The organism is Halopseudomonas bauzanensis (genome assembly GCF_900114735.1).
Lineage (GTDB): Bacteria > Pseudomonadota > Gammaproteobacteria > Pseudomonadales > Pseudomonadaceae > Halopseudomonas > Halopseudomonas bauzanensis.
On record NZ_FOUA01000004.1, the window covers coordinates 1 to 57671 of the forward strand.

At 59.3% G+C, this 57671-nt stretch carries 47 protein-coding genes, 3 tRNA genes and 1 rRNA gene (1 of these 51 running past the window's edge); 16 read left to right on the forward strand and 35 right to left on the reverse strand.

What is annotated here, in order from left to right; genetic code table 11:
* From BM267_RS16855 to uvrB, 13 genes are all read right to left on the reverse strand, one after another.
* Positions 1 to 71 (reverse strand): 16S ribosomal RNA (locus tag BM267_RS16855); the annotation flags it as partial.
* A 430-nt stretch (positions 72 to 501) separates the two neighbouring features.
* Positions 502 to 1284, reverse strand: a complete 783-nt coding sequence (locus BM267_RS10035) for an exodeoxyribonuclease III (protein WP_074779775.1) — start codon at positions 1282 to 1284, stop codon at positions 502 to 504.
* A gap of 235 nt (positions 1285 to 1519) precedes the next feature.
* Positions 1520 to 1596 (reverse strand) — tRNA-Pro (locus tag BM267_RS10040).
* An 83-nt stretch (positions 1597 to 1679) separates the two neighbouring features.
* Positions 1680 to 2039 carry a MerR family transcriptional regulator gene (locus BM267_RS10045; RefSeq protein WP_036992242.1) on the reverse strand — a complete coding sequence of 120 codons (360 nt, stop codon included), beginning with the start codon at positions 2037 to 2039 and terminating at the stop codon, positions 1680 to 1682.
* Positions 2020 to 2322: an integration host factor subunit alpha gene (ihfA, locus tag BM267_RS10050; RefSeq protein ID WP_036992243.1), complete on the reverse strand. Its 303-nt coding sequence runs from the start codon at positions 2320 to 2322 to the stop codon at positions 2020 to 2022. The genes BM267_RS10045 and ihfA overlap by 20 nt, the downstream gene beginning before the upstream one ends.
* A 7-nt stretch (positions 2323 to 2329) precedes the next feature.
* Positions 2330 to 4711 (reverse strand): phenylalanine--tRNA ligase subunit beta, encoded by a 2382-nt coding sequence (gene pheT, locus BM267_RS10055; protein WP_074779777.1) that lies wholly within the window; start codon positions 4709 to 4711, stop codon positions 2330 to 2332.
* A 36-nt stretch (positions 4712 to 4747) separates the two neighbouring features.
* Positions 4748 to 5764, reverse strand: a complete 1017-nt coding sequence (gene pheS, locus BM267_RS10060; protein ID WP_036992251.1) for a phenylalanine--tRNA ligase subunit alpha — start codon at positions 5762 to 5764, stop codon at positions 4748 to 4750.
* 105 nt (positions 5765 to 5869) lie between these two features.
* Positions 5870 to 6226 carry a 50S ribosomal protein L20 gene (gene rplT / locus BM267_RS10065; protein ID WP_036992253.1) on the reverse strand — a complete coding sequence of 119 codons (357 nt, stop codon included), beginning with the start codon at positions 6224 to 6226 and terminating at the stop codon, positions 5870 to 5872.
* Between the two features lie 21 nt (positions 6227 to 6247).
* Positions 6248 to 6442: a 50S ribosomal protein L35 gene (gene rpmI / locus BM267_RS10070; protein WP_036992255.1), complete on the reverse strand. Its 195-nt coding sequence runs from the start codon at positions 6440 to 6442 to the stop codon at positions 6248 to 6250.
* 60 nt (positions 6443 to 6502) lie between these two features.
* A complete protein-coding gene (infC, locus tag BM267_RS10075; protein WP_177173401.1) occupies positions 6503 to 7054 on the reverse strand; it encodes a translation initiation factor IF-3 in 552 nt (183 codons plus the stop codon).
* Positions 7051 to 8976 (reverse strand): threonine--tRNA ligase, encoded by a 1926-nt coding sequence (thrS, locus tag BM267_RS10080; protein ID WP_074779778.1) that lies wholly within the window; start codon positions 8974 to 8976, stop codon positions 7051 to 7053. Before thrS ends, infC begins: the two co-directional genes overlap by 4 nt.
* A gap of 129 nt (positions 8977 to 9105) precedes the next feature.
* Positions 9106 to 9182, reverse strand: a tRNA-Val gene (locus BM267_RS10085).
* A gap of 83 nt (positions 9183 to 9265) precedes the next feature.
* Positions 9266 to 11281: an excinuclease ABC subunit UvrB gene (gene uvrB, locus BM267_RS10090; RefSeq protein ID WP_074779780.1), complete on the reverse strand. Its 2016-nt coding sequence runs from the start codon at positions 11279 to 11281 to the stop codon at positions 9266 to 9268.
* 192 nt (positions 11282 to 11473) lie between these two features.
* Between uvrB and BM267_RS10095 the strand changes: the two genes are divergently transcribed.
* Both BM267_RS10095 and BM267_RS10100 read left to right on the forward strand, forming a co-directional pair.
* A complete protein-coding gene (locus BM267_RS10095) occupies positions 11474 to 12679 on the forward strand; it encodes an amino acid aminotransferase (RefSeq protein WP_074779782.1) in 1206 nt (401 codons plus the stop codon).
* Positions 12680 to 12759: 80 nt separating this feature from the next.
* Positions 12760 to 12835: transfer RNA gene (locus tag BM267_RS10100), tRNA-Asn, on the forward strand.
* A 53-nt stretch (positions 12836 to 12888) separates the two neighbouring features.
* On the opposite strand, the gene BM267_RS10105 is transcribed toward BM267_RS10100, so the two are convergent.
* On the reverse strand, positions 12889 to 13206 hold the full coding sequence (locus BM267_RS10105; RefSeq protein ID WP_036992264.1) for a hypothetical protein: 318 nt from the start codon (positions 13204 to 13206) through the stop codon (positions 12889 to 12891).
* A 56-nt stretch (positions 13207 to 13262) separates the two neighbouring features.
* On the opposite strand from BM267_RS10105, the gene BM267_RS10110 reads away from it, so the two are divergent.
* Complete coding sequence (locus tag BM267_RS10110; protein WP_074779784.1) at positions 13263 to 14150, forward strand: LysR family transcriptional regulator; 888 nt, start codon at positions 13263 to 13265, stop codon at positions 14148 to 14150.
* Between the two features lie 106 nt (positions 14151 to 14256).
* Positions 14257 to 14820 (forward strand): peptidylprolyl isomerase, encoded by a 564-nt coding sequence (locus BM267_RS10115; RefSeq protein WP_036992575.1) that lies wholly within the window; start codon positions 14257 to 14259, stop codon positions 14818 to 14820.
* 36 nt (positions 14821 to 14856) lie between these two features.
* On the opposite strand, the gene BM267_RS10120 is transcribed toward BM267_RS10115, so the two are convergent.
* From BM267_RS10120 to BM267_RS10155, 8 genes are all read right to left on the reverse strand, one after another.
* Positions 14857 to 15987, reverse strand: coding sequence for a GNAT family N-acetyltransferase (locus BM267_RS10120; RefSeq protein WP_074779786.1), 1131 nt, complete (start codon positions 15985 to 15987; stop codon positions 14857 to 14859).
* A gap of 65 nt (positions 15988 to 16052) precedes the next feature.
* A complete protein-coding gene (locus BM267_RS10125; protein ID WP_074779788.1) occupies positions 16053 to 16772 on the reverse strand; it encodes a DUF2057 family protein in 720 nt (239 codons plus the stop codon).
* A gap of 205 nt (positions 16773 to 16977) precedes the next feature.
* Positions 16978 to 18057, reverse strand: coding sequence for a porin (locus BM267_RS10130; RefSeq protein WP_036992584.1), 1080 nt, complete (start codon positions 18055 to 18057; stop codon positions 16978 to 16980).
* Between the two features lie 227 nt (positions 18058 to 18284).
* Complete coding sequence (locus tag BM267_RS10135; RefSeq protein ID WP_074779790.1) at positions 18285 to 19409, reverse strand: beta-ketoacyl-ACP synthase III; 1125 nt, start codon at positions 19407 to 19409, stop codon at positions 18285 to 18287.
* Positions 19410 to 19485: 76 nt separating this feature from the next.
* Positions 19486 to 20394, reverse strand: coding sequence for an alpha/beta fold hydrolase (locus BM267_RS10140; protein ID WP_177173398.1), 909 nt, complete (start codon positions 20392 to 20394; stop codon positions 19486 to 19488).
* 50 nt (positions 20395 to 20444) lie between these two features.
* Positions 20445 to 24338, reverse strand: a complete 3894-nt coding sequence (hrpA, locus tag BM267_RS10145; protein WP_074779793.1) for an ATP-dependent RNA helicase HrpA — start codon at positions 24336 to 24338, stop codon at positions 20445 to 20447.
* 108 nt (positions 24339 to 24446) lie between these two features.
* Entirely contained in the window at positions 24447 to 26135 is a 1689-nt protein-coding gene (gene fadD1 / locus BM267_RS10150; RefSeq protein ID WP_074779795.1) for a long-chain-fatty-acid--CoA ligase FadD1, read from the reverse strand.
* 309 nt (positions 26136 to 26444) lie between these two features.
* Positions 26445 to 28130, reverse strand: coding sequence for a long-chain-fatty-acid--CoA ligase (locus BM267_RS10155; RefSeq protein WP_074779797.1), 1686 nt, complete (start codon positions 28128 to 28130; stop codon positions 26445 to 26447).
* A 167-nt stretch (positions 28131 to 28297) separates the two neighbouring features.
* On the opposite strand from BM267_RS10155, the gene BM267_RS10160 reads away from it, so the two are divergent.
* The gene (locus BM267_RS10160) at positions 28298 to 28765 is read left to right on the forward strand and encodes a MaoC/PaaZ C-terminal domain-containing protein (RefSeq protein ID WP_074779799.1); all 468 of its coding nucleotides are present in this window, start codon (positions 28298 to 28300) and stop codon (positions 28763 to 28765) included.
* Between the two features lie 68 nt (positions 28766 to 28833).
* Here BM267_RS10160 and BM267_RS10165 read toward each other — a convergent pair whose 3' ends face one another.
* Genes BM267_RS10165 through BM267_RS10175 form a run of 3 tightly spaced genes read right to left on the reverse strand, consistent with a single transcriptional unit; the run spans position 28834 to position 31615 of the window.
* Complete coding sequence (locus tag BM267_RS10165; protein ID WP_074779801.1) at positions 28834 to 29940, reverse strand: YkvI family membrane protein; 1107 nt, start codon at positions 29938 to 29940, stop codon at positions 28834 to 28836.
* Between the two features lie 24 nt (positions 29941 to 29964).
* Positions 29965 to 30342: a RidA family protein gene (locus BM267_RS10170; protein WP_036992274.1), complete on the reverse strand. Its 378-nt coding sequence runs from the start codon at positions 30340 to 30342 to the stop codon at positions 29965 to 29967.
* Entirely contained in the window at positions 30317 to 31615 is a 1299-nt protein-coding gene (locus tag BM267_RS10175) for a D-amino acid dehydrogenase (protein ID WP_036992586.1), read from the reverse strand. Before BM267_RS10175 ends, BM267_RS10170 begins: the two co-directional genes overlap by 26 nt.
* A 140-nt stretch (positions 31616 to 31755) precedes the next feature.
* On the opposite strand from BM267_RS10175, the gene BM267_RS10180 reads away from it, so the two are divergent.
* Complete coding sequence (locus BM267_RS10180; protein ID WP_036992276.1) at positions 31756 to 32247, forward strand: Lrp/AsnC ligand binding domain-containing protein; 492 nt, start codon at positions 31756 to 31758, stop codon at positions 32245 to 32247.
* Between the two features lie 50 nt (positions 32248 to 32297).
* Here BM267_RS10180 and BM267_RS10185 read toward each other — a convergent pair whose 3' ends face one another.
* Positions 32298 to 33530, reverse strand: a complete 1233-nt coding sequence (locus BM267_RS10185; protein ID WP_074779803.1) for a CaiB/BaiF CoA transferase family protein — start codon at positions 33528 to 33530, stop codon at positions 32298 to 32300.
* A 372-nt stretch (positions 33531 to 33902) separates the two neighbouring features.
* Here BM267_RS10185 and BM267_RS10190 point away from each other — a divergent pair, with 372 nt between their 5' ends.
* Positions 33903 to 34784 (forward strand): IclR family transcriptional regulator, encoded by an 882-nt coding sequence (locus BM267_RS10190; RefSeq protein ID WP_074779805.1) that lies wholly within the window; start codon positions 33903 to 33905, stop codon positions 34782 to 34784.
* A 63-nt stretch (positions 34785 to 34847) separates the two neighbouring features.
* Positions 34848 to 36002, forward strand: coding sequence for an acyl-CoA dehydrogenase family protein (locus BM267_RS10195; RefSeq protein ID WP_074779807.1), 1155 nt, complete (start codon positions 34848 to 34850; stop codon positions 36000 to 36002).
* Between the two features lie 57 nt (positions 36003 to 36059).
* Here BM267_RS10195 and BM267_RS10200 read toward each other — a convergent pair whose 3' ends face one another.
* The 3 genes from BM267_RS10200 to BM267_RS10210 are packed head-to-tail and all read right to left on the reverse strand — an operon-like array spanning position 36060 to position 39362.
* Entirely contained in the window at positions 36060 to 37016 is a 957-nt protein-coding gene (locus BM267_RS10200; protein ID WP_074779809.1) for an alpha/beta fold hydrolase, read from the reverse strand.
* 34 nt (positions 37017 to 37050) lie between these two features.
* Positions 37051 to 37866, reverse strand: coding sequence for an SDR family NAD(P)-dependent oxidoreductase (locus BM267_RS10205; protein ID WP_074779811.1), 816 nt, complete (start codon positions 37864 to 37866; stop codon positions 37051 to 37053).
* A 20-nt stretch (positions 37867 to 37886) separates the two neighbouring features.
* Positions 37887 to 39362 carry a flavin-containing monooxygenase gene (locus BM267_RS10210; protein ID WP_074780113.1) on the reverse strand — a complete coding sequence of 492 codons (1476 nt, stop codon included), beginning with the start codon at positions 39360 to 39362 and terminating at the stop codon, positions 37887 to 37889.
* 76 nt (positions 39363 to 39438) lie between these two features.
* On the opposite strand from BM267_RS10210, the gene BM267_RS10215 reads away from it, so the two are divergent.
* Entirely contained in the window at positions 39439 to 40044 is a 606-nt protein-coding gene (locus BM267_RS10215) for a TetR/AcrR family transcriptional regulator (protein ID WP_036992283.1), read from the forward strand.
* Positions 40045 to 40113: 69 nt separating this feature from the next.
* Here the strand turns inward: BM267_RS10215 and fadA are convergent, their stop codons facing one another.
* The 3 genes from fadA to BM267_RS10230 all read right to left on the reverse strand — a co-directional run bounded on the left by fadA (position 40114) and on the right by BM267_RS10230 (position 44153).
* Complete coding sequence (fadA, locus tag BM267_RS10220; RefSeq protein ID WP_074779813.1) at positions 40114 to 41289, reverse strand: acetyl-CoA C-acyltransferase FadA; 1176 nt, start codon at positions 41287 to 41289, stop codon at positions 40114 to 40116.
* A gap of 30 nt (positions 41290 to 41319) precedes the next feature.
* Positions 41320 to 43467 carry a fatty acid oxidation complex subunit alpha FadB gene (gene fadB / locus BM267_RS10225; RefSeq protein WP_074780117.1) on the reverse strand — a complete coding sequence of 716 codons (2148 nt, stop codon included), beginning with the start codon at positions 43465 to 43467 and terminating at the stop codon, positions 41320 to 41322.
* 239 nt (positions 43468 to 43706) lie between these two features.
* On the reverse strand, positions 43707 to 44153 hold the full coding sequence (locus tag BM267_RS10230; protein WP_074779815.1) for a hypothetical protein: 447 nt from the start codon (positions 44151 to 44153) through the stop codon (positions 43707 to 43709).
* A gap of 115 nt (positions 44154 to 44268) precedes the next feature.
* Here BM267_RS10230 and BM267_RS10235 point away from each other — a divergent pair, with 115 nt between their 5' ends.
* Entirely contained in the window at positions 44269 to 44712 is a 444-nt protein-coding gene (locus BM267_RS10235) for a universal stress protein (protein WP_036992287.1), read from the forward strand.
* 60 nt (positions 44713 to 44772) lie between these two features.
* On the opposite strand, the gene BM267_RS10240 is transcribed toward BM267_RS10235, so the two are convergent.
* Positions 44773 to 46692, reverse strand: a complete 1920-nt coding sequence (locus BM267_RS10240) for an ATP-binding cassette domain-containing protein (protein ID WP_074779817.1) — start codon at positions 46690 to 46692, stop codon at positions 44773 to 44775.
* Positions 46693 to 46865: 173 nt separating this feature from the next.
* Here BM267_RS10240 and BM267_RS10245 point away from each other — a divergent pair, with 173 nt between their 5' ends.
* A complete protein-coding gene (locus BM267_RS10245) occupies positions 46866 to 48812 on the forward strand; it encodes a transglycosylase SLT domain-containing protein (RefSeq protein WP_074779819.1) in 1947 nt (648 codons plus the stop codon).
* Positions 48813 to 48878: 66 nt separating this feature from the next.
* On the opposite strand, the gene nfuA is transcribed toward BM267_RS10245, so the two are convergent.
* The gene (nfuA, locus tag BM267_RS10250) at positions 48879 to 49463 is read right to left on the reverse strand and encodes a Fe-S biogenesis protein NfuA (RefSeq protein WP_036992289.1); all 585 of its coding nucleotides are present in this window, start codon (positions 49461 to 49463) and stop codon (positions 48879 to 48881) included.
* Positions 49464 to 49713: 250 nt separating this feature from the next.
* Between nfuA and metH the strand changes: the two genes are divergently transcribed.
* The 5 genes from metH to BM267_RS10275 all read left to right on the forward strand — a co-directional run bounded on the left by metH (position 49714) and on the right by BM267_RS10275 (position 57512).
* Positions 49714 to 53406: a methionine synthase gene (metH, locus tag BM267_RS10255; protein WP_074779821.1), complete on the forward strand. Its 3693-nt coding sequence runs from the start codon at positions 49714 to 49716 to the stop codon at positions 53404 to 53406.
* Positions 53407 to 53408: 2 nt separating this feature from the next.
* Entirely contained in the window at positions 53409 to 54758 is a 1350-nt protein-coding gene (locus BM267_RS10260; protein ID WP_235818269.1) for an MATE family efflux transporter, read from the forward strand.
* 22 nt (positions 54759 to 54780) lie between these two features.
* Positions 54781 to 55011, forward strand: a complete 231-nt coding sequence (locus BM267_RS10265; RefSeq protein ID WP_074779823.1) for a DUF2970 domain-containing protein — start codon at positions 54781 to 54783, stop codon at positions 55009 to 55011.
* Positions 55012 to 55375: 364 nt separating this feature from the next.
* The gene (locus tag BM267_RS10270) at positions 55376 to 57034 is read left to right on the forward strand and encodes a nitrite/sulfite reductase (RefSeq protein WP_074779825.1); all 1659 of its coding nucleotides are present in this window, start codon (positions 55376 to 55378) and stop codon (positions 57032 to 57034) included.
* Entirely contained in the window at positions 57018 to 57512 is a 495-nt protein-coding gene (locus BM267_RS10275) for a DUF934 domain-containing protein (protein ID WP_074779827.1), read from the forward strand. Before BM267_RS10270 ends, BM267_RS10275 begins: the two co-directional genes overlap by 17 nt.
* A gap of 81 nt (positions 57513 to 57593) precedes the next feature.
* Here the strand turns inward: BM267_RS10275 and BM267_RS10280 are convergent, their stop codons facing one another.
* Positions 57594 to 57671, reverse strand: the final stretch of a protein-coding gene (locus BM267_RS10280) for a hypothetical protein (protein ID WP_074779829.1). Its footprint extends 717 nt past the window's final position; 78 of the gene's 795 nt are visible here — the last part of the coding sequence; the start codon falls outside the window, past its right edge — the gene reads right to left on this strand; its stop codon occupies positions 57594 to 57596.

Consider the following 57671-nt stretch of genomic DNA (forward strand, 5'->3'; position numbering starts at 1 on the left):
TTCCGCTCGACTTGCATGTGTTAGGCCTGCCGCCAGCGTTCAATCTGAGCCATGATCAAACTCTTCAGTTAAAAACTGCATGGGTTTTGAGAAAACCCTAAACTTGGCTCAGCTTACTAAACTCATGAATTCACGAGTTACTTGTAGGCTGATAATCTTGCGATCATCACGACATCCACAAGCACCCACACGAATTACTTGATTCCAATTTGTTAAAGAGCGATTCGGTCCGCGTTTCCGCTTAACCAAGGCCGCGCATTCTACGCCAACCTTATGATCTGTCAAGCTTTTTTTTGTGAGGCTTTGCAGCGCTGCACCGCTTGACACATCGGCCTGGAACACTGCTGCTGTTCCGGGCCAGGGAGGCGCATTCTACAGGAGTCATACCCCTTGTCAACGCCTTCCTGAAAATCCTTTCTCACCCTGAAAAAGCGATGCTGCCGGCCTCTTCAGTGAGCGGCGCATTCTACGCCGTTTCGCTTGTCTGTCAATAGCGTAGCGCTAAATTGATAGATCTACCCAAGTGGGCGCATGATCGCTGGCTTTTGGCTCATCGCGCACCCAGAGATCCACCCCGCCGCCGGTCAATCGCTCAGTCAACTGCGGACTCAGTAACAAGTGATCTATCCGCAACCCCGAGTTGGTTTTCCAATGCTGGCGAAAATAGTCCCAAAAGGTGTAGATACGCTGACCTGGATAGAGACTGTCCAGCGCATCGGTCCAGCCACGCCCCAATAAGCGCTGGTAGCACTCGCGGGTTTCTGGCTGAAGCAGCGCGTCATTTTTCCAGGAGCGGGGATTGTAGATATCGGCATCCGTCGGCACTACATTGTAGTCGCCTGCCAGCACCACTGGGTGCCCCGCCTCGAGCAAAGAGTCAGCATGCTCAATCAACCTATTGAACCAGGCAAGCTTGTAGTCGAACTTAGGGCCTGGCTGCGGATTACCATTGGGCAGGTAAAGGCAGCCTACGATCACCCCTTCCACTACCGCTTCTATATAGCGGCTCTGCCCCGGGTCAGGATCACCTGGCAACCCGCGCCGACTTAATAGAGGCTCAACTCCCCTGGCCAGTATTGCCACGCCATTCCAGGATTTCTGGCCGTGCCATACCGCCTCATACCCCGCCTCGCGGATAGCATCAACGGGGAAGACATCGTCTGCCGCTTTCAGCTCCTGCAGGCATACGATTTCCGGCTTCTCGCGCGATAGCCACTGCAACAGAGCCGGCAAGCGGGCACGAATGCCATTGATGTTGAATGTCGCTATCTTGAGGGTGCGCATCGCCCTTCACCTTGAATCATGCTTCTAGGTATCGGAACGAGAAGACCGCGCTTTAGTTCCTTCAATGACCATGCCCCCTAACGGAACCGCGCAAAACCAAGCTGCATCGCGCGAATAAAAATCGGAAGGGACATCGCAAGAGACACCGATTATCTACCGGCCAGGATTGAGAGAATTCGCGAATAATCGGGCATAAAAAAACCCAAGCATGAATGCTTGGGTTTTTAGGGATTTTTGGTCGGGACGGAGTGATTCGAACACTCGACCCCTTGCACCCCATGCAAGTGCGCTACCAGGCTGCGCTACGCCCCGATCATGCTTTGCGGTTCCTGCCAAAGCGGGACGAACTATACATTAACTAACTGAAATGCGAAAGGTTTTTTTCACGCTTTAGCTTATTTTGTCTTCAATACCTGCAGCACTTCTTCCAGCTCGGCGATGGTCTGCCGGATGAGCTGTTTGTAATGACTACCATCGTCCTTGGCTTCATCACCAGAGAGTCTTTGGCGGGCGCCACCGATGGTGAAACCCTGATCATAAAGCAATGCTCGGATCTGACGAATCATCAACACATCCTGGCGCTGATAGTAACGGCGATTACCGCGACGCTTGACCGGTGACAGCTGCGGAAACTCCTGCTCCCAGTAGCGCAGCACGTGTGGTTTGACGGCACAGAGCTCGCTAACCTCACCGATAGTGAAGTAGCGCTTTCCCGGGATTGCCGGCAGTTCGTTGTTATGGCTGGGTTCCAGCATAGGCTTCTACTCGGGCCTTGAGTTTCTGACCGGGGCGGAAGGTGACCACGCGCCGGGCCGTTATAGGTATTTCTTCGCCGGTCTTGGGATTGCGACCAGGGCGCTGACGCTTGTCGCGCAGGTCAAAATTGCCAAAACCGGACAATTTGACCTGCTCGTTGCTTTCCAGCGCATTGCGGATCTCTTCAAAAAACAGTTCTACCAGCTCCTTGGCTTCACGCTTGTTGAAGCCAAGCTCCTCGTAGAGACGTTCCGCCATTTCTGCTTTTGTCAGAGCCCCCATAGCAATCCTATTTCCGTAGTGTGGCGTTGAACCTTTGCTCCAATGACCCGAGCACCTTGTCCATAACTGCATTCACTTCTTCGTCAGTAAGAGTGCGCGATGAATGCTGTAAGGTCAAGCCGATTGCCAGACTTTTACTTTGGGGATCAATACCTTTCCCTTCATATACATCAAAGAGCCTGAGGTTTTTCAGGAACTCACCGGCCTGCTCGCGGATATCCGCCATCAGGTCGCCGGCAGCGACTCCCTTATCCACCAGGACCGCGATATCACGTCTGACTTCAGGGAAGCGGGAGAGTTCGCTGAAGCGCGGCAGCCGGCCTTCGACGATATTCTCCAGGCTCAACTCGAAGGCAAATACCGGACCTTGCAGGTCCAGCTCAGTTACCAGTTGCGGGTGCAGTGCGCCGAGCCAACCGGCAACCTTGCCGTCACGCATGATGCGCGCGCACTGACCCGGATGCAGCGCGGGGTGTTCCGACGGCTCGAAGTCAAAGGATGCCAGCGCGCCCCCCTGCCCCAGCACCGCCTCGACATCGCCCTTCACATCGTGAAAGTCCAGCTTGTCGCTACTATTAGCCCAGCCTTCGGGCAGTCGCGAACCACAGGCGATGCCTGACAACATGGGCTCCTGCAGCAACTCGCCGTTCGCTTGGGGCACGAAGCGCAGGCCACTCTCGAACAAGCGAACCCGTGATTGCTGGCGGTTCTGGTTATGCTGCACCGCTTTGCTCAGGCCCGGCCACAGGGAAGTACGCATGACTGCCATGTCGCTGGAGATGGGGTTGGCCAGCGCCAGGGGCTCACTTTGCGGATCAAACAGTTTGTTCAGGCCCGGCTCGACAAAACTGTAGGTGATCGCTTCCTGGTATCCACGCGCGACCAACAGACGCCGCAGAATCGGCAGCTCACCTCGAGTTTCCGGCTTGGCGGTGAGGCTCAATGCAGCAGTCGGAGCGCTGACCGGCAGGCGGTTGTAGCCATACAGGCGGGCCAGCTCTTCGATCAGATCGATTTCCAGCGAAATATCGAAGCGGTGGCTGGGTACATCCACCTGCCACTCGTCTTCGCCCCTGGCCGCGATCACCAATTCCAGGCCGCAGAGATAGGCTTCGACTTCCGCTGGGGCGATCTCCAACCCAAGCATCTGCGTCACACGCTCGTTACGCAAGGTGATACTTACCGGCTTCGGCAGGTATGCCGGCTCGACCGCTTCCACGACCGGGCCAGCTTCGCCACCCACGATATCCAGCAACAGCGCAGTAGCGCGCTCAGCCGCTTCACGCTGCAATTGCCAGTCGACACCACGCTCATAACGATGGGAGGCATCGGTATGCAAACCGTAGTTGCGGGCCTTGCCGGCGATCGCAATATTGTCGAAGAAAGCGCTTTCCAGGAACAGGTCGGTAGTGCTGTCATTGACACCACTGTGCTCACCACCCATGACGCCAGCCATGGCAAGGGGGCGTTCATGATCGGCAATCACCAGCGTATCGCTGCGCAGACTGATTTCCTGGCCGTCGAGCAGCACCAGCTTCTCACCCTCCTCGGCCATGCGCACCCGGATGCCACCGCGAATCTGCGCCAGATCGAAGGCATGCAGCGGCTGGCCCAGCTCCAGCATGACGTAGTTGGTGATATCCACTACAGCATCAATGCTGCGAATATCGCTACGGCGCAGGCGCTCGACCATCCACAACGGTGTCGGGCGAGAAAGGTCGACATTGCGAATGACACGACCGATATAACGCGGGCAAGCTGCGGGAGCCAAAAGCTCGACCGGGCGGGTCTCATCATGACTGGCGGAGACGGCATCGGTTACCGGGCGGCTGACCGGCGCTGCGTAGTTAGCGCCCACTTCGCGGGCCAGACCAGCGATGGACAAGCAGTCGCCACGGTTAGGCGTCAGGTCGACCTCGATGATCGCATCATCCAGGCCCAGATATTCACGCACATCATGGCCAACCGGAGCATCGGTGGGCAACTCGAACAGGCCGTCGTGATCGTCCGACAGCTTGAGCTCGGATGCCGAGCACAGCATACCGAAGGATTCGACGCCACGCAGCTTGGCCTTCTTGATCTTGAAGTCGTCGCCGAGCACGGCACCAACCATGGCGAAGGGAATCTTGATGCCAGCACGGGCGTTTGGCGCACCGCACACCACCTGGAATTCCTCGCTGCCGTTACTGACACGGCAGACACGCAGCTTGTCCGCATCGGGATGCTGCTCGGCGGCTAGAATCTCCCCCACCACCACGCCGCTGAACACACCGGCAGCCGGCGTTACGCTGTCCACTTCGAGACCAGCCATGGACAGGCGCGCGACCAGATCGTCTCGGGAAACCTCCGGATTCACCCAGCTGCGCAGCCACTGTTCACTGAATTTCATGTTCTCTTCCTGCTATCAAAGGTTGCGATTACGGTGTCAGCGAAACTGGGCCAGGAAGCGCAGGTCGTTGTCGAAGAACAGGCGCAGATCGTTCACGCCGTAACGCAGCATGGCCAGGCGCTCGACGCCCATGCCGAAGGCAAAGCCCTGAAACTGCTCGGGATCGATACCCGAGGAGTGGAATACATTGGGGTGCACCATGCCGCAGCCCATGACTTCCAGCCAGCCGGTCTGCTTGCATACCCGGCAACCGCAGCCGCTGCACATCACGCACTGGATATCGACCTCGGCGGACGGCTCGGTGAAGGGAAAGAATGACGGCCGGAAACGCACCTTCAGGTCTTTCTCGAAAAACACCTGCAGAAACTCGGCAATGGTGCCTTTCAGATCGGCGAAGCTGACCTTGCGATCAACCAGCAGGCCTTCGACCTGATGGAACATCGGCGAATGGGTCAGATCTGAATCGCAACGATAGACGCGGCCGGGGCAAACGATACGAATCGGCGGCTCCTGGCTTTCCATGGTACGCACCTGCACTGGCGAGGTGTGGGTGCGCAACAGGGTGTTGGCGTTGAAATAGAAGGTATCGTGCATCGCCCGAGCCGGGTGATGACCGGGAATATTGAGCGCCTCGAAGTTGTGGTAATCATCTTCCACTTCAGGGCCTTCCGCGACGGCGTAGCCAATGCGGGAAAAGAACTCTTCAATCCGCTCCATGGTCCGGGTGACCGGATGCAATCCGCCGCTGGCCTGGCCGCGGCCAGGGAGGGTCACATCGACCCGCTCCGCAGCAAGACGGGCATTCAGCGCTGCCGCTTCCATGCTGGTCTTGCGAGCATTCAGTGCTGTCTGCACCTGCTCCTTGGCTTCATTGACCATGGCGCCTACTTTGGGGCGCTCTTCGGCAGGGATATTGCCCAGGGTCTTCATCACCTGGGTAAGCTCGCCCTTCTTGCCAAGATACTGGACGCGAAGCTGCTCCAGCGCATTGACATCAGCCGCCTGCTGCACGGCCTCCAGGGCCTGGGAGACCAGCGCGTCTAGGTTTTCCATTTCACACTCCAGAAACAAAAATAGGGGAAGAGCGATGAGGCTCTTCCCCTATTAATGACGTTGCCAACCGGCACACGAGGCGCCGGTGATTGTCGTAACGAGGGCTTAAGCCAGGCTAGCCTTTGCTTTTTCGACAATCGCGGTAAACGCCGCTTTTTCGTTCACAGCCAGATCGGCCAGAACCTTACGGTCGATTTCAACGGATGCCTTTTTCAGGCCAGCAATCAGACGGCTGTAGGACATGCCATTCTGACGAGCACCGGCGTTGATACGGGCAATCCACAGAGCACGGAACTGACGCTTGCGCTGCTTGCGGTCACGATAGGCGTACTGACCTGCCTTGATGACCGCCTGCTTGGCAACCCGGAATACACGCGAACGCGCACCGTAGTAACCTTTGGCGAGTTTCAGAATCTTCTTGTGACGCTTGCGCGCCATTACACCACGCTTAACACGAGCCATTCTTTAAATCCTCAACCTTGATTAACGGAGGCGCAACATACGTTCAACCTTCTGGACATCTGCAGCATTGAGCTGAGAAGTACCACGCAGTTGACGCTTACGCTTGGTGCTCATCTTGGTCAGGATGTGGCTTTTGAAAGCGTGCTTGTGCTTGATGCCACTGCCAGTCACTTTAAAGCGCTTGGCGGCACCGCTCTTGGTTTTCATCTTTGCCATGTTCAGGTACTCCAAATAGAGTGGATAAGATAATCACAAGGCCTGGCGTTGCCCTGGAGATTACTTTTTCTTCTTGGGTGCTAGGACCATCATCAATTGACGACCTTCCATTTTCGGGTGCTGTTCAACGGTGCCGTATTCGGCGAGATCGGCTTCGACCCGCTTCAACAACTCCATGCCCAGCTCCTGATGAGCCATTTCGCGGCCGCGGAATCGCAGGGATACCTTGGCTTTGTCACCCTCACTAAGGAACTTGATAAGGTTGCGTAGCTTGACCTTATAGTCCCCTTCTTCCGTCCCTGGACGAAACTTGATTTCCTTGATCTGAATGATCTTCTGATTCTTCCGGGCAGCAGCCTGCTGCTTCTTCTTTTCGAAGATGTGCTTGCCGTAATCCATGATTCGGCAAACAGGCGGCTCTGCATCGGGGGAGATTTCAACCAGGTCGAGCTTGGCCTCATCAGCGGCGGCCATGGCTTCCTGAATGGACACGATACCGATTTGTTCACCTTCGGCGCCGATCAGGCGCACTTCGCGCGCCGTGATGTTTTCGTTGATCGGCGGGCGCTGTGCGGCTCTTTTGTCTTGTCTCATCTCGCGTTTAATCTTTATTGCTCCGAATTCGGGCGGCCTCGTTGTGCGACGGCGCGGGCAAGGAAATCGGAGAACTCGGCAATTGTCATCGTACCCAGATCTTTTCCCTCCCGCGTGCGCACGGCCACAGTGTGCGATTCGACTTCCCGGTCGCCGATTACCAGCAGATAGGGAGTCTTGTGCAAAGTATGCTCGCGGATTTTAAAGCCGATCTTCTCGTTTCTCAAGTCCGCAACAGCGCGATATCCCATTTCATTGAGAGATTTCTCAACTTCCTGGGAAAATTGCGCCTGATTATCGGTGATATTCAGCACCGCTACCTGGGTCGGTGCAAGCCACGCCGGGAAGTCACCAGCGTAGTGCTCGATCAGAATACCGATGAAGCGCTCGAACGAACCAAGAATGGCACGATGCAGCATAACCGGCGTCTTGCGCGCACCATCTTCGGCGACATACTGCGCGCCCAGACGGCCCGGCAGCATGAAATCAAGCTGCAGGGTACCACACTGCCAGACCCGACCCAGGCAGTCGCGCAGCGAAAACTCGATCTTCGGACCGTAGAAAGCGCCTTCACCGGGTTGCAGATCCCACTTGAGACCTGCCTCGTTCAGCGCCTCTTCCAATCCCCGCTCCGCCTGATCCCAGTCGGCATCATCACCCATCCGATCTTCCGGACGAGTGGACAGCTTCAGCTCGACGTCATCGAAGCCAAAATCGCGATAGACCTGCAAGGTCAGAGCAATAAAGTCGGCCGCCTCGGCCTTGACCTGCTCATCGGTACAGAAAATGTGCGCATCATCCTGAGTGAACCCGCGCACCCGCATCAAACCATGCAGCGAACCAGACGGCTCGTTACGATGACAGGAGCCGAACTCAGCCAGACGCAACGGCAGCTCACGGTAGCTCTTCAGCCCCTGATTGAACACCTGAATGTGGCACGGGCAGTTCATCGGCTTGATCGCGTAATCGCGGCTTTCCGACTCGGTAGTAAACATGTTCGCCGAGTAATGTTCCCAGTGTCCGGAACGCTCCCACAGCACCCGATCCACCACCTGAGGCGTGCGAATCTCGCGGTAGCCAGCGTCACGCTGGAGCTTGCGCATGTATTGCTCAAGGACCTGATAGACAGTCCAGCCGTTCGGATGCCAGAACACCATGCCCGGCGCTTCTTCCTGGGTATGGAATAGATTCAGGCGCTTGCCGATTTTGCGATGATCGCGCTTTTCGGCTTCTTCGATTCGCGTGATATAGGCAGCCAGCTGCTTCTTGTCCGCCCACGCAGTACCGTAGATACGCTGCAGCTGCTCGTTCTTGGCATCGCCGCGCCAATAGGCGCCGGAAATGCGGGTCAGCTGGAAAGCCTTGAGAAAACGGGTATTGGGCACGTGAGGGCCACGGCACATGTCGACATATTCTTCGTGATAGTACAGGCCCATGGCTTTCTCATCGGGCATGTCTTCGACCAGGCGCAGCTTGTAATCCTCGCCTCGCTCGCTAAATACCTGAATCACTTCATCACGCGGCGTCATTTTCTTGATGACATCGTACTCAGTAGCGATCAGCTCGCGCATGCGCTTCTCGATGGCCGCCATATCTTCTGGCGTAAAGCCGCGCTCGTAGGCGATGTCGTAATAGAAGCCTTCATCGATGACCGGCCCGATCACCATCTTCGCGGTGGGATACAACTGTTTGACCGCGTGCCCGACCAGGTGAGCGCAGGAGTGACGGATGATCTCCAGCCCCTCTTCGTCTTTCGGCGTAATGATCTGCAGACTGGCATCCTGATCGATGACGTCACAGGCATCTACCAGGCGACCGTCGACCTTGCCCGCCACAGTGGCCTTGGCCAGGCCGGCGCCGATGGACTGTGCCACCTCGGTCACGCTTACGGGATGATCAAAAGTACGCTGACTGCCGTCAGGAAGAGTAATGATGGGCATGAACCGCTCCTTCTCAGTGGTGACCGCTACGTAAGGCCACATGATGGAAATAGCCGGCCGGGATGACTGCTGCAGCCCGTTCGGCGTAGAAATAAAAAAGCCCGATCACAGGGTGATCGGGCTTTGATTTGGTAGGCACGATTGGATTCGAACCAACGACCCCCACCATGTCAAGGTGGTGCTCTAACCAACTGAGCTACGTGCCTGCGATGGAGGCGAACTATACGGACCACCCTCGCACCCGTCAACCCCTAAGTTACTGAAAAAGTGCAAAAACCTCGACACTCCCTCAGACGTTGACCAACTGCTTGCGCAGCTGCTGTATGTCATCACGCAGCTGTGCCGCGGCCTCGAATTCGAGATCCCGGGCGTGCTGGTACATCTTCTCTTCCAACTGGCGAATGCGCTTGGTGATTTCCGCCGGCGAGCGCAGTTTCTCGGCACCATAGCCGGCGGCATCTTCTGCAGCCTTGAGCTGACGCCGCTTGTTCGAGCGACTGCCAGGCACCACTGCGCCTTCCAGGATATCCTGCACACTCTTGACCACCCCTTTGGGAGTGATGCCGTGCTCCAGGTTGAAACTGATCTGCTTGGCGCGGCGGCGCTCGGTTTCGCCGATGGCGCGCTCCATTGAGCCGGTGATGCGGTCGGCATAAAGGATGGCCTTGCCATTCAGGTTCCGCGCTGCCCGCCCGATGGTCTGAATCAACGAGCGCTCGGAGCGGAGGAAGCCCTCCTTGTCCGCATCCAGAATAGCGACAAGAGAAACTTCAGGCATATCAAGACCTTCGCGCAACAAGTTAATGCCAACCAACACATCAAAACCACCAATGCGCAGGTCGCGGATGATCTCGACACGCTCCACCGTATCGATATCCGAATGCAGATAGCGCACTCGCACACCATGATCGGCCAGATAGTCAGTGAGATCTTCGGCCATGCGCTTGGTCAAGGTAGTCACCAGCACCCGATCGCCTTGGGCGACCCGCAAGCCGATTTCCGACAACAAATCGTCCACCTGGGTCGTGGCCGGTCGCACCTCAATCAGGGGATCGACCAGCCCGGTCGGTCGCACCACCTGCTCTACCACCCGACCGGCATGGGTTTCTTCGTAGGGCCCAGGGGTGGCGGAGACAAAGATGGCCTGGGGCGAAATCGCTTCCCATTCATCGAAGCGCATGGGCCGGTTGTCCAGCGCCGATGGAAGCCGGAAGCCATATTCCACCAGCGTTTCCTTACGTGAGCGGTCGCCCTTGTACATGGCGCCGACCTGAGGCACCGACACGTGGGACTCGTCGATCACCAGCAAGGCGTTGGCCGGCAGATAATCAAACAGGGTGGGTGGCGCCTCCCCCTGTGGTCGCCCAGACAGATAGCGTGAATAGTTCTCGATGCCGTTGCAGTAACCCAGCTCCATGATCATTTCCATATCGAAGCGGGTCCGCTGTTCCAGGCGCTGGGCCTCGACCAGTTTGTTCTGACTGTTGAGCACCTCCAGGCGCTCCTTGAGTTCAACCTTGATTTCCTCTACCGCCTCCAGCAACTTCTCTCGTGGCGTCACATAATGTGATTTAGGATAGATAGTTACACGCGGAACCTTACGTAAAACCTCTCCAGTAAGCGGATCAAAGAAACTGATGGTTTCCACCGTATCGTCGAACAGCTCGATGCGGATCGCCTCCAGGTCAGATTCGGCGGGGTAAACATCGATCACATCCCCGCGCACCCGATAGGTGGCGCGCGACAGCTCCATATCGTTGCGCGTGTACTGCAGCTCTGCCAGGCGACGCAACATGGTGCGCTGGTCGAGGATATCGCCCCGATCGATATGCAGCACCATGCGCAGATAGGATTCGGGGTCGCCCAAGCCGTAGATAGCCGACACGGTGGCCACGATGATTGCATCCGACCGCTCCATCAGTGCCTTGGTCGCGGACAGACGCATCTGCTCGATATGGTCATTGATCGAAGCATCCTTCTCGATGAAGGTATCTGACGCCGGCACGTAGGCCTCGGGTTGGTAGTAGTCGTAGTAGGAAACGAAGTACTCCACCGCATTGTTCGGGAAGAACTCGCGGAACTCGCCATACAACTGCGCGGCCAGCGTCTTGTTCGGCGCCATGATGATGGTCGGGCGCTGCATCCGCTGGATGACATTGGCGATGGTGAAGGTCTTCCCCGACCCGGTCACCCCGAGCAGCGTCTGGTGAGACAGGCCGGCTTCCAGCCCTTCTACCAACTGCTCAATGGCTACCGGCTGGTCACCAGCGGGCTTGAAACGGGTTTGCAGATTGAATTGGTTCATGACGAAACGGCACCGCGAATGGACAGACAGCCATAATCATAGCATTGCCCACTGCATGGTCTGTTCTCGTTTCAAACACCACTGACCGGGACCGCGCGCACTCGCACCGCGCCCCAGTCTCTGTTTATAATAGTCGGCCGCCTGCGGCACAGCCCGACGCTTACATTCACCTGTTTCGAGTCTGCCCATATCATGAGTCTGTTTTCCCCCGTAGAAATGGCGCCACGCGATCCCATCCTTGGCCTGAACGAAGCCTTCAATGCCGATCCGCGTACAGAAAAAGTCAATCTGGGCGTCGGCGTCTATTACGACGAGAACGGTAAGGTTCCCCTCCTCCGCGCAGTACAGGCGGCAGAAGAGGCGCGGGTTGCCGAGCACGCTGCCCGCACCTACCTCCCCATGGAGGGTCTGGCACCTTACGATCTTGCTGTACAGAAACTGCTGCTGGGTGCCGATTCAGCACTGCTGGCCTCCGGTCGCCTGGTCACGGCCCAGTCGCTGGGCGGCACCGGCGCACTGAAGCTGGGCGCGGACTTCCTGTATCGCCAGGCAGGCAAACGTCTGGTCGCGATCAGTGATCCGAGCTGGGAAAACCATCGCTCGCTGTTCGAAACCGCAGGCTACGAGGTGGTGACCTATCCCTATTATGATCCGGCCACCCACGGGCTGAATCTCCAGGGCATGCTGCAAGGGATCGAAGCCTTGCCTGAAGGCAGCGTGGTGCTGCTGCACGCGTGCTGCCACAACCCGACCGGGGTGGACCTCAGCGCGGACCAATGGAAGCAGGTGATCGACGTTGTCCGCAAGTGCAACCATGTGCCCTTTCTGGACATCGCCTATCAGGGCTTTGGTGACAATCTGGAAGACGACGCGCTGGCAGTGCGCCTGTTCGCCGAGGCCGGCCTGCCCTGTCTGATCGCCAGCTCTTTCTCCAAATCCTTTTCACTGTACGGCGAGCGCGTCGGCGCACTGACACTGATCACCGAAACGCCCGAAGAAGGCGAACGGGTGCTATCCCAGCTCAAGCGTGTCATTCGCACCAATTATTCCAACCCGCCGACCCATGGCGCCAAGGTAGTGGCCGCGGTATTGAACAATGCCGAACTGTATACCATGTGGGTTGAAGAGCTGGCCGAGATGCGGGTACGCATCAAGCAGATGCGCCACGCCCTGGCTGACAAACTTCGTGCCGCCGGCGTCCAGCAGGATGTCAGCTTCATCGAACAGCAGCGCGGCATGTTCTCCTACTCCGGCCTGAGTCGCGAACAGGTCGCGCGCCTGGCCGAAGAATCCGCCATTTACGCGGTCGGCAGCGGCCGCATCTGCGTGGCCGCGCTCAACCATGGCAATATTGATCTGGTCGCCAATGCCATGGCCAAGGTGATGCTCGAAGGCTGAAGCAAACCTCCGCGCACTTATTGAAAAGTGGTTCAAGGTGTTGACTTGGATGATTTTTTTGGTAAAGTGCGCGCATCCGTTCCGCGATAGCTCAGTTGGTAGAGCAAATGACTGTTAATCATTGGGTCCCAGGTTCGAGTCCTGGTCGCGGAGCCAAATCAAGAAAAACCCGGCGAATTGCCGGGTTTTTTATTGCCTGCAGAAAAGCCTCATTCCGGTGCGCAATCGATATGCACCCGGACCCGAATGATCTCCCGCGTGAACTCATGGGTCAGCACTACCTCCTCGCCCGGCTGCAGGCGTACTCTGCGCGGTAGCGGCCGCTCGGGGCCATTGACGAAGGTGGCCTGGCAACGCAGCGGCACAGTAGCCTGACTGGTCAGCTTGAGCGCAGCAATATTGCCCAGATCGGTGCTGCTCACCGACACCTCGTCTGCGCCAGGGCCCAGCTTCACATCGATGGGAAATGCCTCGGCGAACACTGGTGGCGCCAGGGCTATCCCGATGGCCAGCAAAAGTTGGTACATTTGCTTCCTCGTCTCAACGATATCTCATTCATCACCATAGGCCAGAGGTTCCATCGATGAAAGCACCACGCGTCACCCTGGAACAATGGCGCACCCTGCAAGCCGTCGTCGATCATGGCGGCTTCGCTCAGGCTGCCGAGGCCCTGCATCGCTCGCAGTCTTCGGTCAGCTACACGGTTGCCCGCATGCAGGAGCAGCTCGGTGTACCGCTGCTGGAGATTGCCGGGCGCAAAGCCGTGTTGACCGAAGCCGGAGCCGCCCTGCTGCGGCGCTCGCGCAACCTGCTCAAGGAAGCCAGTCAGCTGGAAGAGCTGGCCTGGAACATGGACCAGGGCTGGGAAGCCGAAGTGCAGTTGGTGGTCGATGCCGCATACCCCACCCAGCGTCTGGCCGGAGCGCTGAAGGCGTTTATGCCGCAGAGCAAGGGCTGCCGGGTGCAGCTGCGTGAAGAGGTGCTTTCCGGGGTGGAAGAGTGCTTGCATGATGGCACTGCCGATCTGGCCATTTCCGGTATTAACATCGCGGGCTACCTACCCCATCAGCTTGATGATATCGAGTTCGTGGCCGTAGCCCATCCAGAGCATCCCCTGCATCGGCTTGGCCGGACGTTGACCCACAACGATCTGCAATCCCACCTGCAGGTCGTGATCCGGGATTCGGGAAGGCGTCAGCCACGCGATGCTGGCTGGCTCGGAGCTGAACAACGCTGGACAGTGACCAACCTGAACACTGCCAGCCAGTTAGTGACGCAAGGGTTGGGCTTCGCCTGGTTTCCCGAGCATGCCATCGCCGAGCAACTGACCCGCGGCAGCTTGAAAGCATTGCCCCTGGTCCAGGGCGGCCGCCGCGCGGCCAACATGTTTCTTTTTGCAAACAAGGACAAGCCCCTGGGGCCTGCCACACGCATATTGGCCGACCTGATCATCGAGCACTCCCAACGCTGACCAGCGCACCCAGGGCCGTTGTGTCCGGCTTCGGTTGTGCTTACACTCGATGCCCTCTGAATTCCCAATGGCGCCCCTGCGCCTTTCCTTTTCGATGGAGATAAGCATGCTCAAGAAACTGATCGGAACCTGCGCGCTGCTGTTGGCCAGCACTGCTGTCCTGGCGGATAACCCGCGGGTGCTGCTGAATACCAGTCATGGCGATATCGAACTGGAGCTGAACGCGGAAGCGGCGCCCATCTCCGTGGAGAATTTTCTGCGTTATGCTGACGCCGGCCACTACGACGGCCTGATCTTCCATCGCGTCATCCCCGGCTTCATGATTCAGGGGGGTGGCTTCGATGCCAACATGCGTCAGCGTGCCGTTGGCCAACCGATCAAGAACGAGGCTGATAATGGGCTGAAGAATGACCGCTACACCGTTGCCATGGCCCGCACCCAGGTGCGCGATAGCGCCACCAGCCAGTTCTTCATCAATCTCACCAGCAATGACTTCCTGAACCACGGCAGCCGCGACTTCGGCTATGCGGTTTTCGGCAAGGTTGTCGCTGGCGAGCATGTGGTTGAAACCATTGCCAAGGTACCGACCGGCAACCAGGGCGGACACCAGAACGTGCCGCAGAACCCAGTCACCATCATCAGCGCCAAGCGGGTAGAAACCGCGGAATAGGTCTCTCGGCAAGCCCCTGGAAAGCGCAGAAGGTCTTCAGGGGCGGCCTTCCCGACGATAGGGAAGATAATTCATCGCGTCTTGCTGGTAGGCGCGAATGCCGTCACGCTCCTGCAGCAGAAAACCCGCTACCGCCTCATGCAGGCCAGGCTGCATCCGGTGCCAGGATTGAGTCAATACCGGTTCAAACCCACGCAACAGCTTGTGTTCGCCCTGGGCACCGGCATCGAAACGGCTCAGCCCCTCGGCAATACAACGCTCCATGCCCTGATAGAAACAGGTCTCGAAATGCAGCCGGTCATACTCTTCCAGGCAGCCCCAATACCGGCCGTATAGCGTATCACCGCCCACCAGAAACAACGCCGCAGCAACCTCCCGCCCCGCCTCCCTGGCAAACACCAACCGCACCGACTCCGCCATACCAGCCGACAGTGACTCGAAGAAAGCGCTGTTAAGGTAGGGATGACGCCCGCGCTTGAGGTAAGTCGCTGCATAGAACGGATAGAACCGCTCCCAGTCGGAGCTGCTGATGTCATTCGCGCAGCGCCAATCGAACTCGATGCCCTGGGCCGCCACACTCTGGCGTTCCTTACGGAAATTCTTGCGTTTGCGCGAGCTGCAGGCGATCAGAAAATCATCGAAGCAAGCATAACCGCGATTGACCCAGTGGAATTGGCAGCCCAGCCGCTGAAGCCAACCGGCCGCTTCCAGAGCAGCGTTTTCCTGGCCATCATTGAACAGCAGATGCGCTCCGCTGATCCGGCCGGCAGCTACTTCCCGATTGAGCCAGCTGATCACCAATCCACGACTGTCAGCACAGCGTGCCACCAGGCGTGGCCCCTGAATGGGAGAAAAAGGAATGGCAGCCGTCAGCTTGGGATAATAACGCTGCCCTGCCCGCTCCCAGGCGTCAGCCCACTGAAAGTCGAATACATATTCGCCCCAGGAGTGGTGTTTGCGATACAGCGGCAATAACGCCTGAAGGCTGCCATCAGGGTTTTCCACCACCAGGTGGGCAGGCTCCCAGCCCTGCTCCGGGCTCACCGACCCGCTGTGCTCAAGCGCATGAAGAAAGGCGTGGCGAAGAAAAGGATAATCGGTGCTCAGCAGAGCATCCCAGGCTGATGCGGAAATATCGCTTATGTGGTTCAACTGACGTATGTGCATGGCGACAAGCATGCCACAGGGAGAGGATGGGCGGGAGGCCGGAATGCCTCCCGCGCGGGGCTATCTTACTGTTGCGCCCATTCAAGGAAGGTCGCGCGACTGTCTTCGCTGAGCAGCTGCCACATCTGTTGCAGCGTGGTCAGCGTAGCGTCGTTATGCGGCAAGGTCTGCTGGGTTGCAGCGTTCGGCATAGGTGCAATGACCTGTTGTGCCGGAGCCGTTTGAACCGCAGGAGCAGTGGCCGGGGTTGCACCCAAAGGAGCTACCGTAGTTTGTTCAGCAACCGCAGTGGAACCACCGAGTAAATTGTTGACCAATGACGTGTTACGCTGACCAGCGGTTGCTGCATATCGCTCACCGGTGCGGGTATTCACCGCCCAGGCATTGAACTCGTTTTCGAAGTCCTTGGCTTCCTGCAGACCTTGCGGCCGGTCGAAGTCCAGCTCCCACAGCTCACCACCTTGACCATCAATGGTAAAGATCACGCTGCGCCCACGCACGACTTCATGATTGATACCACCATCGATATCGAAGCCATTCTTGTAGAAGGCGCTGACCTGATAAGCCCCCGGCTGAAGCTCCAGGCGCTTGTCCGCGGTCCCAAAGCTCCAGTTGGCAGCGGGAAGCTGCTGACCGTTGATAGTCTGCACTTCGAGTTCGTTGGGCACCACTACGGTGAGCACCTGGCCGGCGGATAACGGCGAACCGGGATAGAGCTGCACATGGGACTGCTGAGCACAGGCAGACAGCAGGCAGGCAGCGGCGAGAGCGAAAAGACTACGCATGGAAACTCCTTGATGCGAATGGGCAGGCTGGACGTTCGCAGCCACCGTGTAGGATTACGAGCGAAACAAGAATAGGAACAAATGATGTCAGTTCGATGACAGGCCGCTCGGCGCGTCAGGTAACATCAGAGCCGATTGAGCACAAAAAAACCGGGTTGCTCTGAATGAGCAACCCGGTTCGGTGCTTCCGTTCCCTCAGCTGGGATCAGAAGTCGTAGCGCAGACCCACACTGAAACCAGTAGCTTTTTCACCCGAAGCATCGGCGTCGCCCGGGTTAGCAGTACGAGCCTGGCTCCACGGCGTCAGCGCAACATCGTCGTCATTATCGACAAGGGCATAGTTGGCATAGACGCGAACGGCCTTGTCCAGCTTGTGCTCAATACCCACTACCCACATGTCGCTGTCGGCATTGTTGGCATCGGCGTCACGGGTCATGTACATCGCCTTGACCGCGGTATTGGGGGCAAATTTGAATTCGCCGCCCAGACCGTAGACATCAGCAGTCCACAAATCACGCTGAACAGCCGTAGCGTCGGAATCATCATATTCGACGGTCTGATAGAAACCCACCAGCTTGAATGCATCAGTCAGCTTGTAAGCCGCCGCAGCACGCAGACCATCACGCTCGCCGCGGCCGGTGTTGCTCTCTGCAGTTTCATAAGCCAGGGAGCCTTCAAACGCGCCGGCAGCATAGTTCAACGAGGCACTGAAAGCATCGGAGTCTTCGTTGTAGTCGGGGTGATTTTCATCAACGACCAGTGACTGACCTTCGTAGACCGAATAGGCCAGCTTGATATTGAAACCACCGAGGCTTGGCGTGGTGTACTGAACAGTGTTGTCGTAACGCTCATCGAACCGGGCATTGCCGACACGGGTCAGGTTACGCATATCACCGACCTGGTCACCGAACAGGTTGGCCGGACCACGGGCGACCTTGAACGGGCTGTCGAAACGGCCCAGCTGGACAGCACCCCAGTTGGTACCGGCGACGCCAACAAAAGTATCGCGGGTAGCGAAGTTCTCACCACCATCACTCTCGCCGGTGTTGAAGTTGATCTGCTGCTCGATCTGGAAGAACGCTTTCAGGTTCGGGTTGATCTGGTGATCGCCCTTGAAGCCCAGGCGCGAAGAGTTGCTGGAGATGTTGGTTTCGGAGTAATCGGCACCATCGTCCAGGAAGTCGGTGGAAACGTGGGCACGACCATAGACTGTTACATCAGCCATGGCCACGGCGGGCATGACAGCTGCAGCACCAACAACAAGTGCAATCAACTTCTTCTTCATCGGATAAAACTCCTTCGGGTTGTAAAACGTCATCCTGCGTGTGACTGACGTCGTTTTGTTTCGACGGAGCGATTATGGAAATCCGATATGACAGACAGCTTGCTGAAATATGAAGATTTGAAGACAGGGGGAACTTTTGCGAAAACGGATAATAGAAACGCCGGCATATTGCCGGCGAAGGGATTGCCGCCGAGAGAGTTCTGGGCGGCAGTGTAGCGAGAGAGATATTACCGTTTGCGGACGATAACGCTGCCAATGGAGTAACCGGCACCGAAGGAGCAGATCACGCCATGGCTACCGGACGGCAGATCATCCTGGTACTTGTGAAAGGCAATGATCGAGCCCGCCGAACTGGTGTTGGCATATTCATCCAGCACTACCGGCGCTTCCTTCTCCAGATCAGGGTCACGGCTCAGCAGCTTGCGGGCGATCAGCATGTTCATGTTCAGGTTGGCCTGGTGCAGCCAGAAGCGGCTCACGTCGGCCACCGACAGCTTGAGCTCTTCCAGGTGCTTGCCGATCAGCTCGGCGACCATCGGGCAGACTTCACGGAATACCTTGCGGCCTTCCTGAACGAAGAGTTTGTCCGGCTGGCCGATACCGCTTTCGTCGGCCCGGTTGAGGAAGCCGAAGTTGTTGCGGATGTTATTGGAGAACTGGGTCAGCAGCTTGGTGCCGACGATCTCGAACTGATGCTCGGAGACCGCATCCTCAGCCCGCTCGACAATGACCGCGGTGCACGCATCGCCGAAGATAAAGTGACTGTCACGGTCACGGAAGTTCATATGACCGGTGCAGATCTCGGGGTTGACCATCAGCACCGCACGCGCCTGACCCGTGCTTACGGTATTGGCGGCGGCCTGGATGCCGAAGGTGGCAGAAGAGCAGGCAACGTTCATATCGAAGCCGAACCCCTGGATACCCAGAGCGGCCTGCACTTCCACAGCGATAGCCGGATAGGCCCGCTGCAGATTGGAGCAGGCAACGATCACGCCATCGATATCCGCAGCGGTGCGGCCGGCACGCTCCAGGGCTTCGGTAGCGGCCTTCACCGACATTTCGCAGAGGATCGACCACTCGTCATTGCTGCGCTCGGGAATATCCGGAACCATGCGGTTGATATCGAGGATACCGCTCTTGTTGACCACATGACGGCTCTGGATGCCGGAGGCCTTCTCGATGAATTCGCTGCTCGACAGCGGCGCCGGTGCCAGCTCGCCGGCAGCTATGGCCTCGGCGTTCTCCTGGTTGAACCGCTCGGCCCAGGCGTTGAAACTGGCCACCAGTTCGTCGTTGCTGATGCTGTTCGGGGGGGTGTACAAACCTGTGCCGCTGATGACTACTTTCTGCACGGTCGAACCTCTTTATATTTTCAATGTAATGGGCGGTGACGCCGGATATCGGCGGTACGGCCACTGAAATATTCTGTTATGGCGTGTTTGCATCCGTCTGCCGAGCCAGCCAGGCCAGCATCAGCGGAAAATGGTCATTGACGGCCTGAGGGTGAGTCAGCACATCGAGGTGGCCATAATCACGGGCGCTGCCGGTGCCCTTGCGCAGCAATACCAACTGCGCGTCGTGGCTGCCCAGCTCCCGAGCGAACGCCTTGACGTCTGCGAAGTGCCCCATGCAATGATCCTTGTAGCCTGCCAGATACAGACTGCTCGGCCAGCGGATCGCTGCCAATGCCGCAGCATAATCGAAACTATCCTGCGGATCACGCCAGTTGCCGCCATTTTGCCACAGTTGGCTATCAGCATGCAGCCTCAACGACAGGTCAGCACTCCCCAGACCGAGCCTGCTCAGGGGTACGAAACCATGACGTCGGCCAGCCAGCGGTGCGAGCCGTTTCCACATCATATCCAGCAACAACCGACGCTGCCAGTTGCGCTGATGGCAGACGCGCCGAACCCCGATATGGATCAGTCCGGCGATATGCTCCAGCCAAGTTGGCTGCCGGATCAGCGCGCTGGCTGCCAACACGCCGCCCCAGCCGTGAGCAATGATGGCAAAGCGCTCGCCCGGGTGTTCGCCGGCAATGAGTTCGTACAACGCAGGCAGGTCTTCGCAGATCAATTGAAACTGGGAAATATCCGGTACGGGTGCGCTGTCAGTCGCGCGGTCGCGCAGATCCGGCACATACACATCGTAGCCCGCATCAGCCAGCCAGGGCGCCAGTCCGGTGCCACCGGCTGGGCAGAATACCGCGCCCCGCTCGCCCAGGCCGTGCAATAGCAGCACCGCCGGCCCACCGACGGCGGGAGTGAAGCGTCGTACCCGGAGGGACGCATCCGCGGCTCCGGGCACGGAGATAGAAACAATCCGCTCTTCATTCACCAGACAAATCCTTTTCTCGACTATGTCCATGGTCTACCGGTGGCGCCCATTCAGCCGGTGATCTCATGCCAGAGTTTCTTCAGGCGCTTCTCCGATACGGGTACTTTGGTCCCCAACTGTTGGGCAAACAACGATACCCGGTATTCTTCCAGCATCCAGCGCCACTGCTCCAGACGCTCATCCTGTCGGCCTTCCAGCCGGTAGCGCTCGACCCGGGTGCGGTGCTGCTCGCTGAACTGCTGGATCTCGTCAGTCCAGACCCGATCACGCTGCACCTGTCCGGGCAGTTTGTCCAGCCGCTGTTCAATAGCTGTGAAGTAGCGCGGATACTGCCCCAGCCACTGCGCCGGCACGGCGCGCACGAAGCCTTTGAATACCAGCTGCCCCAGCTGTTCGCGGATATCATTCATGGCGATAGCCCGGGCCAGGTCGATCTTGCCCTTGAGGCGCTTCTGTACCGCATGCCAGGCCTTGAGAATGCTCAGTACCTGCGCCGCGAGTTTCTCCGCAGTGGGCACGAACTCCGCCCTGCCCGCCTCGACCCGCGCCTGCAGCTGCGCCGGGCTGCGCGGCAAGGGTTCGCCCGCAGGCAGACAGGCCCGATCCACTGCCGCCAGCAGCACATCTTCAGTCAGTTGTTGCTGATTGCCGAAGTCACGGTAATAGATCGCCGCTTCCTTGAGCGCGCCCAGCTTCTGACGCAGGAATTTGGCCTGCTCGGACAGAGCCTGCAACAGCAACCGCTGCACCCCGAGGCGATGGGCCTGTTCCGCCTGGGCCGGATTATCGAACAGTTGCTCGGTCACCCCATCGCCCTGCTCTGCCCAGGCCGGCCAGAAGTCCACGTCGATACCAGCCTGCCGGCGGCTGACTTTCAGAGGTAACTCGGCCTGACCGGCCGGCACGCTGGTCTGCGCCGCAGGTGCCGCCTCGACCGACGCCTGACGATCCGCCAAGCGCCCGCTCAACTGGCTGCACAGCGCACTGTAGTCTCGGCCCGAGGCGATTTCCTTGCCTTCGGCATCCACTACCTCAATGCGCATCAACAGATGTTCTTCAAGACTGATGTCGGCCCAGGCTTCCTCGTCCAGACGTACGCCGGTCATCCGCGTGAGCTCCCGGCCCAGGGCTTGAGTCAACTTGCCCTCGCCGAAGGGCATTCGCTCCAGTGCCGCCCGGACAAAATCGGGCACCGGCACGAAATTCTTGCGCAGCGCCTTGGGCAGGCCGCGTACCAGCGCCACGCATTTGTCATACAACAGGCCGGGCACCAGCCATTCCAGCCGCTCCTCAGGCAACTGCCGCAGCAGGGCCATGGGCACCTTCAGGGTGACACCGTCAGCAGGATGGCCCGGCTCGAAATGATAGCTGAGCGGCAACGCGACCCGTTGCCAGCGCAGGGTATCCGGATACTGCTCCGCGCTGACCTCGTTGGCCTCACGCTGCAGGAGGTCCTCACGGGTCATGTGCAGCAGTTTTGGCTGATCCTGGCTGGTGCGCTTGACCCAGCGCTCAAAGCTGGCCAGTTGATATATATCCTCCGGGACTCGCTGATCGAAGAACCGATACAGGGTCTCATCATCGACCAGAATGTCACGCTTGCGCGCCTTGGCCTCCAGCGCATCCAGCTCCTCCAACAAGGCCTGATTGGCACGGTTGAAGGCGGCGCGCCCATGCCATTGCCCTTCCACCAGCGCATGACGAATGAACAGTTCGCGGGACACCACCGGGTCGATGGGGCCAAAATGAACCTTGCGCCGCGGCACAATGATCAGCCCGTAGAGCGTGACCTGCTCGAAAGCCACTACCTGGCCGCGCTTCTTTTCCCAATGGGGCTCGCTGTGGCTGGTCTTGGTCAGGTGACCGGCCAGAGGCTCCACCCACAAGGGATCGATCTTGGCGACCAGCCGGCCATAGAGCCGCCGGGTTTCGGTCAGCTCCGCGACCATCACCCAGGCCGGGCGCTTTTTCGCCAGGGCCGAGGATGGATGCAGCATGAACCGACGCTGCCGTGCGCCGAGATAATCCCCCTCCTCGGTCTTGTTACCCAGGTGGCTCAGCAGACCGGCCAGCAGCGCCTTGTGCACCGGGTTATAACCGGCTGGCTCGGGATTACTCTGCAGGCCCAGGTCCCGGCAGGTGAGCAACAGCTGACGGTGGGTTTCCCGCCATTCCCGCATCCGCAGGTAATTGAGGAACTGTCGCCGGCACCAGCTACGCAACTGGTTCTGCGACAGGTCCTGCCGCTGCTCCTCGAAACCGCGCCACAGGTTGACGAAGGCGGCAAAGTCGGACTGATCATCGCGCCATTGGGCATGGGCCTGATCTGCCGCCTGTTGGCGCTCGATCGGCCGCTCCCGCGGGTCTTGCACGGCCAGCGCACTGGCGATGATCAGTACCTCCTGCAAGCTGCCCAGCACTGCGGCTTCGATCAGCATGCGGCCGATACGTGGGTCCACCGGCAGTCGCGCCAACTGGCGGCCCACCTCGGTGATACTGCCGTCTCGCTCGACCGCGCCCAGCTCCTGCAACAGGTTGAAGCCGTCGCTGATGGCACGACCGTCCGGCGGCTCGATGAAAGGAAAGTCTTCGATCCGGCCCAGGCGCAGATGCAGCATCTGCAGAATCACCGCCGCCAGGTTGGTCCGCAGGATTTCCGGGTCGGTGAATTCAGGGCGCCCAAGGAAATCCGCCTCGTCATACAGGCGCACGCAGATACCCGGCGCCACGCGGCCACAACGCCCCTTGCGCTGATTGGCGCTGGCCTGGGACACCGGCTCGATCGGCAGCCGTTGCACCTTGGAGCGTGGACTGTAACGACTGATCCGCACCTCACCAGGGTCAATCACGTAGACGATGCCCGGCACCGTCAGCGAGGTCTCGGCCACGTTGGTTGACAGAATCACCCGGCGCCCGGCATGGCTGGCAAAGATCTTCTGCTGCTCTGCCACTGACAACCGGGCGTACAGCGGCAAGATCTCGGTATGCTTCAGATTGGCCTTGCGCAGGAAGTCGGCGGTATCGCGGATCTCCCGCTCGCCGGGCAGAAAGACCAGCGCATCCCCCGGCGGCTTGCCGGTAGCCCGCTCATGGGCGTCCAGTTCGCGCAGCGCCGCGAGGATACCCTGATCGATGCTCAGGTCTTCCTCGACACGATTGCCCTCCTCGTCCACCTCCGCCGACAACGGCCGATACCAGACATCCACCGGGAAGGTGCGGCCCGACACTTCAATGATGGGCGCATCGTTGAAATGGGCGGAAAAGCGCTCCAGGTCGATAGTGGCCGAGGTGATGATGACCTTGAGGTCCGGCCGCAGCGGCAGAATGGTTTTCAGGTAACCGAGCAGAAAGTCGATATTCAGACTGCGCTCGTGGGCCTCGTCGATGATCAGGGTGTCATAGCGTGACAGCAGGCGGTCATTCTGGGTTTCGGCAAGCAGGATGCCGTCGGTCATCAATTTGACCAGGGTGCGCTCATTGCTCTGGTCAGTGAAGCGCACCTGGAAACCGACCAGCTCGCCCAGGGGCGTACCCAGCTCCTCGGCCACCCGGCTGGCAACACTGCGCGCTGCCAGGCGCCGCGGCTGGGTATGGCCAATCAGGCCACGGGCGCCCCGCCCCAGTTCCAGGCAGATTTTCGGTAACTGGGTGGTCTTGCCCGAACCAGTCTCCCCGGCGATCACCACGACCTGGCTGCCCATGATGGCGCGTTTGATCTCGTCACGCTTGGCGGCAATCGGCAGGCTGTCGTCATAGCGTACCGTGGGTACACTCTCACGCCGTGCCGTCACCTTGGCGCAGGAGGTTTTCAGCTGCTCCAGCCACCGCTCCAGCCGTGCGGGTTCCGGTTGCTTGCCCAGGCTCTGCAACTGGCGTTGCAGTCGGGGGCGCTCAGCGGACATGGCGTGGTCGAGATTGGCGGCAAGGGTATCGAGATCGGTCATGCTTTCCTGTCTGTCAAAGGTACGTCATGCGGGGCAATTCAGGCGGCAGCACGAAAAAGCCCCGCCCGGAGGACCCGGGCGGGGCTTATTGTCGCAAAGAATCGGGCGTTATGCTGCGCCGAGTTTCTTCAGTTCCTCGTCACGCAGCTCGCGGCGCAGGATCTTGCCAACGTTGGTAGTCGGCAGGCTGTCGCGGAACTCCACGTCCTTGGGCACCTTGTAAGCGGTCAGCTTGTCGCGCATGTGAGTCTTGACCTGTTCGGCGGTCAGCTGCGCACCCGGCTCCCTGACCACGAACACCTTGATCGCCTCGCCGGACTTGTCGCTGGGAACGCCGATGGCTGCGCATTGCAGTACACCCGGGATCGCCGCCATCACATCTTCCAACTCGTTGGGATAGACGTTGAAGCCGGACACCACGATCATATCCTTCTTGCGGTCGACGATGCGCATGTAGCCGTCTTCCTGGATGATGGCGATATCACCGGTCTGCAACCAGCCGTCCGCGCTAAGCACTTCATCGGTAGCCTCCTGCCGCTGCCAATAGCCCTTCATCACTTGCGGGCCCTTGACGCACAACTCGCCGCGCTCACCCACCGGCAGCTCCTGACCATCGTCATCAATCACCTTGCACAGAGTCGAAGGGACCGGGATACCGATGGTGCCCAGTTGCGTGGCATGGGTCGGGTTGACCGAGACCACCGGACTGGTTTCAGTCATGCCGTAGCCTTCGGACACCTCACAACCCGTCACCTTGTGCCAGCGCTCGGCGGTAGCCTGTTGCAGGGCCATGCCGCCGGACAGGGTCAGCTTCATGCCGCTGAAGTCCAGTTGACGGAACTGCTCGTTGTTGCACAGGGCGGCAAACAGGGTGTTAAGACCAACAAAGGCGCTGAAGCGGTACTGCTTCATTTCCTTGACGGTCGCCGGGATATCCCGCGGGTTGGTAATCAGAACGTTCTGCCCTCCCAGCAGCATGACCGACATGCAATGGAAGGTGAAAGCGTAGATGTGATAGAGCGGCAGCGGACAGATGATGACCTCTTCGCCCTCTTTCATGTTCTCCGGCATCATCACCTTGCACTGCAGCATATTGGCCAGCAGGTTGCGATGCGTCAGCATGGCCCCTTTGGCCACGCCGGTGGTGCCGCCGGTGTATTGCAGCACAGCGGTATCTTCAGCGCTGGGATTGGCTTCACGGAAGTCGGCCTTGGCACCGACCTTCATGGCCTTGGTGAAAGGCACCGAGCCGGGAATGGACCAGGCAGGAACCATCTTCTTCACATGCTTGACCACCGCGTTGACCAGCACCCGCTTGAGCGGCGGCAGCATGTCGCCGACCTCGGTCACGATGACGTGTTTGACGCCAGTCTTCGGCACCACTTCCTCCGCCAGGTGCGCCATGTTGGCCAGGCAGACCAGCGCCTTGGCACCGGAATCGTTGAACTGGTGTTCCATTTCCCGGGCGGTGTACAGCGGATTGGTGTTGACCACTACATAGCCGGCGCGCATGGCACCGAACACGACGATGGGGTACTGCAACACGTTCGGCAGCTGTACGGCGATACGGTCGCCCGGCTGCAGACCGGCATGGGTCTGCAGGTAGGCAGCAAACTCACCTGACAGGTGATACATTTCGCCCCAGGTAATGGTCTTGCCGAGGTTGGTAAAGGCTGGCCTGTCGGCGAAACGCTCGCATGAATCCTTGAGGACCGCCAGAACATTGGGGTATTGATCAGGATTGATCTCGGTGGGAATGCCCTCCGGATACTTGTCGGTCCAAAAACTCGCGTGCATGAATACCCCCTGTAATGCGTCCGGTTGCAATTACCGCTGCTATTGTATTTTGGTTATCGAAGCTCTGGCCTCGGCTGGCCTAGCCAGTCCGGGATGGTGCGGTGAGCCCCTACTATCAGGCAGAATCAGGTTTCGACCTTTTGTGAATATTTCATCCATTCCGGTCGAAAAGTGGCTGCAGCCTAACAGCTTTTTTGGGCTCAGGCCATAGCGCGGAAGTGATCCGAAGTGACGGAGAAAAGCGGGACGAGAAGGACAAAAACCGACTGATCAGTCAGCCGGTTTTTGTATTCGACAATCAATGGAAAGTTACTGGTCGCGCAATTCCCGACGCAGGATCTTGCCAACCGGACTCATGGGCAGCGAGTCGCGGATCTCATAATGCTTGGGTACCTTGTAGCCGGTGAAATTGGAGCGGCAATAGGCTTTCAGCTCCTCCACCGTCAGATCAGCGACCGAGGGCACGACAAACAGCTTCACTGCCTCGCCCGACTTCTCGTCCGGTACTCCGATCACCGCTGCGCTGGCCACCTTGGGGTGAGCCGAGACTACATCTTCAATCTCGTTGGGGTAGACGTTGAAACCGGACACAATCACCAGGTCCTTGATCCGGTCCACGATGCTGACGAAGCCGTCCTCATCGATCACGGCAACATCACCGGTCTTGAACCAGCCATCGGCATCCATCGCCTCGGCAGTGGCTTCGTCGCGCTGCCAGTAGCCTTTCATCACTTGTGGCCCCTTGACGCATAACTCGCCGCGCTCACCCAACGGCAGCTCGACGCCATTTTCATCAATCACCTTCACCGCCGTGCCGGGTACCGGCAAACCCACGGTGCCCAGTCTCGCCAGGCCATCCCCGGGACTGGAGCAGACCACCGGTGAACACTCGGTCAAGCCATAGCCTTCACCGATACCGCTGCCGGTTCTGCTCTGCCAGCGCTCGGCCGTCGCCTTGACCAATGCGGTGCCGCCGGAGGTGGTGCTCTTGAGTCGGGTGAAATCCAGCTCGTCGAACTCCGGATGCTCCATCAGCGCGACGAACAGCGTATTCAGCCCGACGATCGAAGAAAACTGCCACTTCTTCAATTCCTTGATGAAGCCCGGGATATCACGCGGATTGGTGATAAGCACGTTGTGGTGCCCGGCCAGCATCATGCACATGCAATTCACGGTAAACGCGAAGATGTGGTACAGCGGCAGGGGCGCGATGATTACCTCACCGCCGTCGGGCAGCAACCGCTGGCCGTCCTGGCCCAGCTGCTGCAGGTTGGCATGCACCTGCAACATGTTGGCCACCAGGTTGCCATGGGTCAGCATGGCGCCCTTGGCCACCCCGGTGGTGCCGCCGGTGTATTGCAGTACGGCAATATCATCCAGCGTGCGGGTGACCGGCATGGGCGACAGGTTCTGGCAACGAGCCAGCGCCTTCTTGAATGACACCGCCTGTGGCAGACGATAGGTCGGCACCATTTTCTTCACATGCTTGACCGCGGCATTGATCAGCAGCCCCTTGACCGGCGGCAGCATATCGCCCATGCGCGCCTCGAACAGGTACTTGATCTCGGTATCAGGCAGCACTTCCTGCACCAGGTGGCCGAACAGGTTCATGTAGATCAACGCACGCGCACCGGAGTCGGTGAACTGATGGCGCATTTCCCGGGCGGTGTACAGCGGGTTGGTATTGACCACCACCAGCCCAGCGCGCATGGCGCCGAAGACGGCGATGGGAAACTGCAACACGTTGGGCATCTGAATGGCGATACGGTCGCCGGGTTTGAGGTCGGTATAGTTCTGGATGTAGCTGGCGAAGGCTGCGGATTGGCGTTCCAGCTCACCGTAGCTCAGGGTTACCCCCATGTTGGTGAAGGCCGGCGTGTCGGCATGCTGCGCGCAGGACGATTCGAATACTTCGATGATTGAATTGAACTGACTCAGATCAATATCGTGAGCCACCCCCGGTGGGCGTTTGTCATTCCAGAATGATGCTTCCATTTTAATCCTTCTCTCCCGTTGGGGCGCTGACTGTCAGGCCAGGCACCTGCGCTGTTATTATCCAAGCCAAAATTACCAGCAATAGCAAAAAACACAAAACCGCGTTCTGTTTCATCAATTGTCTGAATACGGTTGCATGTCAACCCAGACACTATCGGAGTTTTTCCATGTCCATGCTAGAAAACCGCACCTACGATGAAGTCCGTGTAGGCGACACCGCCAGTGTCAGCCATATCGTCAGCGAACGGGACCTGATTCTGTTTGCCACTGTTTCGGGAGATGTGAATCCGGTGCATCTCGACCAGCAGTTTGCCGAGACCACCCCGTTCAAGGGCCGCATCGCCCACGGCATGCTGTCGGGCGCGCTCATCTCCGCCGCGATCGCCTGCGAGCTGCCCGGGCCGGGCACTATCTATATAGGCCAGGAGTTGAACTTCCTGCGGCCGGTACGTCTTGATGATGAGATCCGCATTGAATTGGAAGTACTGGAAAAGCTGCCGAAGAACCGGCTGAAGATTGCCACCCGCGTGATCAATCAGGATGGCAAGAAGGTGGTGGACGGCGCGGCAACCGTGATGGCGCCCACCGAGAAAGTGCGTCTGGAGCGCACCCAGTTGCCCGAGGTCAGCTACTGATCTGCTCTACAAACGACAAGGCCGCCATCAGCTGAGCGGACGGCGGCCTTGTTCATGAACCGAGATCGTCAGATTCGGCTCTGGGCCTCCTTGGCCAGCTCTTCGGTGGAACGCTTGCGGGTGCGAATCCAGCTCGCCGCGATGGCGATGATCAACACCAGCCCAACCACACCCAGCATCGGATAGACGGTACCCACCAGCTTGGTGAAGCCGACCTGGCTCAAGCCCAGCCCGACCACCGTGAAGATGGCACTCAAGACTTTGAAGCGCTTGGTTTCTGGAGCAGCAAAACGGGCGCTGAAGGCAAAGAACATCCCGACCGCCGTACTGTAGATCATGGCGACCAGCGCCAGGGACAGGAGCACCGCCAGCCATGGATGAATATTCTGCGCCAGCATCAGTGTGGGGATCTCGATACCCTGCAGCTTGTCCAGGTTGGCAAACAGGCCGATGCTCAACAGGATGATCAGAAAGCCCAACCCCAAACCTCCTACCACACCACCGCGCCCAGCCGCTCTCGGCGATTTGGTCAGGCCGCCGATGACTGCCAGCATGGGAAAGCCCACGGCGATATTGAAGGATGCGTAGAGCAAGCCACTCAAGGCCCAGTGCGATACTTCAGCGCCAAGGAAGGTGATGACCGGTACTTCAGTTGCCGCCTGGTTCAGCTCTTCGGTAGAACCGGTGCTGGTGACAATGGAGTAGACCATGATCGCCAGAACCAGAATCAACAGGAACGGCATAACCGCACTGATCAGGTTGATGATGCCCTTGACGTTCAGACACAGGGTGCCGATCACCAGCACGGTCATCAGGACGGAACCCACCAGCGGGTCCAGACCAAACTGCTGGGCGAGGGTCGAGCCCGCGCCAGCGAGCATGACCACACCCACGCCGTACAGAAAGAACGACAGAATAAGATCGACGACAAAACCCGCTTGCTTGCCGAAAATGATGTAGAGCACCTGCTTATGCGATCCGGCCTGCATGATGGAGCTGATGCGGGCGATCTGCATGCCCAGGAAGGCAAAAAGCACGGCTGATACAACCGATCCTGCAACCCCGGCAATACCGTAACCGGTGAAGAATTGCAGCACTTCGTTACCGGAGGCAAAGCCGCCACCGATAACCACGGACATGTACGCCAAGGCAATTTGCCAAGAGTTTTTGTTCATCTTACTTATCTCAACTTGTTAGATTTATAGGTTGTCGGGCCGCGTTATTTCAGGCAGTGCGGCAACTACTGACATTTCGACCAGAATATCCGATTCGCACATTCCGGCCTCTACAGTGGCTCGCACGGGGGCGACGCCCTCAGGCAGCCAGCGATCCCACACGGCATTCATGCCGGCGAAATCACGAGCGATATCCTTCAGGTAGATAGTTACCGAAAGGATATGCTGTTTGTCACTGCCCGCCTCGGCGAGCAGCTTTTCTATTTCCTGCAGGGTCTCCTGCGTTTGCTGTTCGATACCTGCGTCCATGCTCTCGCCAACCTGACCCGCCAGATAGACGGTGCCATGGTGGATGACGATCTGGCTCATCCGGTTGTCAGTGTGCAGTCGCTGGATGTGCATGTTGGTCAACCTCTTTGTTATCGCCGTAGCGCGATATGTCGAATCCGGCAGTGCTGATCGCCGAAGGCTTTTTCGCCATCATATCAGCCAGCAGGCGCGCCGAGCCGCAGGACATGGTCCAGCCCAGGGTGCCATGACCGGTATTCAGGAATAAATTGCGATAGCGGGTTTTGCCGATGATCGGCGTGCCATCGGGCGTCGCCGGGCGCAGGCCGGTCCACAGGTCGATGGTCGAAGTATCCGCGCCTTCGGGGAACAGATCCTCGACGATCATTTTCAGGGTTTGCCCTTTGCGTGGGTCAATCTTCAGATCGTAGCCGCGAATTTCCGCCATGCCACCGACGCGGATGCGGTTATCGAAACGGGTAATGGCCACCTTATAGGTCTCGTCCAACATGGTGGATACCGGAGCCATGTCCGAATTGGTGACCGGCACGGTGATCGAGTACCCCTTGAGCGGGTAGATCGGCGCAGTGATTCCCAGAGGGGCCAGCATGTGCGGACTGTAGCTGCCCAGCGCCATGACATAGCTATCGGCGGTTTCCAGCTTGCCATCGACCCAAACGCCATTGAGGCGATCACCGGCGTAATCCAGACGTTCGATGTTCTGGTTGAAGCGGAACTCCACGCCCAGTTCGCGCGCCATTTCGGCAATGCGGCGGGTAAACATCAGGCAATCGCCGGTCTGATCATTGGGCAGGCGCAGGCCGCCGCTCAGCTTATGTGCCACTTTGGCCAGCGCTGGCTCAGCCGAGGCCAGGGTGTTGCGATCCAGCAGTTCGTAGGGCACTCCCATCTGTTCAAGTACCGCGATGTCCTTGGCCGCGCTATCAAGCTGGGCCTGGGTTCGGAACAATTGAGTGGTGCCGCGCTGACGCCCTTCGTATTGAATGCCGGTTTCGGCGCGCAGCTCGTCCATGCAGTCACGACTGTATTCGGACAAGCGGACCATGCGCTCCTTGTTCACGGCGTAACGCGCGGCAGTGCAGTTGCGCAGCATGCGCGCCATGAACAGATACTGATTGATATCACCGGTCGGCTTGATGCTCAGCGGCGCATGCTTCTGCAACATCCATTTAATAGCCTTCAAGGGCACACCCGGTGCGGCCCAGGGCGATGCGTAACCGGGGGAGATCTGCCCGGCGTTGGCGTGACTGGTCTCTTCCGCCACGCCAGACTGGCGGTCGATCACGGTCACTTCGAACCCTTCCCTGGCAAGATAATAAGCACTGGTGGTGCCTACAACACCACTACCAAGAATCAGAATACGCATCATGAAACTCCTCGCCTCTACCGGGCTTATCGCAGTGACCGGGATTATAGGAGAGCCACAACAGTTGAATTCACTATTTAATCCGCTATATTTGGCGTTAATTTTCGTTCAATTAGCCAAAGGTCTAGTCAGATCCCCCAATGAGAACCAAACATCGTGCCCAGCGAGAACTCGATCGCATCGATCGCCAGATCCTAAGAGAACTGCAGGAAGAAGGCCGTCTCGCCTTTACCGAACTGGGTGAGCGCGTGGGTCTGTCCACCACGCCCTGCACCGAACGGGTCCGCCGGCTGGAACGCGAAGGCGTGATCATGGGCTACAGCGCCCGCCTGAATCCCGCCCATCTGGAAGCAGGTTTGCTGGTCTTCGTGGAGATAAATCTGTCCTACAAATCCGGCGACATCTTCGAGGAGTTCCGCCGTGCGGTACTCAAACTGCCCCACGTTCTGGAATGCCACCTGGTCTCGGGCGATTTCGACTACCTGATCAAGGCTCGCATCAACGAGATGGCGTCCTACCGCAAACTGCTTGGCGACATCCTGTTGAAACTGCCGCACGTGCGCGAGTCGAAAAGCTACATCGTCATGGAAGAAGTGAAGGAATCGCTGGCACTGCCAGTGCCGGAACAGTAGGCCGCTGCCTCATCGCAGCGACCTGTGTAAAGACTGACAGGCGGGATTGTTCAGGGCGACTGCTCGATAATGCCCAGCGCCTTCAGCCCCGCCAACTGCTCGGCGCTCAATCCCAGGCGCTCACGCAATACCGCTTCGGTATCCTGCCCCAGCATCGGCGCCGGCCGCTGATATTCCACCGGCGTCTCGGACAGCTTGATCGGGCTGCCCACCATGGTGAAGTCCGGATTGAGCGGATGAGGCATGTTGACCAGCATGTCACGAGCCTGGACCTGCGGCTCCTCCAGCGCCTGGGCAATATTGTTGATGGCCCCCACCGGTACCTTGACCGCATGGATCTTCGCTACCCATTCATCGGCCATGCCGCCGAGAAAATGGGCCGCCAGAATATCCACCACCTGCTCCCGGTTGCGAACCCGGTCCGCATTACGGATAAAGCGGGGGTCCGCCGGCAGTTCTGGCAGACCGATGGCATCACACAGAGCCACGAACTGGGAGTCATTGCCACAGGCGATGATGAAGTCCCGGTCGGCCGCGCGAAAGACCTGATAAGGCACGATATTGGCGTGTGCATTGCCATAGCGCCCCGGCACCTTGCCCGAGGCCAGGTAATTCATGCTCTGGTTGGCCAGGGTCGCTACCTGTACATCCAGCAATGCCATATCGCAATGCTGGCCGCGCCCGGTCTTTTCCCGGTTGATCAATGCCGCCTGGATGGCAATGGTAGAGTACAGCCCGGTCATCAGGTCAGAGAAAGCCACCCCGGTCTTCTGCGGCCCACCACCGGGCAGATCGTCGCGCTCACCGGTGATGCTCATCAACCCACCCAGGCCCTGGATGATGAAATCGTAGCCCGGCTCTGCAGTCCGCGGCCCGGTCTGACCGAAGCCGGTGATGGAGCAGTACACCAGACGCGGATTGATCTGCGCGAGGGTCGCGTAATCCAGCCCATATTTCTTGAGCGAGCCGGCCTTGTAGTTCTCGATCAGCACGTCGCAATCGGCCACCAGCGCCCGTACCAGCTCCTGGCCTTCGGCACTGGCCAGGTCAATCGCAACCGACCGTTTGCCCCGGTTGGCTGATTGGTAATAGGAGGCTTCGGCCGTCCATTCCCCAGTGCTGTCCTTCATCCAGGGCGGGCCCCAGCCACGGGTATCATCACCGCATCCGGGCCGCTCGACCTTGATTACCTCAGCTCCGAGATCGGCCAGAATCTGACCACACCATGGCCCAGCCAGCACCCGGCTCAGATCCAATACCCGTATTCCAGTCAGCGCACCCATTCAGTTTTCCTGTTGCCATGAAGCCAGCGACTTCGTTCCCAACGAATTCCGCAGTATGGGCGCGCACCGCACCCCTGAAGTACTGCGGTTTGATCATTCTGTTTGACCAGACTCTAACACTGCGCAGCGACGGCTGGCTCACAGTTCCGTGCAACAGGGCTCGAAGCCGGCCCGAAGCAGATCATTGAATGGAGTTTCGCTATGCAGTATAAAATTCCGTATTCCGCGATAATCATAGTTTCGCCGGCAAGCTGAGTAAAGCAGCAGACCCCTCTCGCAAGGCTATAGCCCCGAGCGCCGGTATATTTACCTGCTTTTCTGACGAACTCGTGTTTCACTGTGCAGTATTTGATTTTGTTTTGTTGATATTTCATGAAAGCTGGAGATAACATGCGTGCCAGTCACAATCCGCCGACAAGCAATTTGAATGAACAGGCTTCAGATGCAGACGCCTTCGATGCACAGATGCTCGATCCGTTGAGCGCCTTTGACGAGGCGCCCAAGGACCGCCATTTCGTCACGGCCTTGGCGCGTGGAGTTGAGATCCTGCGGTGCTTTACCCCGCGGGAAACGCTGCTGGGCAATCAGGATCTGGCCACGAAAACCGGTTTGCCCAAGGCAACGGTCACGCGGCTGACGCATACGTTGACCCGGCTTGGCTGTCTGAAGCGGCAAGTGCAGACAGGCAAGTACCAGTTGGATGTGGGCGTGATGGGCATTGGTTATGCGCTGCTGTCGAACCTGTCGGTGCGCGCCTCCTCCCATCCGCTGATGGAAGGAATGGCCGCTTATGCGCAGGCGTCGGTGGCAATGGCAGCCAGAGACCGGCTACAGATGGTTTATCTGGATGTGGCCTACGGCAAGGCCAACATGAGTACGCGCCGGCACATAGGTACCTATCTGCCGATGCACCTGACCTCGATGGGTCGGGCGTGTCTGGCAGCAATGCCGGAAAACGAGCGGGAATTCATTCTCGATCACCTGCGGGCCACGCACCAGGACGACTGGCCGATGATCCGCAAAGGGCTGGAGCGCGCGTTCAGGGATTACGCGGATTTCGGCTATTGCATGTCGATTGGCGAATGGCAGCGGGACATCAATTCCGTGGCCGTCCCCATGATCCATGCGCAACACGGCCTGCTGGCTTTCAACTGCGGCGGCCCGAGCTTTCACCTGCCTCGAGAGAAGCTCGAGGAGGACATCGGACCGCGTCTGGTGAACATGGTAAACAACATAGAGGCTGCCACCCGCTGACGTAGCTCCGGGTGACGGATCTCTGGATAACCAGCCTGCCGGGCAGGCTACTGAGGAGAGCATATGATTCGTGATCCGGAAACACTGCAGATTCTGCTGGATTCCATCCATCAATTCGTCAATCAGGAATTGATTCCCCGGGAACATGAAGTCGCCGAGACCGACAGCATTCCCGCGGATATCGTCCAACAGATGAAGGACATGGGCTTGTTCGGTCTGACCATTCCCGAGGAATACAACGGGCTGGGCGTGACCATGGAAGAAGAAGTGAATATCGCCTTCGAACTGGGTCGCACCTCTCCCGCGTTCCGTTCCTACATCGGCACCAACAATGGCATCGGCTCCATCGGCATCCTGCTGGATGGTACCGAAGAGCAGAAAGCCCATTATCTGCCAAAGCTGGCCGCCGGTGAGTACCTCAGTTCCTTCTGCCTGACCGAGCCCGATTCCGGTTCCGACGCCGCCTCACTGAAGACCGCTGCCGTGCGCGACGGTGATGACTACGTGATCAATGGCACCAAACGCTTCATCACCAACGCCCCGCATGCCGGTATCTTCACCGTCATGGCCCGCACCAATCCCGAGATCAAGGGCGCCGGCGGCATCAGCTCCTTTATCGTCGAGCGGGGCACGCCGGGTCTGACCATCGGTAAACCGGACCAGAAGATGGGCCAGAAAGGCGCCCATACTGCCGATGTGATCTTCGAGAACGTACGGGTGCCGGCAGCCAATCTGATCGGCGGCAAGGAAGGCGTCGGCTTCAAGACCGCCATGAAGGTACTCGACAAGGGCCGCCTGCACATCGCCGCACTGGCTGTCGGCGCCGCCGAGCGGATGCTTGCCGATTCGCTGCAGTACGCCGTCGAACGCAAGCAGTTTGGTCAGCGCATTGCCGACTTCCAGTTGATCCAGGGTATGCTCGCCGACAGCAAGGCCGACATCTATGCCGCCCGCTGCATGGTGCTGGACGCCGCTCGCAAGCGTGACGAGGGGCGGAACATCAGTACCGAAGCTTCCTGCGCCAAGATGTTCTCCACCGAAATGTGCGGCCGGGTCGCCGACCGCGGCGTGCAGATCCACGGTGGCGCCGGCTACATCAGCGAATACGCCATCGAGCGGTTCTACCGCGATGTGCGCCTGTTCCGTCTGTATGAAGGCACGACGCAGATCCAGCAGGTCATTATCGCCCGCAACATGATTCGTGACGTCCAGGGCTGAGTAGCCCTATAGCGATTCAAACCGGAGCCAAGCTCCGGTTTTTTTATGCCTGCAGAGTCAAGCGAGTGGCGCTGCCTGCAGGCTCCGCCGCACAAAATCGGTGGTGAGATCCGGCTGGGTCAGCGGCAGCATATGCCCACCATCAATCAACTCCAGCTCCACACTTGGCAGCCGCTCGACCATGGCTTGGCCTTGCTCCTGCGGATCAAGAATCCGGTCGTCACGTCCATACAGAATCCGGATCGGCAACTGCAGATCGGTATACCGCTGCTGCATCTGCGGCAGCACTTCCTCCAGCGCCACCAGATCCCGTGACGCCGCCACGAAATGGCTGGGTCGCAGCCCCAGCGCCCCGCCTCCCCTGATCGGAAAATCTGCAGGTACCGCCTCCGGCCCGAATACGATATCCAGCACCTGCTTACGCCGACGGATAGCCATGGGCACCATCAATGTCCAGGCGAACAGCTTGCGCAGCCAGGATTGACGAATGGCCAATGCAGCAAAAGCTGACGAGGGGCCACCGGGAGGCATATGGGTCAGCGGCGCGATCAGCGCCAACCCGCGTAGCTTCTGCGGATGGCGCAGCGCTGTGGCCAGGCACACCGCTCCGCCCAGCGAGTGGCCGACCAGCAGGGGCTTATCCAGTTTAAGCGCATCGATTAACCCTGCTATCACATCCGCCTGGACCACCACAGACGCAGAGGCATGATCCGGCCGTTCTGAATAGCCACTGCCGGGCCGATCGATCGCCACTACCCGGTAATCCCTGGCCAGCTCGCCAAGCATCCGGTAGGAGAAGTTCTGCGATACTCCGCTCAGGCCATGCACCAATAACAGGGTCTGCGCGCCATGACCCTGCTCGATATAGTGGATACGGTTGCCCATGATGGTGGTGAAGCGCCCTTCCGCAGGCAAGCCCAGCTCCACCCGGCGGGCAGTCATGACAGTGAAAATAAACAGCCCGGCCGCGACCAGCACCACCAGACAGAACAACGCAATCAACAGATAACCCATGTGCGTTTCACTTCCCTTTTTATGTACGTTGTCATCAGCGCTGGGCACCGGGCATTCTGGGCAATAGCCGCCAATAGCTGACCGGCATCAAGCGCTCCAGCCAGGACAATATCAGCGCATCGTTACCGACAATCACGCGCGCTTTATCCCGCATAATCCCCTTGAGAATGATTTCCGCTGCCTTAGCTGGCGGCATACGCAGTAACTTGGCCGCACGATCCAGCTGGATTTGCCGCTCCTGTTCGCAGGCGCCTTCAGGCCCTCTGGCGCTGTTCGCAATCGAAGTGGCAATCCCACCCGGATGCACCACTGTTACTCCCACCGGGCTGCCGGCCAACTCCTCGCGCAACGCATTGGAAAAGCCCCTGACGGCGAACTTGCTGGCGCAGTAGGCGCTTTGCCCAGCAGGTGCGATCAGCCCGAACAGGCTGGATACATTGACGATACGCGCCGCTGGCCGTTGCCGCAGCAGCGGCAGGAAGGCCCGCGTCATACAAACCACCGCATCGAAGTTGATTGCCATCAGCCAATCGAAATTCTCTACCGATAGCTGATCGAAGTGCCCGCCAAGGGCCACACCCGCATTGTTGATCAGCAGGTCCACCTGCCCATGGCCGGCGATAACCTGTTCGGGTAAAACCGCGATTGCACTTCGATCTGCTACATCAAGCGGGTGCTCGGTGACGTTGACGCCACTATGTCGTGCTTGCTCCGCTGTTTCGCGCAGGTTGTTGGCATTGATATCCACCAGCGCCAGATGGCAACCCTCACGAGCCAGTGCCAGAGCCAATGCTCGACCAATCCCACTGCCCGCCCCCGTCAGTACCGCTATGCATCCCTGGATTTTCATATTTGGTTTTCTTGTTGGTTTTATTGAAGTTGCAACACGCCGTCATCCAGCTTGCCGTACTGGATAATGTACTTGTCCGCCAGGTAGTTCTGACTCACCTGCCAGCATGGCCGATCACCCTGTTTGGGTAGTATCTCTGCAGCACGCTGCACATAGCCGGAGGTGAAATTCAGAAACGGCAGCTCCGCCACCGCCGGATCACGGGGCGCCACCGCTATACGCGCACCTTTCTTGTCCATATGGCGCAACAGCCGGGCCATGTAATTGGCGGTCAGTTCCGCTTTCAGCGTCCAGGATGCGTTGGTATAACCGAAGGTAAGAATCAGGTTCGGCACATCGCTGAGCATCATGCCCTTGTAGGCCATGCAGTCACCTGGGTTGACCGTCTTGCCATCCACCAGCACCTGCACATCGCCCATGCTGTTCAGCTTCAACCCGGTCGCGGTCACGATAATGTCCGCCTCCAGTTCCTGCCCGGAGCTGAGCTGTATGCCCTGGGCGGTAAAGCAGTCGATGGTATCGGTGGCAATGTCGATCTGCCCGGCGCGGAGCATGTGAAACAGATCACCGTCCGGCACGGCACACACCCGTTGATCCCAGGGGTTGTAGCTGGGCGAGAAATGCTTGATGTCCACCGCCGAGCCGAGCTGGCGTTGCAGCAAATGCAACAGATAGGCCCTGACCCGTTGGGGCTTGTTGCGGGCGAGCCGGTAGAAGTACTGACCGAGCAAAACGTTCTTCCAGCGGGTCAGATGGTAGGCCAGCGGCAAGGGCAGCCAGCGTTGCAGGCGCTGGGCAACCCCATCCACCAATGGCCGGGAGACGACATAGCTGGGTGAACGTTGCAGCATGGTCACCTGCGCGCCCTGCTCGGCCAACGCCGGCACCAGGGTCACCGCCGTGGCGCCGCTCCCGATAACCACCACGCGCTTACCCCGGCAATCCAGATCTTCCGGCCAGAACTGCGGATGGATGATCTGCCCGGTAAACTCCGCCTCGTTGGGAAACTCGGGACGGTAGGCCTCGTCGTAGCTGTAATAGCCCGAGCAGAATGACATGAAGCGCGCCTGCAACTGCTCATCGCGCTGCCTGCCAGCGGCGTCGGTTACCCGAACGAGCACCGTCCACAAGGCCTGCTCACTGCACCAGCTGGCCGAGACCACCTGATGACCAAAGCGGATGTTATGAGTAACGCCCGCCTCGTCAGCAATATCCTCGATATAACGCTTGATGTCTGGCCCATCAGCTATTGCCTTGCGCCCGACCCAGGGCTTATAGCTGTAGCCCAGGGTATACATGTCCGAGTCCGAACGAATCCCCGGATAACGGAACAGATCCCAGGTTCCACCAATGGCCTGTCGTCGTTCGAGAACCAGATAACGCTTGTCCGGGCATTTGTCGATCAATGCCCGAGCGGCGCCGATACCGGACAGACCAGCCCCGATAATCAGTACATCCAGCGGCGCTGGTTGGAATTGTTCTTGTAATTTATTCATGCTGAGCATCCCTGAAGCCTGTTGACAATCTATATTGTCAGCTATGATCTGACAATATAGATTTTCAGAACAGATCATGACTGCAGACACCACAGGCAAACGCTACCGGGGATCGGCGACAGCGGAGCGGCGTGCGCTGCGCCGCCAGCAGTTGATTGATGCCGCCACCGAAGTCTATGGCGAGCATGGTTACCGTCATTCAGGCGTAAAGCAGGTGTGTGAAGCGGCTGGCCTGACCCAACGTTACTTCTATGAATCCTTCAATCACAGTGATGAGTTGCTGCTTGCCTGCTATGAACAGGCCACGCGACGTTTGCGCGAACGCAACCTCGCCGCTGCCAAGGCGGCAGGCGATGACCCAGTGGCGCGCAGCCGCGCCATGCTTGGCAGTTACTTTCAGGCGTTGAAGGATGAGCCGAATGTGGCGAGATTGCTGCTGGTGGAGATTCGCGGCATCAGCCCGGCAGTGGACCAGGCTATCGAAGATGCGCTGCGCGCCAGCACCCATGACATGACCCTGGCACTGGCAAAACCCGGTCAGCAGTTCGACCGCATGCTCCAGGCAGGTATTCTGGGTGGCGTCATCCACATCGCACTGTACTGGATGGCCAGCGGCTATGCCCAGCCGGTGGAGGTGGTGACCGAGACCACGCTGAAGATCGGCGCGTCCCTGTTGCAATAAGCCCAGAAACAACTACCCCCGCCATGGGCGGGGGTAGTTGTTTGGATCAAGCTGAAACAGCTCGAGCGATCAGACCCGTTCGAAAACGGTAGTGATGCCCTGACCCAGACCGATACACATGGTCGCGATACCAACGGTACCGTTGTTCTGCTTCATCACGTTCAGCAGGGTGCCGGAGATACGCGCACCGGAGCAGCCGAACGGGTGACCCAGGGCAATGGCGCCGCCGTGCAGGTTGACCTTCTGGTCCATCTGGTCGAGCAGCTTCAGATCCTTGAGCACCGGCAGAGCCTGCGCCGCAAAGGCTTCGTTCAACTCGACATGGCTGACGTCATCCATGGTCATGCCAGCGCGCTTGAGCGCTTTCTTGGTCGCGGGAACCGGACCATAGCCCATGATCGACGGATCACAACCGGCGACAGCCATGGAACGGATGACCGCCAGCGGCTCCAGACCCAGGGCCTTGGCGCGCTCGGCAGACATGACGATCATGCAGGAAGCACCATCGGTAATCTGCGAGGAAGTACCCGCCGTCACCGTGCCACCTTTCGGGTTGAACGCAGGACGCAGGGCGCCCAGGCTTTCCATGGTGGTTTCCGGGCGGATGGTTTCATCCTCGGTGAACACCCGCAGGAAGCCGTTCTCGTCGTGGCCTTCCATCGGGATGATTTCATCCTTGAAGTTGCCCTCGACGGTGGCCTTGTGCGCCAGTTGGTGCGAACGCACACCGAACTGATCCTGCTGCTCGCGGGTAATGCCGTGCATCTTGCCGAGCATTTCCGCGGTCAGACCCATCATGCCGGCAGCCTTGGCGGCATACAGCGACAACGCCGGGTTCGGATCAACGCCGTGCATCATGCCAACGTGACCCATGTGCTCGACACCGCCGATCACAAATACATCACCGTTGCCGGTCATGATGGCCTGGGCGGCGGTGTGCAGTGCGCTCATGGACGAACCACACAGACGGCTGACGGTCTGGGCCGCACTGGTGTGGGGGATCGGGGTCATCAGCGATGCCATACGGGCGATGTTCCAGCCCTGCTCCAGGGTCTGGTTAACACAGCCCCAGATAACATCTTCAACTTCTGCCGGGTCGATTTTCGGGTTACGCGCCAGCACACCAGTGATCAGCTTGGCTGACATGGTCTCGGCACGGACATTGCGGTACATACCACCCTTGGATCGGCCCATCGGCGTGCGGCCAAAGTCGACAATTACAACGTCTCTTGGATTGAGGCTCATAAATTCACTCTCGCTCTGTACGTTCCGCGGTTAACCGAAGAATTTCTTGCCGGTGGCAGCCATTTCACGCAACTTTTCAGTCGGGTGGTACATGGGGCCAAACTCGGCGTATTTGTCAGCAATGGCCACAAACTCGGCCAGACCAATGGTGTCGATATAGCGCAGCGCGCCGCCCCGGAAGGGAGGGAAGCCAATGCCGTAGATCAGGCCCATATCGGCGTCGGCAGCAGACTCAACAATGCCATCTTCCAGGCAGCGAACGGTTTCCAGACACAGCGGAACCATCATGATCTCGATGATTTCTTCATCGGTCAGCTCACGCTGTTCCTGCACGATAGGCTTGAGCAGCTCGTAGGCCTCGGCATCGACAACCTTCTTCGGCTTGCCCTTCTTGTCCACTTCGTAGGCATAGAAGCCCTTGCCGGTCTTCTGACCCAGGCGGTTGGATTCATACATGACGTCGACCGCGGTCTTGGTCTTGTCTGCCATACGATCCGGATAACCTTCGGCCATCACGTCACGGCCATGGTGACCGGTGTCCATGCCAACCACGTCCATCAGATAGGCCGGGCCCATGGGCCAGCCGAATTTTTCCATGATCTTGTCGACGCGCTGGAAGTCGGCACCCATACCGATCAGACGGGCAAACCCGCCGAAATACGGGAACAGTACGCGGTTGACCAGGAAGCCCGGGCAGTCATTGACCACGATCGGCGTCTTGCCCATTTTCTTGGCGTAGGCAACGGTGGTAGCCACGGCCTTCTCGCTGGACTTCTCGCCACGGATCACCTCAACCAGCGGCATCATGTGTACCGGGTTGAAGAAGTGCATACCAACGAAGTTTTCCGGACGCTTCAGCGCCTGGGCCAGGTAGGTAATGGAGATGGTCGAGGTGTTGGAGGCGATGATCGCGTCTTCGCGTACGTGCTGCTCCACTTCGGCCAGAACGGCGTGCTTGACCTTGGGGTTCTCGACGACCGCTTCGACCACGATATCAACGTTGCCGAAATCGCCGTAGGACATGGTCGGGCGAATGGCATTCAATGCCGTAGCCATCTGCGCAGGCTTCATCCGGCCCTTCTCGACGCGCTTGCCGAGCAGTTTGGCGGCTTCGTCCAGACCCAGCTGGATGCCTTCCTCGCGGATATCCTTCATCAGGATCGGCGTGCCCTTGGAAGCGGACTGATAGGCGATACCGCCACCCATGATACCCGCGCCCAACACCGCAGCCAGTTTCACGTCGCCAGCTTGCTTGTCGTACTTCTTGGCCTTGCTCTTGAGCGCCTGATCATTCAGGAACAATCCCACCAGCGAGGCAGCCACAGTGGTCTTGGCCAGCTTGGCGAAGCCAGCAGCCTCAACTTCCAGAGCCTTGTCGCGGCCATGGTTGGCGGCTTTCTGGATGGTCTTGATCGCTTCAACCGGCGCCGGGTAGTTCGGGCCAGCCTGACCGGCAACGAAACCCTTGGTGGTTTCGAAAGCCATCATCTGCTCAATGGTGTTGAGCTTGATCTTTTCCAGCTTGGGCTGACGCTTGGCGCGGAAATCCAGCTCACCGGCAATGGCGCGGCGCACCATGTCCAGCGCCGCATCACGCAGCTTGCCATCGGCAACCACAGCGTCCACAGCGCCCACTTTCAGCGCATTGTCGGCACGCTGTTCAGCGCCACCGGCAATCCATTCAACGGCGTTGTCCACACCAATCAGACGCGGCAGGCGGACGGTGCCACCGAAACCGGGATAGATACCCAGCTTGGTTTCCGGCAAGCCGATCTTGGTGCTCTGCGCCATGACGCGGAAGTCGCAAGCCAGGCACATTTCCAGACCACCACCCAGCGCCAGGCCATTGATGGCAGCGACTGTGGGTACGTTCAGGTCTTCGAAAGCATTGAAAATGCGGTTGGTTTCCAGGTTGGCAGTGACCAGCTCCTCTTCGGACAACTGGAAGGCCTGGACGAATTCGGTGATGTCGGCACCCACGATGAAGACATCCTTGCCACTGGTGACAATGACGCCGGTGATGCTGCTGTTGGACTGGATGCTGTCAACGGCCGCCTTGAGCTCGGCGAGGGTGGCCTGATTGAACTTGTTGACCGACTCGCCCTGCAGATCGAACCGCAGTTCGGCGATGCCGTCTTCAAGGATTTGAACCGTGATGGCTTTACCTTCGTAAATCATCAACTGATCTCCACGCTGTGAAAGCAGATGAGAAAACACCACCCAGCCGTTCTGCCGGACGGTGTCATGATAGTTCCCGACTACACTGGAATGATGCCTGACCAGGCAAAATTCATACGCTCGTTTGATTCGGGTACGCACACCTTCATGGAAAACCGCGCCATTGTCAATCTGCCACATTGGCATGACAGCAAAAAAACGGCGACAAGCTGCCCGGCGTCAGATATCAGCGATGGCGCTCAGGCTGCCCGAGCCTCCGCTTTCAGCGGCGCCAGCGCGGCGACAAGCTGGTTCAGTACCGCCGCATCATCCGGCTCTCGCCAATAAACCACTACTGACAGGCTTTGCCGATCAATACCACGGACCTGCGGTGGCAGTTGGTCCAGCACTTCCAGGCATCCCGGTGTTGCCGCCGAGCCGTTCAGCCATGACCAATTACCGTCGGCATCGCGGCGGCAACTGAATTCTCGGTCCAGTGGCGCGCGCTCCAGGGGCATACGGTAGGCAATGCAACCCTCCAGCTGGTTCACCCGTTGTGCCTCTCGCAGCCATTCGACGGCAAAGCCGCAGCGTCTGGCCTGCTCGCGCAATCGGTGCAGATGACGCTCACGGCCACGCGGTAGCAGCTTCGCCAGATTGGAAATCAGGATTGCCGCTACCAGGCCGACTATTACCCAGGTGATCATCGGTTTTTTGCCCCATTCGGGTGAAGAATCAAGTATTTGATCGGCCTTCAGTCATTCACTGTAGACCTCCAGCCAAAGACTGCTAAGATCAGCGAAAAGCAAGGAGAGAACCCGCATGCTCTACTCACATGTGCTGGTCGCGGTTGACCTGATCGACGAATGTCGCGCCGTGGCGGATCACGCCCGACAACTGGCCCAGGCACTGGATGCCAAGCTGACCATTGTCCACGTCGTTGAACCCTTGGCCATGGCCTATGGCGGCGACGTTCCCATGGATCTGTCCATGTTGCAGCAACAGCAGTTCGAGCAGGCCCGCGAACGCATGCAACTGTTTGCCGGCGATTTCGGTCTGCCCACCGAACAGCTGCAGATCGCCTTCGGCCATCCCCGTCAGGAAATCCACCGCGTGGCGACTGAATACGGTTGTGATCTGATCGTGGTCGGCAGCCATGGCCGTCACGGGCTGGCGCTGCTGCTCGGCTCCACCGCCAACGACCTGCTGCACGGCGCCCCCTGCGATGTCATCGCTGTGCGCCTGCACAAGAAAGAAGCCAGCTGACACCCCGCCACCTCGCACAGATAACAAGGGCGCCGATTCCCGTAGGAACGGCGCCCTGGCTTAGCCCTCCATATCCTCCAACTCAGCCCAGCGCTCCAGTGCCTGGTCCAGCTCGCCCTGTTTGCTCTCCAGAGCCGCGAGTACAGGCGCCGTCTGTTCGTGGGCCTGCAGATAGAACTCGGGATCGCTGACCTGCTGCTGCAAGGCTTCCAGTTCCGCCTCCAGCTTTTCCAGCAGCGCCGGCAAGGCATCCAGTTCCCGCTGCAACTTGTAGCTCAGCTTGGTCTTGGTTTTTGCCGCTGGCGCCTTGGCCGGTTCAGGCTCGACCGCGGACTCGGTCGGAGCTGGCGACTCGTTTACATCGTCGCCCCACTCCGCCAGCAATTCGACCTTGCCGCCCTGGCGCAACCAGTCCGCATAACCACCTACATACTCACGAACGTTGCCGTGGCCCTCAAACACCAGGCTGCTGGTGACCACGTTATCCAGGAAGGCCCGGTCGTGGCTGACCAACAGCACGGTGCCATCGAAACCGGCCAGCACTTCTTCCAGCAAGTCGAGGGTTTCCACGTCCAGGTCGTTGGTCGGCTCGTCCAGTACCAGCACGTTGGCCGGTTTGCTGAACAACCGCGCCAGCAGCAAGCGCGCCCGCTCGCCACCGGACAGGGCCTTGACCGGCGTGCGCGTACGCTCGGGCGAGAACAGGAAGTCGCCCAGATAGCTGATCACATGCCGGCGCTCGCCATTGATCTCGATGAAATCGCGCCCCTCTGAAAGGTTGTCGATCACTGTCTTTTCCAGATCCAGCTGGCCACGCAACTGATCGAAGTAAGCCACTTCCAGCTTGGTACCGTGCTTGATAGTGCCGCTGGTGGGCTCGAGCTGGCCGAGCATCAACTTCAGCAAGGTACTCTTGCCGGAGCCGTTGTTGCCGATCAGACCGATACGGTCGCCACAGATGACATTGGTACTGAGGTTGCGCACCAGCGGGCGCTGACCCGGCCAGGCGAAATTGACCTGATCCAGCTCGATGACGCGCTTGCCCGAGGCATCGGCCGTTTCCATCTGGAAACTGGCTTTGCCCTGACGCTCGATGCGCCGAGCGCGCTCATCGCGCATGGCCTTGAGCGCCCGCACGCGACCTTCGTTACGGGTCCGCCGGGCCTTGATGCCCTGGCGGATCCATACTTCTTCCTGCGCCAGCTTCTTATCGAACAGCGCATTGGCCGTGGCTTCCGCCGCCAGCTGCTGCTCCTTGTGTTCGAGAAAGCTGCGGTAGTCGCCCTGCCAATCGATCAACTGACCGCGATCCAGCTCCAGAATGCGCGTGGCCAGCGCCTGCAGGAACTGACGGTCGTGGGTGATGAACAGCACTGCACCGCGAAATTCCAGCAGTACCTGTTCCAGCCAGGCAATGGTGTGGATATCCAGATGGTTGGTCGGCTCATCGAGCAGCAGTACATCCGGCTCACCGACCAGCGCCTGAGCCAGCAGCACCCGGCGACGCCAGCCGCCGGACAGCTCGGCCATGGTCTTTTCCGCCGGCAGGCCCAGGCGCGTCAGGGTGGTTTCAACCAGTTGATTCAGGCGCCAGCCATCCTTCGACTCGAGTTGACCCTGCACTTTCTCCAGCTGCGCCAATTCCGCCTCGCCCATCTCGCCATGTACCAGGCGGTGATACTCGGCCAGCAGCTCGCCGACGCCTTCGAGGCCAGCAGCCACAACGTCATATACCTTCATCTGCCCCGCTTCGGGCAATTCCTGAGGCAGCTGGCCGATTTTCAGCCCCGGCGCGAACCACAGCTCGCCCTCATCCGCCGGCTGTTCGCCGGTAACCAACCGGAACAGGCTGGACTTGCCAGCCCCGTTACGGCCGATCAGGCAAACCCGTTCACCACGATCGAGTTGGAAGCTGACCTTGTGGAGCAACGGATTCAGACCGTAGGCCAGGGAAACATCGGTAAAGGAAAGCAGCGCCATATAACACCTTTTGAGCAATCAGGCCGGCATTCTACCTGCCGCCGACCACAGCTGCATGTTTATTGCCGCTCATGGCTTTGAAGCCTCTCGGCAAACGGCTAAGCTGGAGAGCACCAGCCCACGACGGGCACCTTCGAAAACAGAGCCTTGCGCCCACCCGGGCAGGATGGTCAATGCGTCATATCGTGAAAAAACATTTTGTCAGATCCACCGGCCTGCTGTGCAGCTTGCTCATGCTGGCCGGCCTGCCGGTGCAGGCCGATCGCCTCAGCGACCAGCGGCTCCAGTACGATCAAGCCCAGAGCGCTCTGGCGCGGGGCGATCACGCGCAGTTTCAACGCCTGAAAGCAAACCTGAGCGATTACCCCCTCTATCCCTACTTGCTGCTGGAATCCCTGCGCAAGCGCCTCGACCACGCGCCGCATCAGGAGATCGAGCAGTTCCTCACCGCCCATGGCGACCTCCCTGTCGCCCGCGGCTTGAAACAGAACTGGCTCCAGCGTCTGGCCAAAGAGCAGGATTGGGAGCGGCTGCGTCGGCATGTGGATGCCGACTCGCTCACCGCCGAGCTGGAGTGCCCGCTGGTCATGCAGATGTGGCGTGAGGGCCGTACCGAGCAGGCCATGCAGCGTACCCGCGAACTCTGGACCGTGGGCCAGTCCCAGCCGAATGCCTGCGATCCGCTGTTCCAACGCTGGATGACTGCAGGTGGCCTGACCGAGGATATCGCCTGGGAGCGCATACGCGAAGCCCTGCTGTATCGCCAGGACGGCCTGGCCAAGTATCTGACGCGATATATGCCGAGCCAGACCGCACTGGCAGAACGCTTCGTCGCCACTGCCAGCGACCCCAAGCTGCTCAATCAATTCAGCCGCTACCAACCGAGCGCCAGCCAGCCGCTGGACAAGCTGACCGAGATGGTTACCGTCGCCCTGCGTCGCCTCGGCCGGGATGCCCCTGACGCAGCCCTCGCCCTGTGGCCGCACTATCAGCAGTTGCCGTTCACCGAGGAACAACGCCTGGCGCTGACCCGGGACATCGGGGTGCGGCTCGCTCGCCGGCATCAGCCGGAAGCGCTTCCCTTCATGGCCGCCAATGATCCGCAGATGAAGGACGACACCATCACCGAATGGCGCGCCCGGCTCGCCCTGCGCACCGGCCGTTGGAACGCCGTGCAGGATCTGACGCGCAGCATGCCCGACCATCTGCAGCAGCACAGCCGCTGGCGTTACTGGCAACTGCGCAGTGCTCAATTGGCCGACTCGGATACCGGCGACCTGCTGAGCGACTATGCGCAACTGGCAGGGGAAAGGGATTTCTACGGTTTTCTGGCAGCCGAGCGTAGCCGTCAGCCCTACGCCACCAATCACCAGCCGGTGCCCATCGAGCCGCGCGCCGCCGCTCGGGTTCAGGATACTGCCGGTATTATTCGCGCCCGGGAATTCTTCGCCCGTGGCGAGTATGTGAATGCCCGCCGCGAGTGGTACCACGCCGAGCGTCTGTTCAGCCGCGAGGAACTGATCGCCCAGGCCGCGCTGGCACGTCAGATGGATTGGTACTTCCCGGCGATTCGCGGCATCAGCAAGGCGCAGCACTGGGACGATCTGGAGATCCGCTTTCCGCTGGCCTATCGCGATCCCATTATCGAACAGGCGCGGTTACGCCAGCTCAATTCGAGTTGGGTGTATGCCATTACCCGCCAGGAAAGCGGCTTCATGACCGACGCCCGCTCCCATGCCGGCGCCCTGGGACTGATGCAGCTGATGCCGGCCACTGCCCGGGAAACCGCTCAGCGTTATGGCATTCCGCTGGGTAATACCAATGATGTGCTGCTGCCCGAACGCAATATTGCCCTGGGTACCGCTTACCTGTCCCAGCTATACAATCTGTTCGAAGGCAACCGGGTGCTCGCCTCGGCCGCCTACAACGCCGGCCCCGGACGCGTACGCCAATGGACCCGCGACATGCCGGCCTTGCCTTCGGATATCTGGATCGAGACCATCCCCTTCGACGAGACCCGCAACTATGTGCAGAGCGTGTTGACCTATGGGGTGATCTACGGCGAGAAACTGGGAATAAAACAGGCGGTGATGGAGCAGCACGAACGCTACGTGGAATAGCGTAATAGATAAGTCGATAAGCCGGGGTGTAGCTCATCTGTGCTACACCCCGGTACACGCTGCTACTTAGTAGTAGGCGTTTTCCTTGACCGAGTGGTCGGTCACATCACGTACCCCGTTGAGCTCGGGAATCCGCGCGACCAGAGTCTTCTCGACACCTTCTTTCAATGTCACGTCGACCATGCCACACCCTTGGCAACCACCGCCAAACTGCAGCACAGCGATACCACCCTCGACCACATCGATCAGCTTGATTTCACCGCCGTGGCTGGCCAGGCCGGGGTTGATCTCGGTCTGCAGCAGGTAATTGATGCGGTCATTCAGCGGGCTGTCATCATTGACCATGGGCACCTTGGCGTTGGGCGCCTTGATGGTCAGCTGGCCGCCCATGCGATCAGTGGAATAATCAACAACTGCGTCTTCCAGGAAAGGCTCGCTGGTAGCATCAACCCAGACGCGGAAAGCCTCCAGGGCGATCACGGTATCTTCGGGCTTTTCTTCACCAGGCTTGCAATAGGCAATGCAGGTCTCCGCGTAAGGCGTACCGGGCTGGGTGATGAATACCCGAATACCGATGCCATCGGTGTCCTGCTTGGATAACAACTCCGCCAGATAGCTCTGGGCAGCCTCGGTAAGGTGAATGCCTGCCATGAAATGCCTCGTGTTCGATGACTTGATGCGACATAGTGTACGGGATACCCGGCCGCGAATAAAGTCCCACTGTTTTACTTGGTTATTATTCACAAAGCCCCCATCCAGGCAGTCGGGCGCTGCTCAGTGCCAGCCCGGATATGACCATCTGCTTGAATCAAATGAAAGATGCCCTTGAGTTCCTTTCATTCAGTGCTCCGCGACCTTCTGGTAGACTGGTTGGCTTTATCTACCCTGTTCCGGAGTCTTCATGTCTGACCTGACCACCCGCCTGGCCGCTCTGAATGATGCTTTGCGCCAGCGCATTCTGATTCTCGACGGTGGTATGGGCACCATGATTCAGAGCTTCAAACTCGAAGAAGCCGATTTTCGTGGTGAACGCTTCGCCGATTGGCATCGGGATCTGAAAGGCAATAACGACCTGCTGATCCTGTCGCGCCCGGATGTGATTGCCGATATCGAGCGCGCCTATCTGGACGCCGGCTCGGACATCATCGAAACCAACACCTTCAACTCCACCCGGGTTTCCCAGGCCGACTACGGCATGGAAGAGCTCGCCTACGAGTTGAACCTGGAAGGCGCTCGAATTGCCCGCCGGGTTTGTGATGAGAAGACCGCTGAGACCCCGGACAAGCCGCGCTTCGTTGCCGGCGTACTGGGGCCAACCAGCCGCACCTGCTCCCTGTCGCCTGACGTCAACAACCCGGGTTACCGCAATATCACTTTCGATGCGCTGGTGGAAAACTACAGCGAGGCTACTCGTGGCCTGATCGAAGGCGGCGCTGATCTGATCATGATCGAGACCATCTTCGACACGCTCAACGCCAAGGCGGCTATCTTCGCCGTGCAAGGCGTATTCGAGGAGCTGGGTGTGGAGCTGCCGATCATGATCTCCGGCACCATTACCGATGCTTCCGGCCGCACGCTCTCCGGCCAGACCACTGAAGCCTTCTGGAACTCGGTGCGCCACGCCAAGCCGATCTCCATCGGCCTGAACTGTGCGCTGGGCGCAAAAGAACTGCGCCCCTACCTGGAAGAGCTGTCCGCCAAGGCTGACACCTACGTCTCCGCGCACCCCAACGCCGGCTTGCCCAACGCCTTCGGGGAATACGACGAAACCGCCGCACAGACCGCCGAGCTGGTGGCCGAGTTTGCCGAGTCCGGCTTCGTCAACATCGTCGGTGGCTGCTGCGGCACCACGCCCGAACATATCCGCGCCATCGCCGAAGCGGTCAAGCATATCGCTCGTCGGCAGATCCCGGATATCCCCAAGGCTTGCCGCCTGTCGGGCCTGGAGCCCTTCACGATCGATCGCAACTCATTGTTCGTCAACGTCGGTGAGCGTACCAACATCACCGGTAGCGCCAAGTTCGCCCGACTGATCCGCGAGGACAATTACACCGAAGCGCTGGAAGTCGCGTTGCAGCAGGTGGAAGCCGGCGCCCAGGTCATCGACATCAATATGGACGAGGGCATGCTGGATTCGAAGAAGGCCATGGTGACCTTCCTCAATCTGATCGCGGGCGAGCCGGACATCTCCCGGGTGCCGATCATGCTCGACTCTTCCAAGTGGGACATCATCGAAGCCGGTCTCAAGTGCATCCAGGGCAAGGGCATCGTCAACTCCATCTCCATGAAGGAAGGCGAAGAGCAGTTCCGTGAGCACGCGCGCCTGTGCAAACGCTATGGCGCCGCTGTGGTGGTGATGGCCTTTGACGAAGCCGGCCAGGCCGATACCGCCGCGCGCAAACAGGAAATCTGCAAGCGCTCCTACGACATACTCGTCAACGAAGTCGGCTTTCCGCCAGAAGATATCATTTTCGACCCGAACATCTTCGCCGTGGCCACGGGTATCGAGGAGCACAACAATTACGCAGTGGACTTTATCGAGGCCTGCGCCTACATCCGCGACCACCTGCCCCATGCGCTGACCTCCGGTGGCGTGTCCAACGTGTCCTTCTCGTTCCGTGGTAACAACCCGGTGCGCGAGGCAATCCACTCGGTATTCCTGTACTACGCCATCCAGAACGGCCTGACCATGGGGATCGTCAACGCCGGCCAGCTGGAAATCTATGATCAGATTCCGCTGGACCTGCGTAACAAGGTCGAGGATGTGATCCTCAACCGCCACCCCGGCGCCACCGAGGCCCTGCTGAACATCGCGGAGGACTATCGCGGCGACGGCACGGTGAAAGAGGTCGAGAACGAGGAATGGCGCAGCCTGCCGGTGGACAAGCGGCTGGAGCATGCGCTGGTCAAAGGCATCACCGCCTTCATCGTCGAGGATACCGAAGAAGCCCGCCAGCAAGCCACGCGACCGATTGAGGTCATCGAAGGCCCGCTGATGTCCGGCATGAACGTGGTCGGCGACCTGTTCGGCTCGGGCAAGATGTTCCTGCCCCAGGTGGTCAAATCCGCCCGGGTGATGAAGCAGGCCGTAGCGCACCTGATCCCCTTCATCGAAGAGGAGAAAGGCGACAAGCCCGAGGCCAAGGGCAAGATTCTCATGGCCACGGTAAAAGGTGACGTACACGATATCGGCAAGAACATCGTTGCCGTCGTGCTCGGCTGTAACGGCTACGACATCGTCGACCTGGGCGTGATGGTACCCGCGGACAAGATCCTCAAGACCGCCATTGAAGAGAAGTGCGACATCATCGGCCTGTCCGGCCTGATCACCCCCTCGCTGGACGAGATGGTCCATGTCGCCCGGGAAATGCAGCGCCAGGATTTCCACCTGCCACTGATGATCGGCGGCGCCACCACCTCCAAGGCGCACACCGCAGTGAAGATCGACCCGCATTACAAGAACGATGCGGTGGTCTATGTCACCGACGCCTCCCGTGCGGTGGGCGTGGCGACCACTCTGCTATCCAAGGAGCTGAAGCCGGACTACGCGCAGAAGACCCGCGACGAGTACGCGATGATCCGCGAACGTACCGCCAACCGCGCAGCGCGTACCGAGCGTCTGAGCTACGAGAAGGCCCTGGCCGCTGCTCCGCAGTTCGACTGGACGGAGCATGCGCCGGTACAGCCAAGTTTCCTTGGCCGCAAGGTGCTGGAAGACATCGATCTGCGGGTGCTGGAGCAGTACATCGACTGGACGCCCTTCTTCATCTCCTGGAACCTGGCAGGCAAATACCCGCGCATTCTCGAGGATGAGGTCGTCGGTGAAGCAGCCACCTCGCTGTTCAACGACGCCCAGGCCATCCTGCGCAAGCTGATCGACGAGAAGCTGATCCGCGCCAAGGCGGTGTTCGGCTTCTGGCCGGCCAACCAGGTCGACCATGACGATATCGAACTGTATGACGAACAGGGCCAGCCGATCAGTCGGCTGTTCCACCTGCGCCAGCAGACAGTCAAGACCGACGGCAAGCCGAACTTCTGCCTGGCCGATTTCGTCGCGCCGAAGGACAGCGGCGTCACCGATTATGTCGGCGGCTTCATCACTACCGCCGGCATCGGCGCCGAGGAAGTGGCCAAGGCTTACCAGGAGGCCGGCGACGACTACAACTCGATCATGGTCAAAGCCCTCGCCGACCGCCTGGCCGAGGCCTGCGCCGAGTGGCTGCACCAGCGCGTGCGTCGCGAGTATTGGGGCTATGACCCGGAAGAACAGCTGAGCAATGAGGAGCTGATCAAGGAACAGTACAAGGGCATCCGCCCTGCCCCCGGCTACCCGGCCTGCCCGGACCACACCGAGAAAGGCACGCTGTTCGACCTGCTCGACCCCGAGGCCAACTCCGGCGTGACGCTCACCGAGCACTACGCCATGTTCCCGACCGCGGCGGTCAGCGGTTGGTACTTCGCCCATCCCAAGGCGCAGTATTTTGCCGTCGGCAAGATCGACAAGGACCAGGTGGAAAGCTACAGCAAGCGCAAGGGTCAGGATATCGACACCACCGAGCGCTGGCTGATGCCCAACCTGGGTTATGACGTCTGATATTGGGTAAGCGTCGAATCCAGTTACTGCCCAGCCAGGAGCGTTTCAAGAACATCACCTTGCTGGGCCTGCCGATTGTGGGGGGCATGCTCAGCCAGAGCGTGCTGAACCTGGTGGACGCCGCCATGGTCGGCTCCCTGGGCGAAGCTGCACTGGCAGGTGTCGGCCTGGGCGGTTACGCCAACTTCGTGATCATCGCGTTGGTCATGGGGCTGGGCGTGGGAGTTCAGGCCACCGTGGCCCGCCGCCGCGGCGAAGGCCGCAACGAACAGCTCGCCGCACCGCTCAATCATGGCCTGTTCATCGCCGCCCTGCTGTCCCTGCCGCTGATGCTGCTGTGCTGGTTCAATGCCGAGCACATCATCGGCTTGCTGAGCGACGATGGGGATGTCATCGCCATCGGCAGTGATTACTTTCAGTGGCGCACCCTGGCGGTCATCGCCGTGGGCTGGAACTTCGCCTATCGGGGCTACTGGAATGGCATTCGCCAGACCGGGCGTTATCTGCAGATTCTGGTGGCCATGCATGTGTTCAATGTGGTCATCAGCTATGGCCTGATTTTCGGGCATTTCGGCCTGCCGGAAATGGGCGCGGCCGGCTCCGGGCTGGGCACCAGCATCGCCATGTTCCTGGGCACCGGCATGTATTTCCTGCTGACCTGGCACACCGGCCGCCGCCATGGCTTCATGCGCAGCCTGCCGAGCCTGACGGATATCCGCTTCATGCTGCGCCTGTCTGTGCCCAACTCCCTGCAGCAGTTCTTCTTCGCCACCGGCGTGACGGCCCTGTTCTGGATCATCGGCCAGATCGGCACCGCCGAACTGGCCATCGCCCATGTGCTGGTCAACCTGGCGTTGCTGCTGATCCTGCCCGGCGTCGGCCTGGGCATGGCAGCCACCACGCTGGTCAGCCATAGTCTCGGCGAGCAGCAACCTCAGGAAGCCTACCGCTGGGGCTGGGATGTGGTGCGGGTAGCGGTCGTCACGCTGTTCATCATGGGCCTGCCCTTCTGGTTGGTACCTGAGCTGATACTGCAAGCATTCACCCGGGACCCGGAGCTGCTGACCCTGGGTATCTGGCCTTTGCGTATCACCGGCTTGGGCATGACTCTGGATGCCATCGCTCTGGTACTGACCCAGGCGCTGCTGGGGGCCGGTGCCAGCCGCACGGTGATGAGCGTGAACCTGGGCAGTCAGTGGCTGATATTCCTGCCCTGCGCCTACCTCGCCGGGCCTATCCTCGGCGGCGGGCTGCTGGCGGTTTGGCTGCTGCAGAGCCTGTATCGGGTCATGACTTCTGTTATCTTTGCCATAATGTGGGAGCGCAAGCACTGGGCTGATATTCAGATCTGATGATCCAGCAGGCGAGACAGCGATGACCGATAAAAAGAACGATGACAGGGACACACCGCCACGGATGCGCCGGCGAGACATGATCAGCACCATTCTGTTCGGTGCCCTTGGGGTTCAGAGCAACAAGGCCAGGGAGCGGGATTTCAGCCACGGCAAGCCAAGCCACTTCATCTTCTTCGGGCTTGGCTTCATGCTGGTGTTCATCCTGGTATTGGTGGGTGTGGTCAAACTGGTAACCCACCTCGCCGGCTAGAGATGGAGCCCTAGTGCTGGCTGACCCAGAATACGGCAGCCGCCACGGCGATCAGAATCAGTGCCACGGCTGCAAAGGCATCGAGACCACTGTTTTCGTCGCCACCGGTATGGATATCGTGGTTGTCCATGAAGGTCTTCCTCTTGTTTTTGAAATGGGAATGTTCTGCCGATACAGTTAAGCCCAGCCCGCGCAAATGCACAAGTGACAGCGGGACCGGACTCTCTTATTCGATCTAAGCATATAAATAAACATTCCTTTTAAGCATAAAGAAAAACTGATATCGTCTGCGCGCTTCCTGAGCCATGCCGGGTTGTGCTTCCGTAGTCACGGGCAACAGAGTGCCCTACAACAGGTTGTCAGAATGTATATTTACGACGAGTATGATCAACGCATCGTCGAGGACCGCGCCAAGCAGTTCCGCGATCAGGTACGCCGCTACCTCGCCGGTGAATTCTCCGAAGCGGAATTCCTGCCGCTGCGCCTGCAGAACGGCTTGTACATCCAGCGTTACGCTCCGATGCTGCGTATCGCGGTGCCCTATGGCGTGCTGTCGTCCGAGCGCCTGCGCAAACTGGCGCACATCGCTCGCCATTACGACAAGGGTTTCGCCCACATCACCACGCGCCAGAATATCCACTTCAACTGGCCGAACCTGGAAGATGTGCCGGATATCCTGGAAGAGCTCGCATCGGTACAGATGCACGCCATCCAGACCAGCGGCAACTGCATCCGCAACACCACCACCGACCAGTTCGCCGGCGTCGCTGCCGATGAGCTGATCGACCCGCGCCCCTGGTGCGAGATCGTCCGCCAATGGTCGACCTTCCACCCCGAATTCGCCTTCCTGCCGCGCAAGTTCAAGATCGCCATCAACGGAGCCGAGGAAGACCGCGCCGTTATCGGCATCCACGACATCGGCCTGAACGCTGTGCGTAACGAAGCCGGCGAGCTGGGCTTCCAGGTGCTGGTCGGCGGCGGCCTGGGCCGTACTCCCATGGTCGGTGCCGAAATCCGCTCCTTCCTGCCGTGGCCGCACCTGTTGACCTACCTGGAAGCCATTCTGCGTGTGTATAACCGCTATGGCCGTCGGGACAACAAATTCAAGGCGCGCATCAAGATTCTGGTCAAGGCGCTCACCCCCGAGGTATTCGCCGAGAAGGTCGAAGCCGAGTGGCAGAACCTCAAGGATGGCAGCGCCACCCTGACCGAAGCAGAGCTACAACGGGTCAGCAAGTACTTTGTCAGCCCCGAGCTGGAAAGCTTCGCCGGCGACGATGCTGGCTATCTGGATAAGCGCAGCAGCGACAACGGATTCAACAACTGGGCCACCCGCAACGTGCAGGCGCACCGCGCGCCGGGCTACGCCGCCGTGACCCTGTCGCTCAAGCAAACCTCCATCGCCCCCGGCGATATTTCAGCCGAACAGCTGGATGCCGCCGCCGAGCTGGCCGATCAATACAGCCTGGGTGAAATCCGCTCCACCCACTACCAGAACCTGGTACTGCCCTATGTGCGCCAGCAGGATCTGTATGAGCTGTGGCAGAAATGTCGTGAGCTGGGCTTTGCGACGCCCAATATCGGCCTGCTGACCGACATCATCTGCTGCCCCGGCGGTGACTTCTGCTCCCTGGCCAATGCCAAGTCGATTCCGATTGCCGAGTCGATCCAGGCTCAGTTTGACGATCTCGACTACCTATACGACATCGGCGACATGGAGCTGAACATCTCCGGCTGCATGAACGCCTGTGGCCACCACCACGTCGGCCATATCGGCATTCTCGGTGTGGACAAGAAAGGTGAGGAGTTCTACCAGGTATCGTTGGGTGGCAAATCCGGTCGTGATGCCGCCATCGGCAAGATCCTCGGCCCCTCCTTCGCCGCCATCCAGATGCCCACTGTGGTGCAGAAGCTGATCGACGTCTATGTCGAGAACCGCACGCCGGAAGAGCGCTTCATTGACACCTACGAGCGCATTGGTATGGCCCCGTTCAAGGAGCGCGTGTATGCAGCAGATAATTAAGGGCAACCAGGTCGTTCCGGACACCTGGGAAATGCTGGCCAAGGATGCCAGCCTGGAACAGCTGACCAACTCCGGGGACATCATCGTGCCGCTGGCCATGTGGCTGGAGCACGCCCATGCCCTCAAAGCACGGGATGGCCGCCTGGGTGTGTGGCTGGATGCCGACGAAGAAGCCGAAAGCATTGCTGATGACCTGGAGCACTTTGCGGTTATCGCACTGAACTTCCCGGTCTTCAGCGACGGCCGCAGCTACTCCAATGCCCGCCTGCTACGCGACCGCTACCAATACCAGGGCGAGCTGCGCTCGATTGGCGACGTACTGCGCGACCAGCTGTTCTTCATGCACCGCTGCGGCTTCGACGCCTACGCCCTGCGCGAAGATCATGACCCCCATGCCGCACTGGCCAGCCTGAACGACTTCTCCGAGGTTTATCAGGCGGCTACCGATCAGCCGTTGCCACTGTTTCGGCGGCGCTGATTAAAAGAAAAAACCGGACGCTCAGGCGTCCGGTTTCGTTTTGGGGCACCCAGTGGGCCATAGTTTCCCTGAGATGTTGCCTTATTCCTTTTCAGAATAATCCGGCCCTTGGTCATTTACCGGCCTAACTTGCCCTGAGTTCACAGCCTTTGCCTTTTC

Excerpts from the sequence above, each read along its gene's own strand:
- BM267_RS10035 (WP_074779775.1), bottom strand. The coding sequence starts at position 1,284 with ATGCGCACCCTCAAGATAGCGACATTCAACATCAATGGCATTCGTGCC.
- BM267_RS10045 (WP_036992242.1), bottom strand. The coding sequence starts at position 2,039 with ATGCTGGAACCCAGCCATAACAACGAACTGCCGGCAATCCCGGGAAAG.
- ihfA (WP_036992243.1), bottom strand. The coding sequence starts at position 2,322 with ATGGGGGCTCTGACAAAAGCAGAAATGGCGGAACGTCTCTACGAGGAG.
- pheT (WP_074779777.1), bottom strand. The coding sequence starts at position 4,711 with ATGAAATTCAGTGAACAGTGGCTGCGCAGCTGGGTGAATCCGGAGGTT.
- pheS (WP_036992251.1), bottom strand. The coding sequence starts at position 5,764 with ATGGAAAACCTAGACGCGCTGGTCTCCCAGGCCCTGGAGGCCGTGCAG.
- rplT (WP_036992253.1), bottom strand. The coding sequence starts at position 6,226 with ATGGCTCGTGTTAAGCGTGGTGTAATGGCGCGCAAGCGTCACAAGAAG.
- rpmI (WP_036992255.1), bottom strand. The coding sequence starts at position 6,442 with ATGGCAAAGATGAAAACCAAGAGCGGTGCCGCCAAGCGCTTTAAAGTG.
- thrS (WP_074779778.1), bottom strand. The coding sequence starts at position 8,976 with ATGCCCATCATTACTCTTCCTGACGGCAGTCAGCGTACTTTTGATCAT.
- uvrB (WP_074779780.1), bottom strand. The coding sequence starts at position 11,281 with ATGAACCAATTCAATCTGCAAACCCGTTTCAAGCCCGCTGGTGACCAG.
- BM267_RS10095 (WP_074779782.1), top strand. The coding sequence starts at position 11,474 with ATGAGTCTGTTTTCCCCCGTAGAAATGGCGCCACGCGATCCCATCCTT.
- BM267_RS10105 (WP_036992264.1), bottom strand. The coding sequence starts at position 13,206 with ATGTACCAACTTTTGCTGGCCATCGGGATAGCCCTGGCGCCACCAGTG.
- BM267_RS10110 (WP_074779784.1), top strand. The coding sequence starts at position 13,263 with ATGAAAGCACCACGCGTCACCCTGGAACAATGGCGCACCCTGCAAGCC.
- BM267_RS10115 (WP_036992575.1), top strand. The coding sequence starts at position 14,257 with ATGCTCAAGAAACTGATCGGAACCTGCGCGCTGCTGTTGGCCAGCACT.
- BM267_RS10120 (WP_074779786.1), bottom strand. The coding sequence starts at position 15,987 with ATGCACATACGTCAGTTGAACCACATAAGCGATATTTCCGCATCAGCC.
- BM267_RS10125 (WP_074779788.1), bottom strand. The coding sequence starts at position 16,772 with ATGCGTAGTCTTTTCGCTCTCGCCGCTGCCTGCCTGCTGTCTGCCTGT.
- BM267_RS10130 (WP_036992584.1), bottom strand. The coding sequence starts at position 18,057 with ATGAAGAAGAAGTTGATTGCACTTGTTGTTGGTGCTGCAGCTGTCATG.
- hrpA (WP_074779793.1), bottom strand. The coding sequence starts at position 24,338 with ATGACCGATCTCGATACCCTTGCCGCCAATCTCGACCACGCCATGTCC.
- fadD1 (WP_074779795.1), bottom strand. The coding sequence starts at position 26,135 with ATGCACGCGAGTTTTTGGACCGACAAGTATCCGGAGGGCATTCCCACC.
- BM267_RS10155 (WP_074779797.1), bottom strand. The coding sequence starts at position 28,130 with ATGGAAGCATCATTCTGGAATGACAAACGCCCACCGGGGGTGGCTCAC.
- BM267_RS10160 (WP_074779799.1), top strand. The coding sequence starts at position 28,298 with ATGTCCATGCTAGAAAACCGCACCTACGATGAAGTCCGTGTAGGCGAC.
- BM267_RS10165 (WP_074779801.1), bottom strand. The coding sequence starts at position 29,940 with ATGAACAAAAACTCTTGGCAAATTGCCTTGGCGTACATGTCCGTGGTT.
- BM267_RS10170 (WP_036992274.1), bottom strand. The coding sequence starts at position 30,342 with ATGCACATCCAGCGACTGCACACTGACAACCGGATGAGCCAGATCGTC.
- BM267_RS10175 (WP_036992586.1), bottom strand. The coding sequence starts at position 31,615 with ATGCGTATTCTGATTCTTGGTAGTGGTGTTGTAGGCACCACCAGTGCT.
- BM267_RS10180 (WP_036992276.1), top strand. The coding sequence starts at position 31,756 with ATGAGAACCAAACATCGTGCCCAGCGAGAACTCGATCGCATCGATCGC.
- BM267_RS10185 (WP_074779803.1), bottom strand. The coding sequence starts at position 33,530 with ATGGGTGCGCTGACTGGAATACGGGTATTGGATCTGAGCCGGGTGCTG.
- BM267_RS10190 (WP_074779805.1), top strand. The coding sequence starts at position 33,903 with ATGAAAGCTGGAGATAACATGCGTGCCAGTCACAATCCGCCGACAAGC.
- BM267_RS10195 (WP_074779807.1), top strand. The coding sequence starts at position 34,848 with ATGATTCGTGATCCGGAAACACTGCAGATTCTGCTGGATTCCATCCAT.
- BM267_RS10200 (WP_074779809.1), bottom strand. The coding sequence starts at position 37,016 with ATGGGTTATCTGTTGATTGCGTTGTTCTGTCTGGTGGTGCTGGTCGCG.
- BM267_RS10205 (WP_074779811.1), bottom strand. The coding sequence starts at position 37,866 with ATGAAAATCCAGGGATGCATAGCGGTACTGACGGGGGCGGGCAGTGGG.
- BM267_RS10210 (WP_074780113.1), bottom strand. The coding sequence starts at position 39,362 with ATGAATAAATTACAAGAACAATTCCAACCAGCGCCGCTGGATGTACTG.
- BM267_RS10215 (WP_036992283.1), top strand. The coding sequence starts at position 39,439 with ATGACTGCAGACACCACAGGCAAACGCTACCGGGGATCGGCGACAGCG.
- fadA (WP_074779813.1), bottom strand. The coding sequence starts at position 41,289 with ATGAGCCTCAATCCAAGAGACGTTGTAATTGTCGACTTTGGCCGCACG.
- fadB (WP_074780117.1), bottom strand. The coding sequence starts at position 43,467 with ATGATTTACGAAGGTAAAGCCATCACGGTTCAAATCCTTGAAGACGGC.
- BM267_RS10230 (WP_074779815.1), bottom strand. The coding sequence starts at position 44,153 with ATGATCACCTGGGTAATAGTCGGCCTGGTAGCGGCAATCCTGATTTCC.
- BM267_RS10235 (WP_036992287.1), top strand. The coding sequence starts at position 44,269 with ATGCTCTACTCACATGTGCTGGTCGCGGTTGACCTGATCGACGAATGT.
- BM267_RS10240 (WP_074779817.1), bottom strand. The coding sequence starts at position 46,692 with ATGGCGCTGCTTTCCTTTACCGATGTTTCCCTGGCCTACGGTCTGAAT.
- BM267_RS10245 (WP_074779819.1), top strand. The coding sequence starts at position 46,866 with ATGCGTCATATCGTGAAAAAACATTTTGTCAGATCCACCGGCCTGCTG.
- nfuA (WP_036992289.1), bottom strand. The coding sequence starts at position 49,463 with ATGGCAGGCATTCACCTTACCGAGGCTGCCCAGAGCTATCTGGCGGAG.
- metH (WP_074779821.1), top strand. The coding sequence starts at position 49,714 with ATGTCTGACCTGACCACCCGCCTGGCCGCTCTGAATGATGCTTTGCGC.
- BM267_RS10265 (WP_074779823.1), top strand. The coding sequence starts at position 54,781 with ATGACCGATAAAAAGAACGATGACAGGGACACACCGCCACGGATGCGC.
- BM267_RS10270 (WP_074779825.1), top strand. The coding sequence starts at position 55,376 with ATGTATATTTACGACGAGTATGATCAACGCATCGTCGAGGACCGCGCC.
- BM267_RS10275 (WP_074779827.1), top strand. The coding sequence starts at position 57,018 with ATGCAGCAGATAATTAAGGGCAACCAGGTCGTTCCGGACACCTGGGAA.